The following is a 57,671-nucleotide window of genomic DNA, read 5'->3' on the forward strand; positions in this document are numbered from 1 at the left end:
GCAGGCGTTACTGGAGCAATTGTCCGTCACCAAGCGCCTGGAAAAGATCTACGCGTTGATGGAAGGTGAAATCTCAGTCCTCCAGGTCGAGAAGAAGATCCGCTCGCGCGTCAAGCGCCAGATGGAGAAGACCCAGCGCGAATATTACCTGAATGAGCAGATGAAGGCCATTCAGCGCGAACTCGGCGAACAGGACGAGGGCAAGGACGAGCTGGCCGATCTCGAAAAGAAGATCAAGGCCACCAAGCTTTCCAAAGAAGCCCGTACCAAGGCGATGGCCGAGTTGAACAAGCTGCGCCACATGTCGCCGATGTCGGCCGAAAGCACCGTCGTGCGCAACTATCTCGACTGGCTGTTGTCGATTCCCTGGGGCGCCGCCAAGACCAAGGCCATCGATCTGGCCAAGGCCGAAGACATCCTCGAAGCCGATCACTACGGCCTGGAAAAGGTCAAGGAACGCATCCTTGAGCATCTGGCCGTGCAGGCCCGCATGGGCACCTTGAAAGGCCCGATCCTGTGCCTCGTCGGTCCTCCGGGCGTCGGCAAGACCTCGCTCGGCAAGAGTATTGCAAAAGCGACGGGCCGTGATTTTGTGCGCATCTCACTCGGAGGCGTGCGTGATGAATCGGAAATCCGTGGTCACCGCCGCACCTATATCGGCTCCATGCCCGGCAAGATCATCCAGAACATGAAGAAGGTCAAAACGACCAACGCCTTCTTCCTGCTCGATGAAATCGACAAGATGGGCAACGACTGGCGCGGCGATCCCGCTTCAGCCTTGCTCGAAGTGCTCGATCCGGCGCAGAATTCGACTTTTGCCGACCACTATCTCGAAGTCGATTATGACCTGTCAAAGATCATGTTCGTCACCACGGCCAACAGCCTGAACATGTCGCAACCGCTGCTCGACCGGATGGAGATCATCCGCATTCCCGGCTATACCGAGGATGAAAAGGTCGAGATCGCCAAGCGTCACGTCCTGCCGAACCTGATGAAGGATCACGGCCTGACGACGGCGGAATTCGTGGTGCCGGAAAACGCCATACGCGACCTGATCCGCTATTATACGCGGGAAGCCGGTGTGCGTTCGCTGGAACGCGAACTGGGCAATCTGGCGCGCAAGACGATCCGTGATCTCGCGCGTGAAAAGGTGACCTCGATCACCATCGATGACGAGCGCCTCGCCAAATATGCCGGCGTGAAGAAATATCACTATGGCGCCACCGATGAGGTCGATCAGGTTGGTATCGTCACGGGCCTGGCATGGACGGAATTCGGCGGTGACATCCTTACCATCGAAGCCATCAAGATGCCGGGTAAGGGCCTGATGAAAGTCACTGGCAATTTGAAAGACGTCATGAAGGAGTCCGTTTCGGCGGCCAATTCCTACGTCAAGGCGCTGGCGCCGAGGTTCGGCATCCTGCCGCCGATCTTTGATCGTACAGACGTCCACGTTCACGTTCCCGAAGGCGCTACACCCAAGGATGGCCCGTCTGCCGGCGTCGCTATGGCGGTGGCTATGGTGTCGGTGCTGACTGGTATCCCGGTGCGCAAGGATCTGGCCATGACGGGTGAAATCACCCTGCGCGGCCGTGTCCTGCCGATCGGCGGCCTGAAAGAAAAGCTGCTGGCGGCCTTGCGCTCCGGCATCAAGACCGTGCTGATCCCGAAGGAAAACGAGAAGGATCTGATCGATCTGCCGGCCAATGTGAAATCGGGTCTCGAGATCATTCCGGTGTCGCTGGTGGAGGAGGCGCTCAAACATGCGCTGACCAAGCCGCTGACGCCGGTGGAGTGGATTGAGCCGGTGATTGCCGCATCCGCGGTAGCGTCGGCGGATGACCCGGATGCCGCTACGGCACATTAAGTCGCCCTTCAAATATAAAATAAAGCCCTGTTGATAAGTAGTCGACAGGGCTTTATTGCAACTCGTTGCAATTTGGCGGGGGGAGGTTGAGGCATGGATATCTTTTCGGGCAGAGAATCAGTTCTCCTTATCCACAAGGCCTTTGAGGAAAATGCCGTGAAATAAGTGTACGCTCCGGTTCAATTTCCGCCCACAGCCTGGGGATAGCTCTTCAAAAGGACGTGAAAACGCTCAAACCCTTTAAAAAACACGGTTTGCAGTGCAATAAACGGCATTTATTGCTTTGACGGGCTTACATTTTTGTAGTCTCTATCGGCTTCACCCATTAACGACTCACGGCCTAGTCGCCAACGTTAAGGGGGATGCTTAGCAACTGACCCCAAGACGGGTAAGGGAGAGAGATTTATGACGAAAGCTGAACTCGTGGCCGCCATCGCCGATCAGGCCGGTCTGACGAAAGATCAAGCCAAGAAGGCGCTCGACGCTTTCACCGATAGTGTTGTGGCGTCCCTGAAAAAGAATGATGACGTGCGCCTCGTGGGCTTCGGCACCTTCCTCGCTGTCAAGCGCGAAGCCGGTACGGCCCGCAATCCGCGCACCGGTGAAACCGTTCAGCGTCCGGCTTCGGTCACTGCGCGCTTCCGCGTCGGTGAAGGCCTCAAGGGTGCCTTGAACAGCTAATTGCGCTTATGGTTCGCGTGATGCGACCTCAAGACGATGATTATAAAGAGGCGTTTCCGTTCGGGTGATTTTAATCATCCGATACGGAAACGCCTCTTGACTTATGGGGGCAGGCTTGGCACATCGAGCGCTCCCTGGAAGGGGCGATTAGCTCAGCTGGCAGAGCGGCTCGTTTACACCGAGTAGGTCGGCGGTTCGAACCCGTCATCGCCCACCAGGCCGTCCTGTTTGATTGTGACAGAAGTGGACGCGCAATGACCACGACATTCAAGATTGGCGATCACGTCGGCTGGAATTCCGAAGCAGGCCGTGTGGCGGGAACAATTATCAAAATCCACACCAAGGATTTCGATTACAAGGGCCACACGCATCGTGCGTCAAAAGACGATCCTCAATACGAAATTAAAAGCGACAAGACCGATCACATTGCGGCCCACAAGGGCAGTGCGCTCGACCATGTGTAAAGAGAAAGAAGTCTGAAACCGGCGCAAATATTTATCGCATAATATATATTATGGGAAATTAAATCACATGGAAACAGCTTCGCCGCTGTACTTGCCCCCTTATGCCATTCTTATGCGCGAAGCCGGCCTTCGGCACATACCCTTTATCGCAAAGCCAATAACCTGACTTCAACAGCGCCACACCGCGCTCGATTTGCGTTTGTATGGAGTTTCCAGATGGCCGCCACAACCACCGCTCATTTTGAACCAACGACCGATACCTTTGGCCGGTTGACGCTTAAAGCGCATCATGGCGTTCAGGTTCTGCCAGCCAATTTGCTGATCGTTCTGGCGTTCTTCAGCGTACTTATCCTGGCGATCACTGGTCTGGCTTTTGCTGATAAGGCCGCATTCGAGCATAATCTGCCTGGCACGACCTATTATGGCGGCGTTCCGCTTGATTATGACTGACTTAAAGTGAAACCTTAACGTCCATCTGGTCATACGCAGGTTCAACGCCATCTGGCAGAATGGCTTTCAGTTCTTCATAATCCATATCCTGATGCAGATTGGTCAGGATGGTGCGCTCAGGCTTCACACGCTCTACCCAGTCAAGCGTCTTTTCCAGGTGAGAATGCGTCGGGTGCGGCTTGTAGCGCAAGGCGTCAACAATCCATACCTTCAGGCCTTGTAAAGCATCAAAACTCTCTTCAGGAATGTCCGACACATCACTGGAATAGGCTATATCGCCGATCCGGTAGCCTACAGACCGGATTGGCCCGTGGGCCTGGTCAAATGTGATAACCGGCAGATCGCCGCCCTCTCCTGAAATCGACCATTGAGTGCCGTGCGGAGGCACTAGATTGGGTTCGCATACCGGCGGATACCCCAGATTTCCCGTATAAATATAACCAAAACGACGGATTAGGGTCGTATAGGTGGCTTCATCCATGTAGCCGTCAATTGGCCGTCCACGGGCAAAGGTAAAGGCGCGCATATCATCCAGGCCGTGAGTCTGGTCGGCATGGTCATGCGTCCACAGGATCGCGTCGATGTGCGGCACAGCCGCCCGGATCATCTGTTCGCGGAAATCCGGCGCGGTATCGATCACTACGGAGGTCATGGCGTTACCATCCGACAGCCCAAACCAGGCGGAGCAACGTGACCGCCGGTTTTTCGGGTTCTCCGGATCGCAGGCGCCCCAGTAACCATCCACCCGCGGCACGCCCGTCGAGCAACCCGAGCCAAGAATTTTGACTGTCAGCGTTTTGGCCATCAGCGCGGTATCCGGTCAAATAGGCTGAAGAAAGCGTCAAGTGTGCGCGCCCTCACCTCATCCAGGCTCCATCCGCGAATTTCCCCCAGCTTGTCATAGACATGCGGCACGAAGGCCGGCTCATTGCGCCGTCCGCGCATCGGTATGGGCGCCAGGTAAGGGCAATCGGTTTCAACAATAATCTTGTCGGCCGGCATGTCCTTGATGATATCGCGCACATCCTGAGCTTGTTTAAAGGTGGCGATGCCGGAGACGGAAAACCATGCCCCCATTTCAGCGCAAGTCTTGGCCAGTTCAGCCCCGCTCGTATAGCAATGCAGCAGCAGCTTGAACGGCCCTTCGGCATGAGCCTCGGTCAGTATCTGCCCCATGACCTCATCGGCTTCACGCGTATGCACCACCAGCGGCAGGCCGCTTTTTCGTGCAGCAGCGATATGGGTTTTGAAAACCTGAGCCTGAACATCACGCGAGCTGAAATCATAGTGGAAATCAAGCCCGCACTCGCCGATCCCGACCACTTTCTGGCGCTCGGCCAGTTCCAGCAGCGTTTGCACGCTCAACTCCGGATTTTCGCGCGATTCATGCGGATGCGTGCCGACCGTCGCCCAGATGTCGGCATGATCTTCAGCAATTTTATAAACGGCCTCGAAATTGGACACGCGATCGCAGATATTGACCATAAGATCCACGCCCGCCGTACGGGCGCGGTTGATGACTTCGGCCTGGTCCTCGGTGAATTGCTGGGCATGCAGATTGACGTGGGAATCAATATATCGGTAGTCGGTCACAGCGAATATATTACCTTAGGAAAGCGTCGCCAACTCATTGTAAATCGACCAGAAATAGTCACCACGATCGAGATTGACACCTTCAACCTCGCCGACCGCCTGATTGAGCCGTGACCACAATTGCGAATAGGTTTGGCCGTTTTGAGGCGTTGCGGCACTCAGGGTCCGCTCATGCAGGCGATCCGTCAAGCACATCATGAAGGTGGCGAATTTACGCGCACCGTCATTCTTCGCCGAAGACGATTTGAACATGGCAGCGGCCTGCATCAGTTCGGCGCGCGGCGGGAGAGGCTTCTCCAACAGCTTGCCAGCGAAGGCATCCATTTCCAGCGCCCCCTCCTCCATCAGGCTAAGCGCCCTGCCCGGCGCGCCATGCGCCAAGCGAACCAGCCGCCCGATCGCTTCGTCATCGATATCGGCCCGCTTGCGCAGGAAGGCGTCAACTTCCTGGTCGCTCCACGGAATAAAGGTCAGCCGCCGGCAACGAGACCGGATAGTCGGCAGTAATCGGCCGGGCGAATGGGAGATCAGAAAGAGAATGCCCTTATGAGGCGGTTCCTCAAGAATTTTCAATAAGGCATTGGCGGAATTGATATTCAGGTCATCGACCGAATCGATAATGCAGACACGATAGGGCGAACGCGATGGCGCTTTGGAGAAGAATTCGCCGATTTCGCGCACGGCATCGACGCTGATATTCTTCTTCAGCCTAGTCTCGCCCATTTCGCGTTCGAGCACCAGTAGATCGGGATGCGAACCGGCGGTAATCAGGCGCACATCGGCGTCTTCCGGTGACATGCCCAGCGTACCAAAGCGGGTATCACGGTCATGCCCCATCAAAAACCGGGCACATCGAAAGGCAAAGCTCGCCTTGCCAAGCCCCTGCGGTCCGCACAGCAGCCAGGCATGGTGCAGACGGTTTTTCTCGTAGGCCGAGGCGAAGGCCTGATCCGGCCCTTCGGCCTGCTCAAAAGCGAAACTTTCGCGTGGCGGCGTTAATTCAGCCATTACGCGCCCCGCAATTCGGGAAAGGCCGATTGCACCAGGGTCCAGACCTCGGCGGCGATCGGCTCAATCCCCTGATCGGCATCGATCACGCGATAGCGCTCCGGCACCTGACGGGCGCGCGCCAGAAAGCCCGCGCGCAGGCGTTCGTGGAACACCAGCCCCTTGGACTCAAAACGGTTCTCGGCATCACCACGGACCTCGGCGCGCTTCAGCCCGGCCTCGACCGGCATATCCATGAGCAGCACCAGATCCGGTTGCGTAGGGCCAACGACGGCAGCGTCAATCTGCTCGATAAAGGCCGGCGCCACGCCGCCGCCGGCGCCTTGATAGGCACGCGACGAATCGGCAAAACGATCGCAAACCACCCATGCGCCGCGTTGCAGTGCCGGACGGATGATCTTTTCCAGATGGTCGGCGCGGGCAGCGTACATCATCAGCAATTCGCTGACCGCCGACCAGCGCGTAGCGTCGCCACGCACCAGCAGGTCGCGCAAGGCTTCAGCGCCCGGAGACCCGCCGGGTTCGCGCGTCTGCACCACTTCGAGGCCAAGCGCGCGCAGTTTCGCCACCAGGGTTTTGACCTGTGTGGATTTGCCCGCGCCCTCACCACCTTCAAAGGTGATAAAGCGGCCGCCGTGCAAAGGGGGATGTTCGGATAGTGTGTTCACGAAGCGAGATAGACCGTCTTTTGGCGCAATTCTCAAGCCCAAAAAGCGGGAAAACGCCGCTAATCGTCATGAACGAGGATAGCACTGCTGAAACCGGCGCTGATCGCTTCCTGCCGGCGTCTTTCGGCCGCCGCCGCGCCTTTGAAGGGGCCGGTATAGACGATATAAAGGCTGTCGCGTGAATTTATGCGGGCGTCGGCCAGCCGGCCTTGCGCGCGCTCGGCATTGTCCCGCTGCGAATAGGCCCCGACCTGAACGAGATAGCGCTGATCATCGTCCGGCGCGCGCGATGGGGCGGCATAGACTGGTGCTGGCCCCAGTCGTTCGGCCGGACCAAGCCAGGTGACCCGAACGCGGGCGGTGCCGGTGGTATAGACGCCAAGGGCCTTGGCCGCGCCGCGCGACAGGTCCATGACGCGTCCTTCGACGAAGGGACCGCGATCATTGACGCGAACGCGGATCGTGCGGCCATTATCGAGATTGGTGACCTCAGCGACACTGGGTAGCGGAAAGGTCTTGTGAGCTGCGGAAATACCATCCGGTGCGAAATATTCGCCATTGGCCGTGGTGGCGTTGGGCGATTCCTCGCTATACCAGGAGGCGATGCCGGTTTCGCTGTGCCCGGCATTGGGTATGCGCGGGTAATAGGTCTGGCCGCGCACGGTATAGGGCCGTGACGTGCCGGAATTATAGGCTGGCTCGCGGGCTATCTTCGGGCCTTGCGCGCCTGACAGGTCGCCGCCGGGACGCGTGGTGGCGCAGGCTGCCAATAACAGCATGAAAACAAGGGGTAACAGCCTTGTACTTAAGGCGCGAAATGAGCGTTCTGGCTCGAACATAGGCCTGATCTGGGCTAGGGGACACGGATGACTGATACCACCTTGCGCGCAATTTGCGAAATCTTGGTTAAGGCCTGTTAGCTATGTTATCTCAAAATGTGAAAAATCCGATGGAAGGGCTTGGCAGGTTGAGAGACGCAGGCTACAAGCGCCGTTCCCTCGTGCGGACAGGTGGCCGAGTGGTTTAAGGCAGCGGTCTTGAAAACCGCCGTAGGTGGAAGCCTACCGTGGGTTCGAATCCCACCTTGTCCGCCAATTTTCCCATAAAATACAGCCGGTTACGTAATGCGCTTGGCTGCGATCCGGGAGTTTGAGCGGGTGGTGATATTTGCTTTTCTACCAAATATCTACCAACTAATGTATCGGGGTGGCGCAGCACGCGCCAAACAAAAAAAAGGGGAAGGCTGACCTTCCCCTCAATGGCTACTTTATTTGCCTAGCTGCCGTATCGTACTCTCCGCCTTCGCGAGCGCACTTTTTGCTATCTCAAGCGCTGCTATGGCGGCAAGAGCCTGCGCCGCCTTCGGGTAAGGCCCTGGTGGCGGGAGATCTGTCGCAGCGGCGGCTGTTACCCAGCCGAAACGTGCGCCCGTGGCAATTTCTGCGACCCGGCCCCCGTTCACACCGAACCACGCCGCAATGTCGTGCTGGCGATCCCCGCGCTTCAACATACCCTTAATAAGAGAAGCATCGGTCTGCTGAAGATGAATACCACTTGCTTTTGCTCGTTTTGTCATCGTACCGCTCCCTACACCATTCTCTTGGCGCGATGCTTAAGCAACGCTTTTTCAAATTCGCCGACGGCGAACTCGTGGCTAGCTTCGTTTTTTGCCAATTTTTGTGGATCGAAACGCGCCATATCCAAAACCAAGCGGTATGCACCCGCTATGTCTTTTAGATACATCTCGACGAACTTCACTGGCTCGACTGCCCAGACTACCTTATCGTCATTAATTTCCATTAGCCCCTTCAACCCGTAAACTAGTGGCATAATGAGACCGTCTGGATACCGGTAATACACAGGCTTATTCAGGTAGTGTGTGTGCGGCTGGGACACGAGGAAGGCGCTCTTATCTTTCGCAGCCTCCCTCCGAGGCGGATCGTACATTTTGACGATCGGATTCGCTCCAAACCGAAATCCGTTTGAGTTGTAAGCATCTGGGAAGTCGCTGTAGATCAGATCATAAAGCTGGGGCAGATCAGACAATATATCAAAGCAACTTGCGACGGTGTGGTTAGTCAATTCATGTGTAGGTCCATCTACAGTTCGCGAAACACCCTTGTCGCTCATCAACTTGTCAAACTGTTTGGAACATTCACCTTTGTTGCGATAGATATTTTGCGGGGTCACCGAAATATCTAGGGGCAACAAGTTAGCCTCATTTGCACGATTTAGAGGTATCCACGCTAGTGCCAGTAGGTCGCGAACCTTAATCGGCTTAGTCTCGCTGCTTTCCCATTCGTTACTCTTCCATTCAACACGAGATGCGACGGCTGGGTCGAGGCGATCACGAATTTCATCGTAGAAACCAAGCTTGTTCGATTTGGTTTCCTGAGTAAGCTGCGCGTTATTATTTCTGGCGGCGCAAATATCCAAAACCGACATTTCAAATTGCTGAACTGATGCAGTGTTCTCAACGTCAGAAGGTACAAGCAGTTCAATAGGCACAAGGAAATCGAACTTTTCTTTCACTGCTTCAAGTGCATTGCGCTGCTTTTCCCAAAGATCCTTCATGTCATCCCATAGTGAAATACGGGCCAACTCCCGTTCATCCATGACCGCTAGGAGCATATGAAGACCAATTGCGAGCATGTTATGCCCCCCGTCGAGAATACCCTCCGAGTCAAGATCTTCAAATCGCAATTCGAACCTGTTGCGTTGAAGAGCCTCATAATTGGACGTCCCAATGAGGATGCCCTTGGATTTAAAAGGGAATAGTTCCGGGGTCTTTTCTAACGACTCCATAATGGCGTTCGTGACATTGCCCGTTTTAGCTGCGCGTGGATTTGCTTCAAGCGAGAGGTGATCAAAAAGCGGATACAAATCGCGGCCACGGACAAAGCCTGTGTAGCGCTTAATACCTGCAATCGAATTTTCGGAGGTGTGAGTGCTTAGCCGCTCTTCGTCACGAGAGTTTGGTTGCTCAGCGACAACCGCAAAACGGACAATAATTTTAGGTGTTTCAGTCATTCCAGTCTTCCATTTAATGAAGAGACTGGCCTCGGCGATTTGTGCGCAAGGATTGCGCAAACCGGTTCAGCATAAGCTGATCAATTTCGCCGCTTTTCAGCGACACAATAACCGAAACCATCTCAGGTTTCTTCTCAGCTTCTATCCAGAAGCAACCTGAGACTGACTTAAGAGTGGCAATTTGTCAAGTTGCTCCCTCGCCAACCGCAACCCGCGATATTTTCCCTACACAACAGTGGAACGGATCCTGTGAATGTTAAGGTGAGCGAATATGCGAATCGGTCACATATCCAATTGAATTTCTTAGCCCCACGACAAAATGCGCTCCCAATTTTCCCGAAATTCGTCCCGGTCATAGGCACGCGGTTCCAGCCAATATGCGCCACCGTTTTTATCCTGTGAAGCCAATGCCTTAAGCGCTCAATCAGTGTGTCTAATAACTCTTGTTGCTCCGTAATTCGGGCGGACACATCATCGAGAACATTACCAGTGCAGATTATGAACCGGCCATGGTCGTAGATCTCTATATCAACGTTCCCGCGCTTCCGTTTTATTCCGCTACCGGCGAGGTGGCCTTTGATAAAGATATGCAGGCCCTTTCCAGAACGCGACCACTCTGAGTATGATCCGAATGCGCGGGCTATTCTTACCGACACCGGATTCGCGGCTGTAGCCGCCCGCTGGGGCCTTTGCTGCACGTTTAAATGCAAGCCCCTGCCGGTCATGCACTCCGACAGAGGCTATTTTGCTAAAGCACAGTCTTGAAGGCGAAGGGAAACCTTCGTCTGTACTGCTGGCGGTTTGAACGCGACGGAGAGGTCCGATGTCTGAATCATTGCTTGACCTCCACCTGCCCTACCCCACCACCAGCGGTCGGCGCATCGACAACTTCCGCACCGTATGGGTTTTGGATATCATCACCAGGCTTTCCGTGGTCAGGAAGACCTCTCCGCGCGTGGTCGTTTCCTTTTGCACGCCCCGCAATAAAGCGCCGTGTGTCACGCCGGTGGCGATAAAGACCGCATCCGAACTGACCAGATCATTGAGCGTGTATTTGCGGTCGAAATCCGTCAGGCCGAGGCGCCGGGCACGTTCCCGCTCATCGCCATTGCGGAAGACCAGCCGCCCCTGGAACTGCCCGCCGACGCATTTCAGCGCGGCGCAGGCCAGGACGCCTTCGGGTGCGCCGCCCTGCCCCAGATAGATGTCGATACCCGTTTCCGGCTGGGCGGTATGGATCACGCCGGCGACATCGCCATCGGTGATCAGGTGGACGCGGGCGCCGGCTTTGCGCAAGCTTGTGATGATGCCGTCATGGCGCGGGCGATCGAGCACACAGGCGACGATTTCCGACACATCGACGCCCTTGGCTTTCGCCAGCGAGCGGACGTTTTCTTCCGGCGTCCAGTCGAGATCGATCACGCCTTCGCCATAGCCCGGCCCGATGGCCAGTTTGTCCATATAGGTATCCGGCGCGTGCAGCAGCCCGCCGCGCGGCGCAAAGGCGATGACAGACAGGGCGTTGGCCTGAGCCTTGGCGGCCAGCGTGCTGCCTTCCAGCGGATCGAGCGCGATATCGATGGCCAGGCCTTTACCGGTGCCGACCGTTTCGCCGATATAGAGCATGGGAGCTTCGTCGCGCTCGCCTTCGCCGATGACGATGCGGCCGTCCATCTCGATGGCGTTCAATGCCGTGCGCATGGCGTCGACGGCGGCCTGGTCGGCGGCCTTCTCATCGCCGCTGCCGATCTGGGCGTAACAGGCGATGGCGGTCTCTTCGGCCACACGGACGATATCGAGGCTGAGATCGAAATCCGTGGCGTCGCGCCGTCTGGCATCTTTGGTGAAATCAGCGGTTTCTGGCATAATTTTTCTTCTGGATTTAGCCGGTATGAACGACGCTTATTTTACAACGGGCGGCGGCGCGGCGCGTTTGCGCAGTTCATCGGCAAGCGCGTTGATTTGCGCCGGTGAGGTTTGCGTCTCGATCGGCCCCGAGTGTGCCGGGTCGATACGATCACGTGCTTCGGCGAAGTTTTCAGGCACCGTATTGTCCCACACCAGGGCGCGGACTTCGGTTCTCAACTGGGTGCGTTTAGTCAGCGCCTCGGAGACATCGGTCTGGAATTCGGCGGCGGTCGTCACGTTCGTCGGCGGCACGGGAAATTCCGACCACTTCGGCATACTGTTGATATCGGCCTGTGGCGGCGCTGCATCAGCGGTGGTTTGCGCCAGCAGATGAGTCGGGAACGACGTCAGGGCCAGCACGGCCAGAGAAACGGACAAACGATGCGCGAGGGTTAGTTTCAAAGGGATGCTCTCCGCTATGGAGCCTGATAACAGCATATATCTGCAACACAATTTAGGCGTGTCCGTATTTTGGTGCAAAATACCGGCAGGAGCATGGCCAAGACAAGAGAAATATAAATTTAGTTGTCTTGACGCTGTGCTTGCGTCACGGCCAGTCTATATATCCTGTAAGCGAATAACAGCCGGGACGCCGCCCCATGACCAAGACCCCTACGACGAAGACGCCGCGTAAAACCACGAAGGCGGCCTCTCCTGCGCCAACCGTAAAAAAGGCCTCGCCCCCGAAAAAGGCTGTCGCGCCAAAAGCTAAACCGACTACCATGGTGGTAGAACCTGCACCGCAAATTCGTGGGACACCTGTTGCGCGGTCGTTCGACACAGAAACCATCCGAAAAATAGAAGAACTGTCGGTCAATATCGCCAAGGCGGCGATGACGGCGCAAAGCGCCCTCGCCAAGACGGTTTTCGCCCAGCCCGAAGGGGGCAGCGCGGCCGATCCCTTTCAGGTCGGACCGGCCATGACGGAGATCATGGGCGCACTGGCGACAAAACCGGACAAACTGGTGGAGGCGCAAAGCGAACTCCTGACCGGCTATATGGAACTGTGGAGCAAGATGACCCGCCGCACCCTCGGCACGGAAGCGGCGCCCGGCGGCAAATCGGCAGACAAACGATTCGCTGATCCGCACTGGCAGGAACACGTCATGTTCGACATGATGAAGCAGTCCTACCTGCTGTCGTCGAACTGGATCAACAAGCTGATCAGCAGCGCCGAGGGTGTCGACCCCATGGTCAAGCGCCGCGCTGAGTTTTTCACCAAACTGCTGACCGACGCCATGTCGCCGTCGAACTTCCTGATGTCCAATCCGGCGGCCTTGCAGGCCCTGCTGGATACCAAGGGCGAAAGCCTGGTCAAGGGCATGGAACGTTTCGCCGAAGACATGGCGCGCGGCGACGGCAAGCTGAAGATCAGCCAGGCCGATACCGACAGTTTCGTGGTGGGGCGCAATGTGGCGACCACGCCGGGCAAGGTCGTCTATCGCGGCAAATATTTCGAGCTGCTGCAATACAGCCCGACGACGGAGCAGGTGCGTGAAATCCCCCTGCTCATCTTCCCGCCGTGGATCAACAAATTCTATATCCTCGACCTCCAGACCAAGAACTCGCTGATCAAATGGCTGGTGGATCAGGGCTTTTCGGTTTTCCTCGTCGGCTGGGTCAATCCGGATGCGTCGATGAAAGACACGACCTTCGAGGACTATATGTTCGGCGGTATCTATGAGGCCGTGCAGAAGGTGATCGAGCAGACCGGCGCCCCATCGGTCAATGCGGTCGGCTATTGCATCGGCGGCACCCTGCTCGGCTGCGCCCTCGCCCATATGGCCGCCAGGGGCGACAAGACGATTTCGGCCGCCACCTTCTTCACCGCCCAGCATGACTTTTCCGAAGCCGGCGACCTGTTGCTGTTCACCAGCGAGAACTGGCTGAAGGAACTGGAGCGCCAGATGGATGCCGCCGGTGGTGTGCTGCCCGGTTCCGCGATGGCGGATACCTTCAACAGCTTGCGCGCCAATGACCTGATCTGGTCGTTCTTCGTCAACAACTACCTGCTGGGCAAGGAACTGACGCCGTTCGATCTGCTGTGCTGGAACGCCGACCAGACGCGGATGCCCAAGGCGCTGCACCTGTTTTATCTGCGTAAGTTTTATGGCGAGAATGCCCTGACCAACCGCAAGCTGGTTCTGGCCGGGGTTGATATCGACCTGAAAAAAGTAGCGATCCCGATCTATGAACAGGCCGGCCGCGAAGACCATATCGCGCCGCCAGGATCGGTCTACAAGGGCTCCAAGCTGTTCGGCGGCCCCGTCACCTTCATGCTGGCAGGGTCCGGTCATATCGCCGGCGTGGTCAATCATCCGGATGCCAAAAAATACATGCACTGGCTGAATGACGCCCACCCCGACACGCTGGAAAAGTGGATGGACGGCGCTGTCGAGCACGCCGGTTCGTGGTGGCCGCATTGGGCCGGCTGGCTGAATGAACGTTCGGGAGAGATGGTTCCTCCCCGTGATCCGGCCAAGGGCAAACTCAAACCACTGATGGATGCGCCGGGTTCCTATGTGATGGTCAAGTCGTGATTATTCGCCTGTGACGCTAAACGGTGTTGTGAGCCTCGCGGCAAATATTTGATTGCAATAATTGCGTGGAATTTACCTATATAAAATCAATGTTGATAAATATATTTGATATGCTCTTTTTTAAATAAATTCAGGTGTTAAATCTCGATATTGCTCATATTCGATTAAATGGACTCTGATCCCAGACTCAATTGTCAACATTGATTATCTGGCTGATTTCCAGCGTACAGGAAAAAGCCGCTCACCTGACAGGCGAGCGGCTTGAAAACGCGTATTCGGCGAATAAGTTCAGGTTCGCAGAATGATCGTTTCGACAATCGGGCGACGTCCCCAAATGGCTTGCGCCGCCTTCTTGACGATCCGCGCCACCACGATTTCGACGCCTTCGTCTTCATCGCGTGACTCGACCGGCATCGCCTTGATGGCCTTCTCGACGCTCTTGCAAATGGCTTCGAGCTGGTCGGAAATAATGTCGTCATCCTCATAGGCCAGGCCAAGCCCCCTCACCTCAACGATCGAGGCCAGGCGGTTCTTGCCATCAAGCGCGAACGCGACGAACATCATGCCGTTATGGGCGGCATGGCGGCGTTCGCGCAGGGCGTCAGAGGCTTCCGGCACCAGATGCCCGCCATCGACGAACAAACGGCCATTCGGCACCTCATCAATGATCTCGGCCCGGCCAGGCGCCAGGCGCACCATGTCGCCATTGCGCGGGGTGATCTGCTCGTCGACACCCTCTTCTGCCGCGAGAGCGGCGTGCTTCAGAAGATGGCGGCGCTCACCATGGGTCGGCACCGAAATGCGTGGACGCGCCAGGGCGTACATTTCCTTGAGTTCATCGCGGCACGGGTGGCCTGAAACGTGGATGCCCGGATGATCGCGTTCGGTATGGATGGCAACGCCCAGATCCGACAGGCGATTTTGCAGCGACCGGATCGAGATTTCATTGCCGGGAATGAGCCGCGAAGAGAAGACGCAGGCATCGCCGTCCTTGAGCTTGACTAGGGGGTGATTGCCATCGGCGATACGCGACAAAGCCGCGCGCGGTTCCCCCTGCGAGCCGGTGCAGAGATAGAGCACTTCATTGGCTTTCAGGTGTTGCGCCTCGCCTTCGCTAACCGGATCAGGGATGCCTGCCAAGAGGCCGACATGACGTGCGGCGGCGGTGATGCGGTGCATGGAGCGGCCAACCAGGCAGACCTTGCGGCCGGCCTCCATAGCGGCGCGCATGACGGAATCGACCCGCGCCACATTGGAGGCAAAACAGGCGACGGCGACGCGCTTTTTCAGCCCCTTGATGACCTTGGTCAATTCGATCCGGACGTCTTCTTCCGAGCCGGCGCGGCCTTCGACAAACACATTGGTCGAATCGCAGACCATCGCCAGCAGGCCTTCGTCGCCCAGCTTGCGAATGGCCGGAATATCAGTCGGGGCGCCGGTGATCGGCGACTCGTCGAACTTCCAGTCGCCGGTGTGGAAAATCGTGCCCAGTTCGGTGCGGATCGCCAGGCCGTTCGGTTCGGCGATTGAGTGCGTCAGCGTGATATAGTCAATATCGAACGGCCCAAGCTTGACGTTGCCATTAAGCGGCACCTCGGTCATGTCGCAATCATCGACGCCGGCTTCACGCAGCTTTTCACGCACCAGGAAGGCGGTGAAGGGCGTGGCGAAGACGGGCGCCTTGATCTTGTCCCACAACCAGCCCAGCGCGCCAATATGGTCTTCATGGGCGTGGGTCAGAACAATACCGAGGATATTCTCGCCAATCAGGAATTCCGGATCGGGCACGATCACCTCGATGCCCGGCGTCGTCAGATCGCCGAAGGTGACGCCGACATCGACGATGATCCATTGGCGGTTATCGGCCGGACCGAACCCGTACAGGTTCAGGTTCATGCCGATCTCGTTCGATCCGCCCAGCGGCAGGAACACCAGTTCGTTGGTATGTTTTTTCATTTATATGTAAGCCAATCAGGATGCGTCGCGTGCCAGCGTCCGCTTATAGATTTCGAGCAGCCCGCGCAGCGTCAGGTCATGGTCGAAATGGTCGATGCTGTCTGTAGCACCTTCAAACAGAGAAGCCACCCCACCGGTGGCGATAACAATCATCTTTTGCCCGTATTCGGCCTTGATTGAAGTGATCATGTATTCAATCAGGCCGATATAACCCCAGAAGATACCGGACTGCATGGCACTGACCGTATCCTTGCCAATCTTGCGAGCCGGTTTTTCGATGGCGATGCGCGGCAACTTGGCGGCGGCCGAATGGAGCGCTTGCAGGGACAGGTTGATGCCGGGCGCGATGGCGCCGCCTTCGTAGCCGCCATCAGCGCCGACCACGTCGAAGGTCGTCGCGGTGCCGGAATCGATGATGATCAATGGGCCGGCATAGGTGATATGGCCGCCCACGGCATTGACCAGGCGGTCAGCTCCGGCTTCGCGCGGTTTATCAATGCGTATCTCGATGCCAAGGTGAGTGTTTTCGCCGATAACATAGGGCTGACGATCGAAATAACGCTGGCAGAGCTTACGCAGATTGAACAAAGACTGCGGCACGACCGACGAAATGATGCAGTCCTTGATGATCTTGAAATCAAGGCCGTGCATCTGCATGAGTTGATAAAGCCAGGCGGCATATTCATCGGCGGTACGGGTCGTTTCAGTGGCGACACGCCACTGCGCGATCCAGTCTTTGCCATCATGGATGGCGAACAGGGTGTTGGTATTGCCTTGCTCAATAGCCAGCAGCATCAGATCAGATCCCCGTAGCTGATATCGCCGCCGGTAACCGTATGGACCCGGTCATCGCTTTCAATCTGCAAGCCGCCGAATTCATCCAGCCCCGTAATACGACCTGACACCGACATATCCTCTTGCGTCACGGTCACAAGACGGTCGCGGCCATAGGCACGTTTCAGCCACGCCTTGGCGATATCGCTGAAATCCTTGTTGCGCCACAAATCCAATACGCCATCCAAATGGCCGTTGAGTTTGTGTAGCAGCGCCACCGCATCGAGGTTTTTGGCCTCCGGGCTGATTTCCTTCAGCGCCACGGTCAGATAACCTTCGAGGATCGGCGCTGCCCGCATATTGATGCCAATACCGATAACGACCCCCAGATGTCCGGGTTTGTCTACCGCTTCGGTCTGGACGATAATGCCGCACAGTTTACGGCCACGATGCAGAACGTCGTTTGGCCATTTAATACGCATCGCCTGATCCGTGTCCGGGATTAGGGGACGCAACATCTCATAAATGGCCAGCGCAACGACAAAGGATAGCTGCGGCACCTGGCGGATATCAACCTCCATGATCTCCCAACGAGAGGCCATGAAATTGCCCTTGGTGCCGACCCAACTCTTGCCGTGTCTGCCAATACCCTTTGTCTGTTCCTTCGCCAGAATCCAGCCGGAGCCGGATCGCCCTGCCTTGACGCGAGCCAAACCTAAATCTTGGGTAGACGACAGCGTATCAAAGATTTCAAAATCGGCCAATGAGTAAGCCTAACTGCCGAAGCCTTGCGCCGCTGACTGGGCGAGCGGATAGACGTAGATCAGGAATACGATCACGAGCGGGAAGGAAAAGGCCGCCGCCGCATAGGCGATCCACCGGGTTTCCAGAGGGGACTTGTCCATATCGCCGGCCGGCGCATCGAACCACATCAGCTTGAGGATGCGCAGGTAATAGAAGGCGGCCACGACCGAAGCCACCAGACCAGCGGCGGCGAACCACCACAGGTGCGCGGAAATAGCGGCGCCGAAGACGAAGTACTTTCCCCAGAACCCGCTGAAAGGCGGCATACCCAAAACCGACAGGGACAGGATAGTCAGCACGATCGTCATCGGCATATTGGTCTTTGACAGGCCCGCCAGACTATCGATGCGGGAAAACGGCTCGCCCTTGCGGCTCAAGGCCATCTGAACGGTAAACAGGCCCAGCGTATCGACCATATAGAGCACGAAGAATATCAGCAGGGCCGGAATCCCGACCGCGCCGGCAGCGATGGCCAGCAGGGCGTAACCCATATTGGCGATCGACGAATAGGCCAGCAGCCGCTTGAAATCCTTCTGCATCAGGCCACCGAGAGCTCCAACGACGAAGGACAGAACGGCCAGCACGAGGATGACCTGCCGCCATTGATCGATCTGCGCCTCGAAACCGGTTTGCAGGACGCGGGCGAACAGCACCATAGCGGCGAATTTCGGCGCACCGGCGGCGAAAGCGACGACCGGCGTAGGGGCGCCTTCGTAAACATCCGGCGTCCACATATGGAAGGGCGCGGCGGAGACCTTGAAGGCCAGGCCGCAGATCAGGAACACCAGACCGAAGATCAGGCCGACATTGAGATTTGTCGTCGCCGATTGGGCGATGGCGTGAAAGTTCATCGAACCGGCGAAACCGTAGATCAGCGACGCGCCATACAGCAGCAGGCCGGACGACAGTGCGCCGAGGACGAAATACTTGAGGCCGGCTTCGGACGATTTGGCGTCATCACGCCGGAAGGCCGCCAGGACATACAGCGCCAGGGATTGCAGTTCGAGGCCGACATAGAGCGCGATCAGGTCGCCGGCCGAAACCATCATGCTCATGCCGAGCGCCGCCAGCACGATCAGGATGGGGAACTCGAAACGGGCTGCACCGATGCGGTCGAAATAGCCCTGCCCCAGCACAATGATGAAGACGGCGGCGATATAGATTGCCACCTTGGCGTAGAGCGCGACGCCATCGACGATGAAGGAACCGTTGAAGGCCGCCCCCTGGTGACTGAAGGCGGCGGCGAAGGCCGCCGCGATCAGCGCCACACCGCAGAGGGCGCTGACAGAGATCATGCCCTTGTCACCGCGGAAAGCGCCGAAAACGAGGATCAGCAGGGACGAGACCGCGATGATCACTTCCGGCAGGGCCAGGTTGAGAGCGAGATTGAAATCCATAATGCTTTCTCGTCCTTATCCGCCGATGACCGTCTGATAGGTCGCAACGACCGTATCAACGCTGGCAGTGGTAATGTCAAATACGAAGGCCGGATAGACGCCCAGCGCAATCGTGGCCAGAATCAGCGGCGTGAAGATGATGATCTCGCGCACCGACAGGTCCGGGTATTTCTTGAGGGCTTCGTTGTGCACTTCACCGAACATGATGCGCTTGTAAAGCGTCAGCGCGTAGACGGCCGACAGGATCACGCCGGAGGTCGCCACGAAGGCCACCCAGGTGCCCCACTTGTACGCACCGACCATAGTAGTGATTTCACCGATGAAGCCGGAGGTGCCGGGCAGGCCGACATTGGCCATGGTGAACAGCAGGAAGACGAAGGCGTAATGCGGCATCAGCTTCGTAAGACCGCCGTAAAAGGCGATTTCGCGGGTGTGCCAGCGGTCATAGACCACGCCGACGCAGAGGAAGAGCGCGCCGGAAATGACCCCGTGGCTGATCATCTGGTAAACGGCGCCCTGCACGCCCAATTGGTTGCCGGCGAAGATACCCATCGTCACGAAGCCCATGTGGGCGACCGAGCTATAGGCGATCAGTTTCTTCATGTCGGTCTGGCGGAAGGCGATTAGCGAGGTTACCACGATGGCGATGACCGACAGGCCCATCATCAGCGGTGCGAACATTTCCGAGGCATAAGGGAACATCGGCAGGTTGAAGCGGATGAAACCGTAGCCGCCGAGCTTCAGCAGGATACCGGCCAGCATGACCGAACCGGCGGTCGGCGCCTGAACGTGGGCGTCGGGCAGCCAGGTATGGACCGGCCACATCGGCAGTTTGACCGCAAACGAAGCGATAAAGGCGAACCACAGGAAGGGCTGGACCTCACGCGCGAAAGCGAAGTGCGACAGCGCGGGAATATCGGCGGTGCCGGCCACGCCCACCATGTACAGCATGGCGGCCAGCATCAGCACGGACCCAAGCAGGGTGTAGAGGAAGAACTTGTAGGAGGCGTAGATCCGCTCCTTGCCGCCCCAGATGCCGATGATCAGGAACATCGGCACGAGGCCGCCTTCAAAGAAGATGTAGAACAGGAACAGGTCGAGCGAGGTAAACACGCCGATGACCAGGGTTTCCAGCAACAGGAAGGCGATCATGTATTCGGTGATGCGTTCCTTGATCGAGTCCCACGACGCCAGGATACACAAAGGCATCAGGAAGGCGGTCAGAAGCACGAACAGGATCGAAATACCATCGACGCCCATATGGTAGGAGATCGGTCCAAACCACTGATAATGTTCTTCAAACTGGTATCCTGGATTGCTTCTATTGAAGCCAGCGACCAGCACGACGGACAGGGCCAGTGTAATCAGCGTCGTCCACAGGCTGATCCATTTGGCGTTTTTGGCGATAACGGCCTCGTCGTCCTTACGCGCCAGGGCGCGAAGGACGAGGATCACCACGGCCCCGAACAGGGGGGCGAAGGTGATGAGGCTCAGCAGATTGGGGATAGCGGGTATCATTTTAAAATCCATCTCCCCTTAGTGGACCAGCCAGAAGACATAGGTCAGTAGACCCACGACGCCGAGGAACATAGCGAACGCATAGTGATAAACATAACCGGTCTGGGTCTTGACCAGATTCTTCGCCGATTTCAATGCCGCCCAGGCGGCGCCGTTCGGACCGAGATTGTCGATGATCCTGATATCGAGCACCTTCCAGAAGAAATCACCGAGAACCTTGGTTAGCTTGACAAAGGTGACCTGATAAATCTCGTCGAAATACCACTTGTTGTACAGGAAGCTGTAGACCGGCCCCTGATTGGCGGCGAATTTCTTCGGCAGGTCGGGCCTGACGATATAGTAGTACCAGGCCAGAATCATGCCGATCAGCGTCACGGCCAGAGGCGCCAGCTTGACCCACATGTTTTCGATTTCGTGGGCTTCGTGCATGATGTGGTTGGTCGGCGCCGTGAAGATGGCATGGCCCCAGAATTCATGGGCGTGCTCACCGATAAAGTAAGGTGCGAAGGCGACACCGGCAAAGACCGCGCCGACGGCCAGGAGGCAGATCGGCACCAGCATGACCCACGGGCTTTCGTGCGGCTTGTGGTCATGACCGTGGCCATGATCATCATGTGCGTGGTCGTCATGCGCCGGTTCGGAGGCGTCGTGCCCATCTATCACTTCATGATGGTGATCGTCAGACGTATGCTCCCATTGCTTCTTGCCGTGGAAGGTCATGGCGATCAGACGCCACGAATAGAACGAGGTCAGAAGGGCGGCTGCCACGCCCATAACGAAGGCGAACATGCCCTGCGGCGTGTTGTGTGCGGCCCATGCGGATTCGATGATAGCGTCCTTCGAGAAGAAGCCGGCGAAGCCGAACGAGGTTTCCGGAATGCCGAGGCCGGTGATGGCAATGGTGCCGATCGTCATGACGCCGTAGGTGACCGGCAGGAATTTCCACAGGCCGCCCATCTTGCGCATGTCCTGTTCGTGGTGCATCCCGTGGATCACCGAACCAGCGCCAAGGAACAGCAGGGCCTTGAAGAAGGCGTGCGTGAACAGGTGGAACATGGCGGCCTGATAGGCCCCTACCCCCGCCGCGAAGAACATATAGCCCAGTTGCGAACAGGTCGAATAAGCGATGACGCGCTTGATGTCGTTCTGCGTGAAGCCAATCGAGGCGGCGAAGATGGCCGTGATGGCGCCGATATAGGCAACGATCATCTTGGCGACCGGGGCATATTCAAACAAAGGCGACAGCAGGCAGACCATATAGACGCCGGCGGTGACCATCGTGGCGGCGTGGATCAGGGCCGAAACGGGCGTCGGACCTTCCATGGCGTCGGGCAGCCAGGTGTGCAGGAAGAACTGCGCCGACTTGCCCATGGCGCCGATAAACAGCAGGAAGGCCGCGAGATCGAGCGCCGAGAACGACTGGCCGAGGAATTCCCAGGTCTGCCCCTGATGCGAAGCAATCATCGGGAACAGTTCATGGAAGTTGATCGTGCCGAACTGCCAATAGACCGTCATGATGCCAAGCGCGAAACCGAAGTCACCGACCCGGTTGACGACGAACGCCTTGATGGCGGCCGAGGACGCGCTTTCCTTGTTGAACCAGAAACCGATCAGCAGATACGAGGCCAGGCCCACCCCTTCCCAGCCGAAGAACAACTGCATGAAGTCGGCGGCGGTCACCAGCATCAGCATGGCGAAGGTGAACAGCGACAGATAGGCAAAAAAGCGCGGGCGCGACGGGTCTTCGCTCATATAGCCCCAGCTATAGAGGTGGACGAGCGACGATACCGTCGTCACCACGACCAGCATGGTGGACGACAGGGCGTCGATACGGATCGACCATGCCGAATGGAAGGTGTCGATATTGATGAACGGCAGGATGGCGATTGTGAAATCCTCCATTCCCCCCCAGGTATGCTGGATGAAGGCGTACCAGCTCAGGGCGCAGGCCGCGAACAGCAGGCCGGTCGTGATAAACTGTGACGCAATATTGCCGAGCCAGCGACCAAAGCCGCCGACGATCAGCGCACCGATGAGCGGCGCGAATACCGCGAGTGTCACCACTGTGGACATATCAGAAAGCATGATGCTGCTTATCCTTTCATCATGCTGGCGTCATCGACGGCGATATCGCCGCGATTACGGAAGAAGGTCACGAGGATGGCGAGGCCGACGGCGGCTTCAGCCGCGGCGACGGTCAGGACGAACATGGCCATGATCTGCCCCTGCACATCGTGCAGATAGGCTGAGAAGGCCACGAAGTTGATGTTGGTCGAAAGCAGGATCAGTTCGAGCGACATCAGGATGATGATGATGTTACGGCGGTTCAGGAAGATACCGAGCACACCGATGGTGAACAGGATAGCCGAAACCGTGAGGTAGTGGACGAGATCTATAGTCATTCCGAAATACCTTCTCCGGTTTTGACAGGCACGATTTCGACCGCATCCTTGCGGCGGCGCGTGACCTGTTTGTAAATATCCTGGCGCTTGACGTTCGGGCGGGTGCGCAGGGTCAGCACGATGGCGCCCACCATAGCGACCAGCAGCACAAAGCCGGCGGCCTCGAACAGATAGATGTAGGTCGAATAGAGCGCGTGGCCGATCATCTTGATGTTCGGCTCTGCGGCCGTGGCCACCAGGGGCTGGCTGCCGGCGGCGGCGCCCTTTTGCGCGATAGCGATGCTGACCATGACCAGTTCGACCACCAGCACGAGGCCTATCACGAGACCGACCGGCAGGTAGTTGGCGAAACCCTGACGCAGCTTGATGAAATCGACATCCAGCATCATAACGACGAACAGGAACAACACCGCCACGGCGCCGACATAGACGACGACCAGCAGCATGGCGAGGAATTCCGCGCCGAGCAGGATGAATAGCCCCGCCGACGAGAAGAAGGCCAGGATGAGGTACAGCACGCTGTGTACCGGGTTCTTGGCGGTGATGACCATCAGGCCGGAAGCCAGGGTCACAAGGGCCAGAAGATAAAAGGCGATAGCGATTACAGTCATATCTGTCAGTGCCTCTTAACGGTACGGGGCGTCGAGTTCGAGCGCTTTGGCGATTTCGCGTTCCCAGCGGTCGCCATTGGCCAGAAGCCGTTGCTTGTCGTACAAAAGTTCTTCGCGGGTATCGGTCGAGAATTCAAAATTCGGCCCTTCGACGATGGCGTCGACCGGACAGGCTTCCTGGCACAGGCCGCAATAGATGCACTTCACCATGTCAATGTCGTAGCGCGTGGTGCGGCGGCTGCCATCGGCGCGCGGTTCGGCCTCGATGGTGATGGCCTGCGCCGGGCAGATGGCTTCGCACAGCTTGCAGGCGATGCAGCGTTCTTCGCCGTTTTCATAGCGGCGCAGGGCATGTTCGCCACGGAAACGCGGGCTGAGCGGTCCCTTTTCAAACGGGTAGTTGATCGTTGCCTTGTGCTTGAACATATATTTGAAAGCAAGACCGGTCGCGGCCCAGAAATCGAGCAACAGCGCGCCCTTGATCCCCTGATAAATACGCGAAATCATAGGGCGCCTCCATAAACACGGTAACCCGCAACAACAACAACGGCGACCAGCGAGATTGGCAGGAAGACCTTCCAGCCCAGACGCATCAACTGGTCGTAGCGATAGCGCGGCACGATGGCCTTGGCGATGGCGAACATGACGAACCAGAAGACGACCTTGACGATGAAGGTCAGCAAGCTGATCAGGATGTAAGGCAGGCTGTCATGCGCCAGCGGCAGCGGCACCGGAAATTCCCAGCCGCCGAAGAACAGGATGGTGATCATGGCGCACATCAGAACGATGTTGGCATATTCACCGATCATGAACAGCAGGTACGGCGTCGACGAATATTCGACCTGATAGCCAGCGACCAGTTCCGATTCCGCGTCCGGCAGATCGAACGGCGGGCGGTTGGTTTCAGCCAGCGCCGAGATATAGAACATGACCATCATCGGGATCATGACGACCAGCAGGATGGGATGGCCGCCGCCGAAGACGTTCCAGTTCCAGATGCCGCCGCCCTGATGGGTGACGATATCGGACAGGTTCATCGAGCCGCTGAGCAGAATGACAGTAATGATGATGAAGCCGATCGAGACTTCATAAGAAACCATCTGGGCCGCCGACCGCAAACCGCCGAGGAAGGGGTATTTCGAGTTCGACGCCCAGCCGCCCATGATGATGCCGTAGACGCCGAGCGACGAAATGGCCAGCAGATACAGGATGCCGACATTGATATCCATGACCACCCAGCCCGGCGCGAACGGGATGACCGCCCAGGCCAGGAAGGCGATGATGAAGGTCAGGAGCGGCGCCAGCAGGAAGATCGCCTTGTCGGCGCCGGCCGGAATGATGACTTCCTTGAACAGGAACTTAAAGAAGTCGGCGAAGGACTGCATCAGGCCGAACGGCCCGACGACATTGGGACCTTTGCGCATCTGCACGCCCGCCCACACCTTGCGGTCGCCCCACAGCAGGAAGGCCAGCGACACCATGACCCCCATGATGACCGCCAGGGTTTCCCCGACCGTGATGATCGTCCAGCCCCAGCCCGATGCCCAGAAATTATTCATCGTTATTATGTCCTTACTCAGCCGCCACACTCAGAGGCGCCTTGCGGGCCGCCGAGCATTCCGCCATGGCCACGGAGGCGCGGGCGATGGGGTTGGTCAGATAAAAATCAGTAATGTGCGAAACGAAGGGGCGATCGCTGATCTCGCCCTTGGCGCCGATCGCTTTCACATCGAAAGTTTTCAAAGCCGGCTTTACATCAATACGGCCAAAGACCGGATGATCGGTGATCAGCTTTTCACGCAAGGCGTTCAGATTGTCATACGGCAGGGTGTGCCCTAGATAGCCGGAAAGCGCGCGGATAATGGCCCAGTCTTCCTTGGCCTCGCCCTTCGGGAACACGCAGCGTTCGGCGATCTGGATACGGCCTTCGAGATTGGTGTAGATGCCCGACTTCTCGGTATAGGCGGCGCCCGGCAGGATAACATCGGCGGCCCCTGCCCCGACATCGCCGTGCGAGCCGATATAGACCACGAAGGTCTTGTCGAGATTGCGCGTGTCGATTTCGTCGGCGCCCAGCAGGACCAGCAGATCGACCCCGCCCTTCAGCATGGCGGCCGCATCCTGGGCTTCCCCCACCGGCACGAAGCCAAGATCGAGACCGGCGACGCGCGAGGCGGCGGTGTGGACGATATTGAAGCCGTTCCAGCCGTCCTTGACCACATTATAGTCATCAGCGATGAGCGCGATTTCCTTGAGGATAGCCGCGCCATCCGCCCCGGAAATGACATTGGTGCCGACCAGGATAGCGGGCTTCTGCGCATTTTTAAGCACATCGCGGAAGGCGTGCTTCTTGAGGTCTTTCAGCGCCTTCGGACCGGCGCCGATATGGGCGTAGTCATAGGTCAGGTCGGTCGGCTGGCCGATCACGGCCACCTGCACCTTGCCCTTGAGCCAGGACTTGCGGATACGGGTATTGATCAGGCTGGCCTCGGCGCGCAGGTCGGTGCCGATCAGCAGGATGGCGTCAGCCTCTTCCAGACCGGCGATGCCGGTGTTGAACAGCCACGATTCACGCGGCGTCGCCTGGGTGACGGGGCCGATTTTGGCGCCTTCCTGGCGGCAGTCGAGATTGGTGACGCCCAGGCCGTAGAAAAGGTCTTTCGTCGCCTTCATAGCTTCGGCGTCGATCAGATCACCGGCAATGACCCCGATCTTCGAGGCGTCGGTCGCTTTTATCTTGCCAGCGACCGCAGACAGCGCCTCTTCCCACGACACCGCGACCAGCTTGCCGCCCTTGCGGACATAAGGCTTATCGAGACGCTGGCGCGACAGACCATCAACCGCATAGCGGCTCTTGTCGGTCAGCCACTCTTCGTTGATCTCTTCCTTGAGACGCGGCAGGGCGCGCAAAACGGCCGGGCCGCGGTTATCAATGCGGATATGCGCGCCCAGGGCGTCATGCACGTCGATCGTTTCGGTCTTGGTCAGTTCCCACGGACGGTAGTTGAACGACCACGGCTTGTGGGTCAAAGCGCCGACCGGGCACAGGTCGTTGACATTGCCGGACAGTTCCGACGACACCGACTGTTCGAGATAGGAGGTGATCTCAGCGTTTTCGCCGCGTGAAATCATGCCCATTTCGGTGACGCCGGCCACTTCCGTGGTGAAGCGGACGCAGCGCGTACACTGAATGCAGCGGGTCATGAAGGTCTTGATCGTTGGGCCTAAGTTCTTTTCCTCAACGGCGCGCTTATTCTCGTCGTAACGCGAAGCCCCCTTGCCGTAGGCCACCGACTGGTCTTGCAGGTCGCATTCGCCGCCCTGATCGCAGATCGGGCAATCGAGCGGGTGATTGATCAGCAGGAATTCCATAACGCCTTCGCGGGCCTTCTTGACCATCGGCGTGTTGGTGAAGATTTCCTGGCCTTCGGCAGCCGGCAGGGCGCAACTGGCCTGCGGCTTCGGCGGTCCCGGCTTGACCTCGACGAGGCACATGCGGCAGTTGCCGGCGATCGACAGGCGCTCGTGATAGCAGAAACGGGGGATCTCCTCGCCCGCCAGTTCCGCCACCTGAAGCACGGTCATGCCGGGGTCGAACTCGACCTCCACACCATTGACTTTTGCCTTAGCCATGCTCTGTCATACCCTTAACAATTGCAAATAAATTACGGAATTTCATCAGGTTCTTTTGCTTTAGAACCATGACTTATTCCCCGCAACATAGTCTTCGTAAAAACTCTGGTCGGATTTGACCAGGTAGATGATCGTCTCGATAAAGGCGACGAAGCACATGATCAGGCCGGGAATAACCAGCAACCAACCGATCGTGCCGCAGACCAGCATCACAATGCCGGCCGTCGTCTTGCCGAGATAGAATTTGTGAACGCCCCACAGGCCGAAGAAGAAGGCCAGCAAGGCGGCGACATACTTGTTCCGCTCGCCCAAGGCCGTGGCGATGACATAGATGCTCACCGCACTGTCGCCGGACGCCTCGAAATCGATGGTCGAACCGGCCGGGACATAGACGGTATCGCCCATCAGATCGCTGACGCTGAATGTATAGCGCTTGCCGTCATCGCCGCTGATGAGGCCCGTCGAACCGTTGAATGAGAGTACCTTGCCCCGCATGATCCCCTACTCCGCCGCCATCGTATGACCGGCAAAATTGCTCTTGCGCGACCGGTAAAGCGCGATGCGTTCCTCGATTTCCGGACGGAAGTGACGGATCAGGCCCTGAATCGGCCAGGCCGCCGCGTCACCGAGGGCGCAGATGGTATGGCCCTCGATCTGGGTGGTCACTTCAAGCAGGGTATCGATTTCCGACGGATCGGCATCGCCCTTCACCATGCGTTCCATGACGCGCCACATCCAGCCGGTGCCTTCACGGCACGGCGTACACTGGCCGCAAGATTCATGCTTGTAGAAGTAGCTCAGGCGGGCGATGGCGCGGATCAGGTCGGTCGACTTGTCCATGACGATAACCGCCGCCGTGCCCAGGCCCGACTTGAGGTTACGAAGCGAGTCAAAATCCATCGGCAGGTCTTCGCACTGTTCGGCCGTGATCATCGGCACCGATGATCCGCCGGGAATGACCGCCTTGAGATTATCCCAGCCGCCGCGAATACCGCCGCAGTGATCCTCGATCAGCTTGCGGAATGGGATCGACATGGCTTCTTCGACATTGCACGGGCGCTCGACATGGCCGGAAATGCAGAACAGCTTGGTGCCGGCATTGTTCGGCGCACCAAACGAGGTGAACCACTCGGCGCCGCGACGCAGGATGGTGCCGACAGCGGCGATAGATTCGACGTTGTTCACGGTCGTCGGGCAACCGTAGAGCCCCGAACCGGCCGGGAACGGCGGCTTCAGGCGCGGCTGGCCTTTCTTGCCTTCCAGCGATTCCAGCAGGGCGGTTTCTTCGCCGCAGATATAGGCGCCGGCGCCATGATGGATATAGACGTCGAAGTCCCAGCCGTGGACGTTGTTCTTGCCGATCAGCTTCGCCTCATAGGCCTGCTTGACGGCGGCTTCCATGCGCTCGCGTTCCAGCACATATTCGCCGCGCAGATAGATGTAGCAGGCATTGGCCTGCATGGCGAAAGAGGCGATCAGGCAGCCTTCGATCAGCAATTGCGGATCGTGACGCATGATCTCGCGATCCTTGCAGGTGCCGGGTTCGGATTCATCGGCATTGACCACGAGGTAATGCGGGCGATCCTTGACTTCCTTAGGCATGAAGGACCACTTCAGGCCGGTATTGAACCCTGCCCCGCCACGGCCACGCATACCGGAATTCTTCATATTGGTGATGATCCAGTCGCGTCCGCACGATAGGATATCCTTGGTCGAATTCCATGCGCCGCGCTTCTTCGCGCCGTCAAGGCCCCAATCCTGGAGACCATAGAGGTTGGTGAAGATGCGATCTTTGTCTTCGAGAATGCCCAGTGTCTTGGCCATTACGCTTTTACCTCAGGAGCGGGGAAGTTCGGAATCTTGACCTTCTTGGCGGCCGAGCCGTCATAGAGTTTCGGATCGGTCAGCGAGGTCACGCCACCGAGTGGTTCGGAGGTGAAACGGCCATTATACGGACCTGGCTTCGGTTGTTTGCCGGCGGCGAAGTCATCGATGATCTGGGCCAGGTTTTCCGGCGTCAGGTCTTCGTAATAATAGTCGTTGATCTGCGCCATCGGCGCGTTGGTGCAGGCGCCCAGGCATTCGACTTCCTGCCAGGTGAACTTGCCGTCGGCAGACAGCTTGTCCTTGGCGCCGATCTTGTCCTTGCATACCTTCATCAGGGCGTCGGACCCGCGCAACATGCAGGGCGTGGTGCCGCACACCTGGATCAGCGCCGCCGATCCGACCGGCTCCAGCATGAACATGGTGTAGAAGGTGGCGCACTCAAACACGCGGATCTGCGGCATGGCCAGCAGTTTGGCGATGGCGGTGATAGCGGGTTCGGAGACCCAGCCCTCCTGCTTCTGCACCAGCCACAGAATCGGGATCACCGCGCTCTGGCGGCGGCTTTCAGGATATTTGGCGATCCACCAGTTGGCCTTTTCCAGCGTTTCCGCAGAAAAGGTGAAACTGGCCGGTTGCTCCTTGGCGAGACGACGAACGGACATCAGGCCCCTCTACACATATAAACAGGCAGGGCTTTACACCCGCAGCCCAGGAAAGACAGTTTAAAAATAAAGCGCTTCACAGAAATAGCGGCGCGGGCCTGTGGGACGGCGTTCGGGTTCATTTCTGCATCGCCTCGTAGCGGGCGTTACGCGCGGCGCGTACACGGTTTTGCGCGGCCGCGACGATCGGCAACCGGCGGGCGCCAAGCAGACCGACAACGGCGATACCGAGCAGGACGAAACGCGCGGTTTCGTTTTCCAGCTCAGGTCTGAACTGCACAAGCAGGCTGAAACCGAGCACGCAGATCAGCATGGGGACGACCGGCAGGAACAGATAGAGCAAGGTGTCCATGATGAACCCCCTGGTCCCGCCGACATGGTAAGGCCAGCTTGGGCGCGACAGGAAAAGGCTCAGGGCCATCAGGGCGATCAGAAGGCCTGCAGCGATCAGAACACCGGTCATCGGTCGATCTCCCCGAACACGATATCGAGCGAACCGAGAATGGCGGACACGTCGGCCAGCAGGTGGCCACGGTTCATCCAGTCCATCGCCTGCAGGTGCGGGAAGCCCGGCGCGCGGATCTTGCAGCGATAAGGTTTGTTGGTGCCGTCCGAAACCAGGTATACGCCGAATTCGCCCTTGGGCGCTTCAACGCAGGCATAGACCTCGCCTTCGGGCGTCTTGAAGCCTTCGGTATAGAGCTTGAAGTGATGGATCAGGGCTTCCATCGAGTTCTTCATTTCAGCGCGGCGCGGCGGCGCCACCTTATGGTCGGTCGAGAGCACCGGCCCCGGCGTTACCTTAAGCTTGTCAATACATTGCAGCATGATCTTGACAGACTGGCGCATCTCTTCGACGCGGCAGAGATAACGATCCCAGCAGTCGCCGTTCTTGCCGAGCGGGATATCGAATTCCAGTTCTTCGTAGCATTCGTAGGGTTGCGACTTGCGCAGATCCCAGGCCACGCCGGAACCACGCAACATGACGCCGGTGAAGCCCCAGTCGAACGCCTGCTCTTTCGTGACCACGCCTATATCGACATTGCGTTGCTTGAAGATTCGGTTTTCGGTGATCAGGGTTTCGATATCCGCCAGAGCCGGCAGGTATTCCTTGCACCACAGGGCAATGTCTTCGATCAGTTCGGGCGGCAGGTCCTGATGGACGCCGCCGGGACGGAAATAGTTGGCGTGCAGGCGGGCGCCACAGGCACGCTCATAAAACACCATCAGCTTTTCACGATGCTCAAAGCCCCAGATCGGCGGCGTCAGGGCGCCGACGTCCATCGCCTGGGTTGTCGTGTTCATGATGTGCGACAGGACACGGCCGATTTCGCAGAACAGGACGCGAATCAACTGGCCGCGCCTGGGCACTTCAAGCCCCAGCAGTTTTTCGATCGCCAGACAGAAGGCGTGTTCCTGGTTCATCGGCGCCACGTAATCGAGGCGGTCGAAATAGGGTATGTTTTGCAGATAGGTGCGCGATTCCATCAGCTTTTCGGTGCCGCGGTGCAGCAGACCGATATGCGGATCGACGCGTTCGACCATTTCACCGTCAAGATCGAGCACAAGGCGCAGCACACCGTGCGCCGCGGGATGCTGCGGGCCGAAATTGATCGTGAACTTGCGATCATCGTCGCCCTTGTTCACGAAAGGCTCTACACCGTCTGCCATAGAATCAAACCCTTATCCGTAACTCTTCAACCCAGGCCAAAGCCTAGACCTTCGCCTTCTCGTCACCCGGCAGCACATATTGTGCGCCTTCCCATGGCGACAGGAAGTCAAACTTGCGATATTCCTGAGTGAGCTTAACCGGCTCATAGATCACGCGTTTCTGTTCTTCGTCATAACGCACCTCGACATGGCCCGTCATCGGGAAGTCCTTGCGCAGCGGATGGCCCTGGAAGCCGTAGTCCGTCAGCAGCCGGCGCAGGTCCGGGTGATTCGAGAACAACATGCCGTACATGTCGAAGGCCTCGCGCTCGTACCAGTCGGCGTTCGGATAGACCGAACGAATCGACGGCACCGGCAAAACCTCATCCGTCTGCACCTTGACGCGCAGGCGAATGTTCTGCGTCAGCGACAGCAGGTGATAAACCACGTCGAAACGCTGTGGCCGCTTGGGATAATCAACACCGCAGATATCGATCAACTGATGAAAACGGTAAGGCGCCTGCTTCAGCTTCGCCATGATCTCGACGATACGCTCGCGATTGACCGTCAGGGTCAGCTCACCGAAAGCGATAACCGATTCGATAATCGCTTCCTTGAAGTCGGCCTGGGCTGTTTCGGCGAGCGTTTGTAATTTTTCCAGTGACATGATGTGCCCCCTTAGCGACGGATGCTGCCGGTACGGCGAATCTTCTTCTGCAGTTGCAGAAGGCCGTACAGGAGCGCCTCGGCGGAAGGCGGACAACCGGGGACATAGACATCCACCGGCACGATACGGTCGCAGCCACGAACGACGCTGTAGCTATAGTGATAATAGCCGCCGCCATTGGCGCAGCTACCCATCGAAAGCACATAGCGCGGATCGGGCATCTGGTCATAGACCTTGCGCAGCGCCGGGGCCATCTTGTTGGTCAGGGTGCCGGCGACAATCATCAAGTCGGATTGACGTGGTGAGGCGCGCGGGGCCATGCCGAAGCGCTCCATGTCATAACGCGGCATCGAGGCCTGCATCATTTCGACGGCGCAACAGGCCAGACCAAAGGTCATCCACATCAGAGAACCGGTGCGCGCCCAGGTGATAACATCGTCAGCCGAGGCGACGAGAAAGCCCTTTTCGTCAAGTTCGGCAGAGACCTGCTCGAAGAACTTGTCGTGAACGGCGGGATCATAGCCTTCAACCGAAGACCGGCCAGCAGATCCGGCAGGAATGATTACTCCCATTCCAGGGCTCCTTTTTTCCACACATATATATAGCCCAGGCCGAGTTCGACCAGGAAGGTCACCATCGACCAGAAAGCGACATGCATGCCGCCATTGGGCATGTCGAACAGCGACACGGCCCACGGGAACAGGAACGAGGCTTCGAGGTCGAAGATGATGAAGAGAATTGAGACGAGATAGAAGCGCACGTCGAATTTCTGGCGAGCCGAATCAAAGGCGTTGAAGCCGCACTCATAGGCCGACAGTTTTTCGGTGTCCGGCGCTTTAGGGGCAATAACCAGCGCGCCGATCATAAAGCCGAGGCCGAGAACGGCCGCTATGCCTATAAAGATAATGACGGGGAGATATTGCAGTAGAAATGCGTTCATCAGGTCACCTAACCCCTCACTATAAAACACGGGCCATATATACAGGCGCATCCAGCGGGATTAACGATCGGCGCCGGACTCAGTCAGTAGGCTATTAGACCACTCTGTTCAAAGCTTCAAACCATTGCAGTGCGAAAAAATCACCTTTTGACCACTTTCTTTCACTTTTTCGCCTTCACGCAAGGACAATGAAAGTCACTCGCAATTACCAGCCTTTAGTACCAAAGTTATCCAATGATTTGCTCCACGCGCCTGCCTTTTTTCAGTTTTATATGTTGACACTCCCTCACCCGCCGAACTACTAAGCGCACCTCTCCGGCGGCAAGCGGCAACGCGGATCGCCATAGAGACAAGGGAATGCGGGTGTAGCTCAGTTGGTTAGAGTGTCGGCCTGTCACGCCGAAGGTCGCGGGTTCGAGTCCCGTCACTCGCGCCACCCCTGCTTTGTATTAAGCAACGGGTGGCACCGCATTTTCCCTGTTTCAACGTCTCCTTATATACAATGCCTCCGGATATCTTTCAGGCGGTTTGTCTTCACGCGAACTGCGGCTGATACTTTGCATATTATCTGCGTGTTTTATCTGTTGACACCCCTCCTCCGCCGAACTACTAAGCGCACCTCTCGACGGACAGCGCGTCTGATCTTCGAGACAAGGGAATGCGGGTGTAGCTCAGTTGGTTAGAGTGTCGGCCTGTCACGCCGAAGGTCGCGGGTTCGAGTCCCGTCACTCGCGCCACCCCTGCTTTGTATTAAGCAACGGGTGGCACCGCATTTTCCCTTTTTTCTTCACACATAGCTGAATGGGTAGCCAGGCGCCTTGTCCGCCAATGATTCCTGACGCCTCGGACATAAATAAGCCCTCTTTATTTCCAAATTTATGACGCAACTGAAACGCCTGTTACCAGGCTGTTGGAATTGGTGTGCGCCAAATGGTGTTTGCCACCTTTTCGACGGTACAAATAAAGGTTAAGAGGTGAGCCTTGGTTTCACGAACGGCACATATGAAGGTTCTGCACCCCATAAAGGACCTCACCTCCATCCATCTATATAAAGCATCCCAGGGAAGCTTATCCAAATGCGCAAACACAAACTACTGACCGCCACGGCCCTTAACCTGACTATGGGCCTTGTCGCCCTTGCGGGCGCCAACGGTCAGGCCTTTGCCGCCACCACCATTTCTACCGCCACCACAACGCCGGTCAAGACCTCGGTTACCGGCGACCTGACGGTGGCTACGACTGGTTCGATCGCCGTCACTTCAGGCAGCGCGATAACGGTTGATTCGAATAACTCGGTCACGCTCAATGGCAAGATCGACATGCTCAAGTCGGCCGATGGCGCGACCGGCATCCTGATCGACGGTGGTCATACGGGCAATCTGACGATCAGCGCCAATATCACGGTCACTGACGATTGGACGCAACCGGATACAAATCTCGATGCGGACGGGAAAGCCAAGCCCGACGGCATTCTGGAAGCGCCCTTCTCGGATGGCAAGACGCGCTACGGCATCCATTCGACAGGCACGACGCCCTTTATCGGCAATGTGTCCGTCAACAATGCCAGCGCGATCGCGGTCGATGGCAACAATTCCTACGGCATCCGTTTTGAAAACAAGGTGCAGGGCACCTTCGTCATGGACGGCGCCATTACGATGAATGGTGACAACAATACAGGTGTGTCGCTTGAAAATGGCGCCACCGGTGCGGTTTATCTCAGTGGCAGCATTACCAGCCACGGCAAGGACAGCAGCGCCGTCAAGCTTGCTGGTGATTTCGCTGACAATGTTATTATCGACGGCACCTATACCGGCACGGGCTACGCCACCACCAGCGCCCTGGGCGCCGACGCCTTGAAGATCGTCCTGGCCACGCCCGCCGATCTCTATCAATCCGGCCCCCTGGTCAGCATCGAAGGCAATCTGGCCCACGGCCTGCTGATCGGTTCAACCGTCGTCGCCGACACGAGCGACGCCAACAAGGCCAATGTCGACCAGGATGGAGATGGCAATCCGGACGCCAACCAGCAGACAGCGGCCCTGACCAACTATGGCTCCGCCGCGGCCCTGCGTGTGGGATCTGCCACCGACAACATCACGCTTGGCGGTGTCGTCTTTAATTCATCGGTCTTGCCTGCCAACAAGCCGGCGATCAATTACGGCCTGCTGATCCGCGGCGCGGTCAATGGTTACGGCGTTTATCAGGGCGTCAACAGCACCGGCGTACAGCTTGGCGGCACAGGCCATGCGGTCAATATCGCCAACGGTATCGGCATCGCCGGTACAGTCGCCTCGACGGCTTTCGGCGGTAATGCGACAGCGCTTTCGGTTCAAAGCGGCCTGGATACGCCCCTGCTCGATGTCACCGGCGTGATTCGCGGTACGGCCGCTTCGGCCACGACATTGGCAAGCACCGATGCGGACGGCACCAAGCATTACACAACCGTAGGCAACACGACCGCCGCCGGCGTCGATATTCTTGCCGGCGCCAAACTGCCGAAGATCACTGTCGCCGCTGGCGGAGGGATTTATGCGGCAGCGACCGGTTCGACTGAACATGCCGTCGCCATCCGCGACCTGTCTGGCACCCTGACGACCATCAACAACAATAATATCATCAGCGCCACGATCGCAGCGTCGGATGATAATGTCGATGGTATTGCCGATACGATCGTCAATCGCGGCATTGCCATTGATGTCCGCGCCAATACAAGCGGCGTGACCATCACCCAGACCGACACCGCGCCAACCGACAGCGACGCCGACAAGGCGATCCCCGCCCCCTTTATTCAGGGCGACATTCTGCTTGGTTCCGGTAACGATTCGATCATAGCAAATGGCGGGCTTATTTCCGGCAACGTCGATTTCGGCGCCGGCGCCAACAGCTTCAAGCTGGATGGCAGCGCGGTTTATATCGGCAAGATGAGCGGCGCGGGCACGGTTGCGCTGGATATTACGAAGGGCGGACTTTACCTGACCTCCGGAACAGCCCTCAATCTGAGCAAGCTGCATGTCGGCGCGGAAAGCACCCTGGCGCTGACCCTGGATACCGCAAACCCAACTGTGCCGGTTTTCACCAACAGCGGCACGGCCGTCTTTGATGACGGCGCGTCTGTCAGCCTGTCCCTCAACAAGCTGATCGTGAACCCGACCGTCTTCACGATCATGACGGCCTCGAATATCGATCTGGGGACACTCGATTCGGCTAGCCTCGACGGCAAGATTCCCTATCTTTACCATGCCGACCTGACGACCAATGCCGGCGATACGACTCTTTACGCCAATTTCCGCCTGAAGAATCAGGCGGAAGCGCAATATTCGGATAACCAGTATACCGCGCTCGCGCCTGTTTTATCGGCCATTGGCCAAGACACTGCCGCTACCGGCATCTTAATGTCGCAGTTGACCAAGGAAGGCTTCGACCAGATATATAACCAATATCTGCCGGATTATTCGGGTGAAAACCTGCTGTCCCTGGCCACCGGCGCGGCTTCGCTGAACCGGACCCTGAGCAGCCTCACCATTGTGCCGGACAACGATCAGGGCCAGTGGTGGCTCCAGGAATACGGCTATCAGGTCAAGCGCAAATATGGCGAAACCGCCGGCTTCAAATCGACCGGTTTCAGTTTCGCCGGCGGCCGTGAACGCGAAGTCTACGGCAACCAGATGCTCGGCCTTTACATGGTCTACACCTCCGGCTCGCCGCTCGACACCTTCGCCATCGCCGGCGAAAACATGGTCAACTCCGATGTCACCCTGGGCGGTTACTGGCGTATCCGCACCGGCGGTCTGAAAGCCTGGGCGCACGCCGGCGCCGGCTATACCTCGTTCGAGACCGCCCGCAATATCCTGGCAACTAACACTAGTGGTACCTCAAACGTAAACCATATCTCTAAGGCCAAATGGGGCGGCTATTCCTACAGTGGCGGCGCCGGCGCCTCCTATGAAGTCAAGGCGGGCCGACTCAGCTTTACGCCGCAGGTGCTGACCGACTACTATGCGCTCAGTGAAGAGGCTCACGCTGAAACCGGTGGCGGCGATCAATTCGACCTGTCGATCGGCGAACGTGACAGCCACCTGCTGACGGCCAGCGCCCTGTTCAATGTCAGTTACAACAAGTTCTTCGCCAAGCCGGAAATCTGGCTCGGCTACAAGCAGAACGTCTCGGCGGAAATCGCCGATACGACTGCGAATTTCAAGGGCGCTACGCCGTTTATGCTGAATGGCGGGGATATCGAGGGCGGCGGCCCGGTCGCCGGCTTCCGTATTTCGGCCGACAACCAGTACAGCTATTTCTCGCTGGAAGGCGAATACGAGAAGAAGGATGACTACACCAACTATTCGGTGTCGCTGCGGACGCGTTTCCAGTTCTGATAAGGCGTAATCTGTAAAATAAAAGCCGTCGCAATTTATTTTGCGGCGGCTTTTTCGTGTCGCTTGCTTTTTGGATCGGCATCAGCACATTTACCTGTCTGAACAGGAGATGCCGCATGGCAGAGCAGATCGCGCATGTGTCGGATACCGCCTTCTGGGTGGCCTGGTATCGCTGGCTGGAAACCCAGCGCAAGGACGCCCTCTTCCACGATCCGCTCGCAGGCAAACTGATAGGGGATCGTGGCCGGAAACTGGCGCGTCACATGGGTATCGAACGCGCTATGGCGTGGTCAATGTCGCTGCGGACCTACATCATCGACAGCTACATCCTGGAAGCCATTGCCGGTGGCGTTGACTGCGTGATTAATCTGGGCGCCGGTCTCGACACCCGTCCCTATCGCCTTGATCTGAAGCCGGATTTCCTGTGGATTGAAGTCGATTTTCCCAACATCATCACCTTCAAGAACGAGACGCTCGCGGATGATCAACCGGTTTGCCGGCTTGAGCGCATCCCCTGCGATCTGTCGCAGGATACGGCGCGTAAAGCCCTGCTCGCGGACCTTGATAAGCGCGGTCGCAACATACTGGTGCTGACGGAAGGCGTTATCCCCTACCTGACCAATGAGGCCGTTGCCGCGCTGGCAAAAAATCTGAATGAACAAAACCATATAAGGCATTGGATAACTGATTATTTTTCGCCTTTTTTCCTGGGGCTGGCGGCGCGTGGCGCGATCGTCAAACAATTACAGAAAAACGCGCCGTTTCGTTTCAATCCTGGCGCTGAACCGGACGACTGGCCGCGTTTCTTCGCCGCCTGCGGCTGGCAGATCGATCGTATGCGCTTTGTTGGCGAGGAAGGCCGCAAGCTCGGCCGCGACCTCCCCGCCAACTGGCTGATGCGGATGATGATGCGTTACGCCAAAGAAGAACGTCTTCGCCCCTATCGCCGCATGAATGGCTATGCCCTGCTGAAAAAGGGCCACGAGGCGATACCGATAGAGGTTTAAATGTGCGGCTGGAAACATTAACCTTCACTTAAGGGGATCAGCCTAACCTTCTGCCAGGAGATATCAAACCGGATCGCACCGGCGGATATCACGCTTGATATCAAGAGCCAGTTGAAGACGCTTTTCGATACCGGTAGGCCACAGCCCTACCGGTATGGCTAGTGGGGCTTACCTTGCTTCACTGCACATTATCCACAAATTACTTATTTCAAATTTCTTTAATCTGAGTTATGCCTGCCTCATAGCTGTTCTGAAACAGCAGACACACAGCAGGAAGGACCCGCGCATGTCACAGGTTTCACGTCGTACCCTTATGGGCACAGGTATGGGGGCGCTCGGACTGGCTCTGGCCGGTTGCGCGGTCGCCAAGGGGGATGCAAAAGCGTCTTCGTCGGATTTCGTCACGGTTGACGGCATACATTTCAAGCTCAAGGGCGAAACCTATCGCTATGTCGGCGCCAATATCTGGTACGGCGCCTATCTTGGCTCGGCGGCAAGCTTTGGTGACCGTACGCGCCTGATCAAGGAACTGGACGACCTCAAGGCGCTCGGCGTCATGAATCTGCGCGTGCTCGCCTCTTCCGAACTGTCGCCGCTGATCAATTCGCTCGACCCGGCCTTCTCCAACAAGCCCGGCGATTACAACGCCGACCTGCTGACCGGTCTGGATTTCCTGCTGGCGGAACTGGACAAACGCGACATGAAGGCCGTCCTGTACCTGACCAATTTCTGGGAATGGTCGGGCGGCATGGTCACCTATCAATATTGGACCAATGGCGGCCAATACATCAATATGAATGACCCGGCGCACCCCTGGCCCGAATTCGCCGACTTCTCCGCGCAATTCTATGCCAGCGGCGCCGCCAAACAGGCTTATTACGACTATATAAAAATGCTGCTTGGCCGCACCAATTCGATCAGTGGCAAGGCCTACAGGGACGAAACGGCCATCATGGCCTGGCAGCTATCAAACGAGCCACGCCCCGGCGGCAGCGACGCCGCTATCAAGAAAAACACCGATGACTATTATGGCTGGATCAAGGACAGCGCCGCGCTCATCCGCTCGCTGGCGCCCAACCATCTGGTTTCACTCGGCCATGAAGGCCTTCAGGGCGCCAATGGCCAGGAAGAGATCGTCATCAAGGCGCATGAGCATATCGATTACCTGACGGCGCATATCTGGCCGCAAAACTGGAGCTGGGTCGATAAGGACGACCTCCCCGGCAGTTTCGACGCCGGCGCTGCCAAGGTCCAGGCCTATATCGACGCCCATATCGCCATCGCTCAAAAGATCAACAAGCCGCTGGTGTTCGAGGAATTCGGCTTTCCGCGCGACGATATCGCTTATGAGCCCGGCACGCCGACCACATACAAGGATAAGTTCTACGGCCTGATCTACAAGGCGGTGGAAGACGCCATCGCGCACAATACGCCCGTCGCTGGTTCCAATTTCTGGGCTTGGGGCGGAGCCGGGCGCGCCCTGCATAAGGATTATCACATGCTGCGTGGCGAAACCGCCTATGTCGGCGACCCGCCCCACGAACCGCAAGGCTGGTACAGCGTCTTCAATACCGATACCTCGACTCAAAGCCTGATCAGGACGCACGCCACCGACCTTCTCAACATCAAGAGCGCGTCATAAACTGCTGTAAGAAATAAAAAAATGACCGCGCCACGTCTATAAAGGAGAACGTGGCGCGGCCAAGGTTTATCAGAAGAGGCCGTTCTGATAATCTGTGAATGCCTGTTTGATGTCCTGCTGCGACGTCATGACAAAGGGGCCGTGGCGCACGATTGGCTCCCTCAGCGGCCGGGCCGACAGCACCAGCAGACGCGCCCCCGCCTGTCCTGCGGTTAGGGTAAGAACGTTCCCGCTATCGAGGATGCCCGCCTGTCCGCAACTGATCAGGGTCTGCGCCACTGCCGCGCCGCCTTCGTAAACATAGATAAAGCCGTCATGGCTCTGATCCATCGGCAGGGTCACTTCGCCTTCCGGCTTAAGGATGACTTCGGCGACAAAGGGACATGTGCTTTCCGGTGACACAGGCCCCAGCAGGCCGTGATAGCGCCCGGCGATCACACGCACTTCCGCCTTCGGGAAGATGACGGCTGGAATGTCCGCGGCCTCTATGGCGCGATAAACCGGCATCTGCATTTTCTCGGCGGCCGGCAGGTTCAGCCAGAACTGGAAGGTCCGAACCTCACCCTCGGCCAGTTCCGGTGTTTCCGAATGCACCAGACCGCGCCCGCTGGTCAGCCATTGTACTCCGCCCGCGCCGACCGTGCCCTCACGCCCGGCATTGTCGCTGTAATGCAGGCAGCCTTTGGTGATGTAGGTGATGCTTTCAAAGCCACGATGCGTCTGGCCGGGAAAGCCACCATCAATTCCATCGGCGGTGCTGGCGGTCAGTTCGTCAAAGGCCAGGAACGGATCAAGATCGTGCAGGCCTTCGCCGCCAATCACGCGTTTGAGCCTTATATTCATGCCGGCGCGTACCGGAATAGCCCTGACAACGCGGGCGATTCGTCGCGCGCGATGCTGCTGGGGCTGTGTCGTCATGAACATGGGTGGTTCCGCTTCAGTCTTGCTGACAGCCCTATAGTCGGTTAGGAGTGTTGCCGGAAGTCGCACTTCAAACATCATGGTGTTGCATATTATGGAACAGTCAAAACTCGACTTCGACGATCTCAACGCCTTTTTCGTCGTGGCGGAAACCGGCAGTTTCGCGCGGGCGGCCGAACGGCTGGAATTATCCAAATCCCTTATTTCAAGGCGCGTGGCCCGCCTGGAAGCCACGCTGTCAACGCACCTGCTGCAAAGAACAGCGCGCGGCACCCACCTCACCGAAGCCGGCGCGCTCTATTATGAACAGGCCCGTGAGGCCATGTCGCAGCTTGAATTCGCCGGTGAAAACCTGATTGAATCGACCGCCGACCTTTCCGGCCCCATACGGTTTACCGGGCCAGTGTTTTTCGGCCGGGAATATCTCGAACCGGTGCTGGCAGAGTTCGTTAAACACTACCCCAATATCGAACTTGACGTCGATTTCAGCGACGAAAAGCTGGATCTGCACAGTGAAGGGCTGGATATCGCCGTCCGTGTCGGCAAACTGACCGATTCCAGCCTCACGGTTCGCCGCCTGTGCCAATCCGGCCGGGTGGTGGTGGCCAGCCCGGCCTATCTGGCGCAAATGCCGCCGATCCACACGCCGCAGGACCTCGATAAGCACGTTATCCTGCACTATAACGGCACCCATACTCAGGATCTCTGGCTTTACCGCCACAATGGCAGATCGCACTCGCTCAAGGTCAGGCCGCACCTGCGTTCCAACAGCGCCAGTATGCTTATGTCGGCCGTTAAGGCGGGAGTCGGGGTTATGGTCATGCCGGTCTATGTCACGGGCGCGGCCATCCAGTCGGGCGAGGTCGAGGTGGTATTGGGCGACTACGACTGGGGCCTGACCGAAATAAGCCTGATCCTGCCGCATGGAAAAAACACGACACGCCGGGTACGCAGCCTGGTCGATTTTCTATTGTTGAAATTTCATAATAAATTCAGTTGAGCGAAGAGGCTTGACAGGTGGTTCCAGCCTTGCAACGCTGTCGGCGCGGCAATATTTGTCGCCATAAATTGGGGGGAATCTCATGCTTTTTTCAAGCCCTTTACGGGTGAAAACGATTCTGCGCGGCGCTATCCTGCTGGCGTTCGGCCTGTCTGTCACCGGTTGTGCCACCATTACGCGCGGCACGCACGATGTCTTCGTCGTCGAAACCGACCCGATCGGCGCCAACGTCACCACCACGAACGGCTTTACCTGCACGGCCACGCCATGCAGCCTCAAGATGTCGCGGAAATCAGAGTTCGACGTCACCATCAGCAAACCCGGTTACAAGACCTGGACTGGCCACGTCACTAACAAGGTAGCCGGCGGCGGCGGTGCGGCCATGGCCGGCAATGTGCTCGTCGGCGGCATCATCGGCGCTGTGGTCGATGGCAATAATGGTTCGATGCTCGACCTCGTGCCCAATCCGCTGGTCGTCAAACTGGAAGCAGGCGAAGATGCGCCAGCTTCGGGCAGCGTGGCAGGTATCGGAAACTAAAGAACGCCGCCTCCGGTCAACGAGCCGGAGGCGGTTTTACCGAAGCGCCCGGCGGTTGAGGTTGTTCGATCTTGCCGCCCTCACCCGAAGCCGAAGCCCCGCCAATCGCCGGCACCACGGCGACCTGATAACCCGGCGGTGTACGGAACCATTTCGGGTCCTGACGCTCCATCGATAAATCAAGCACTTCGAATAATGGATCGCGGCTGCCCTTCTTTGTCATTTGCAAAATGATATTTTCGGCGCTCGCGCAGATCATGCCGGATTGATTCAGGTAATTGGAAAATTCGATCAGGCGGCACGACCGACCGCCGACCAACGACGCACCGACCACCTTGAGTGTCGCCTGCCGTACCAGAACCGCCAGATCGAGCGGCAGGGGGATGACCCCATCGGCGCGATCGAGCGGAAAAACCAGGGCGATGCGGTTCTGTCCGGTCGCCGTCAGGCTGATCAGTACACCCTTTTCACGGTCAGCGATATAGGATTGCAAAACACCGCCCGCTGTCAGATCGACGCGCGTTTTTGCGCCGGACTGACGAATCTCGACAGGCGTCGTAAAGCCGGCCACCCTGACCTTGGCGTAGAGATCAGCGTGCGGTACGCCGGTCACCTGCGCCTGAACGGCAGGCGGCAGCATCAGCATGAAGCTGGTCACTAAGGCGGCAAACCAATGCCAGGCGGTTCTTGTCATATTCCGACTCCCAACTGGCTGCGAGTTATGGCAAGATTCGGCGATGAAACCTATCCTCAGCCCGGCTGGTCTTCCGGTAAAAGACGGCTTTGTCGTGATCGACGCCCGCGGTCATCGCTGTCCGGTGCCGACTCTCAAGCTGCGCCGGCAAATGGAGCAGGCCGATAACCAGATCGGCGTTATTCTGTGGGCAAATGATCCAATGGCGCAGATTGATGTGCCGCATTTCTGCAATCAAAACAATTACGTGCTACTTTCAACGGAAGCAGTGGATGAAGACTGGGTTTTCACGATTGCCCGCGCAGGGCGGTAGCCGGATGTGTTACAATAATGTTTACTGTTGCTCTTTAAGAATCGCGTACCCGAATGACAACCGACCGCTTGCAAACCCGCTCGACAGGAGCTGATACCTTGACCTTTCAGGCGCGTTTGCTGTTGTTGAGTCGTGATGACGACTGGTTGCGGGGCATGGGCGATGAACTGGATCGTCTCGGTTTGCGCACGATCAGCGCCACAGAGACGGAGGCAGCCTGCGCGGCCCTCGGCGACCTGTCCATCGAGTCGGTCATTGTAAATGAAGCCGGTAATGACGCCTGGCCAGATGCCGTAAATCAATTGCGCGCCGCCGCCTGGCCGCGACGTATCGCGGTCATCATGATGCGTAACGATGACCAGCACCGCGTTCCCGAAGGCTGGGATATGGTTTTCACGCGTGACGCCCATCCGCAGCAGATCGTGGTCAGTGTCGAACATCTGGTGCGCGCCTGCGTCGCTGAAGAAGAATACGACACGCGCCGCGAGACCTTTAACGTTGACCTGCAAGCGCTTGATGTTATTCTGGAAAACCAGGAACCGCTTGCCGTGCTTTCGATCGGGCAGCCGGAACCGGAATATCTCGCCCTCACCCACAGCCTGCGCGAACAGGGCGTCGAGGTGACCGCGGCGCTGTCGTCCTATAGCGCCTTTGATTACCTGCATGACAAGACCTTCGATGCCGTACTCCTGTGGGGCGGTGCGCAGCCGGCTGAATCGCTTGCCATCGCCGCCGGTATGCGCCGCAATACGCGGCTCTATCATACGCCGGTCCTGTTGCGGCTGAACAAGCTGGTGGAAATCGACGTCGGTGACGCCTTCATGCGCGGCGTCAACGATATCGCCAATCCAAAAGCCCGCATCGCCGAAGTAACGGATCGTCTGGTGCGTTTGGCCCGCACGCATCGTCGTCAACTTACGATCCGTAAAACGCTCGAATCGATGCGCCATAGTGCGCAGATGGACAAAGGAACGGGACTTTTCGCCCGTGATCTGTTCGCTTCGCATCTGGCCCGCCTGGCGAAAGCCGCTGGCGAGCGCAACCGTAGTCTCAGCATTTGCGTATTGAAGATCGCCGAAACGCCGGAAGTCACCCGCGCCCGGTCGCGCGGAATGCTCGATAAGGCCGTGCCGCAGATCGGTTCCATGGTGGCGCGTCTAGTGCGCGCGGAAGATACCCCCGGCCGGCTTTCCAATGATGTCTTCGCCATCGCCCTGCCCGCCACCTCAGCCATCGCCGCCCGCAATGTCGGCGAACGAATCTCCGCGGTCGTGAGTTGTACAGCCTTCGATTCCGGCCAGGGCAAACCGCCCTACGTCGTGGAATTCATCGTCGGCGCAGCGGAAATACAGGCCGGCGAACCAGCGGCGGCGGCCTTGATGCGCGCCGCGGCCGCTGTTGGCAAGCCTGACCGCGAAGCCGTTTAGGCCTCGTTGGCGAGTCGTGCCAGTTCCTTCATGATCCGCTCGGCCGCTGCCAGGCGTTCAACAGCGTCGGGCCATTCGCCTTTCACCATCAGCTTTTGATCCGGACGCAGTTTCCAGTCGTTGGGCCGGGAGTGAATATGGTTGATCAGGCCCATTGGATTATTGAAGCTGTCATTGCGGAAGGTGACAACCGCGCCCTTCGGGCCGATATCCAGTTTCGATACATTAGATTCGCGGCACAAGCCCTTGATTCCAACAACTTTCAGCAGTTGTTCGGCTTCCTGTGGAATCGGTCCGAAGCGATCAATCAATTCGGATGCCAGAGCCTCACGGTCGGCCAGTTTTTCTGCTTCCGATACCCGGCGATAGAGTGACAGGCGAATGTTGAGATCCGGAATATAGCTTTCAGGGATCATTACCGCGGCGCCGGCATTGATCTGCGGCGACCAGCTACGCGCGTCGGTCAGACTGTCCGAACTGCGCTGCCGCAACTCAGCCACGGCGTCTTCCAGCATCTGCTGATAAAGCTCAACACCTATCTCACGAATATGACCCGATTGCTCATGGCCGAGCAGATTGCCGCCGCCGCGAATATCGAGATCATGACTGGCAAGTTGAAAGCCTGCGCCAAGATTATCAAGTGATTGCAGTACCTTGAGACGCTTTTCTGAAGCGATGCTCAAGGTCTTGTGCTGGGGCGTCGTCAGGTAGGCATAGGCGCGCGTTTTCGAGCGCCCCACACGCCCGCGTATCTGATAAAGCTGCGCCAGGCCGAACATATCGGCGCGATGAACAATCAGTGTATTGGCGGTCGGCACGTCCAGTCCGGATTCCACGATGGTCGTGGACAGCAGCACGTCATATTGCCCCTCATAAAAGGCGGTCATGACGTCTTCCAGTGCGGTCGGCGCCAGTTGACCATGGCCGATGACGAATTTGATTTCCGGCACCTGGGTACGCATGAAATCGGCCACGTCTGGCAGGTCGCTTAAGCGCGGCACCACATAATAGGCCTGGCCGCCGCGGTATTTCTCACGCAGCAAGGCTTCACGCAGCGCGACCGGATCGTAGGGCAGGACATAGGTACGCACGGCGATGCGATCAACCGGCGGGGTGGCGATGATCGACATATCGCGGATGCCGGACAGCGCCATTTGCAGGGTGCGCGGGATCGGTGTGGCGGAAAGCGCCAGCATATGAACATCAGCCCGGAAGGTCTTCAGCTTTTCTTTGTGCTTGACGCCGAAGTGCTGCTCTTCATCAACAATTACAATGCCCAAATCACTGAACTTCACCTGGTCCGACAGAAGTGCGTGGGTGCCGATCACCACCTCGATCTCGCCTTTTTTCAAGGCTTCGCGCGTCTCATCAGCTTCCTTTTTGGTCACCAGGCGCGATAATTGACGCACCCGGATCGGCCAGCCCTGGAAGCGCAGGGTGAAGGTTTTGAAGTGTTGCCGCGCCAGCAGGGTCGTCGGGCAGATAATCGCTACCTGCTGGCCGGACATGGCGACAACGAAGGCCGCGCGCAACGCCACCTCGGTCTTGCCAAAGCCGACATCACCGCAGATGAGGCGGTCCATCGGTTGTCCCTTACCGAGATCTTCCAGCACATCGGCGATGGCATTGAGCTGGTCGTCGGTTTCTTCATAGGGGAATTGGGCGCAGAACTCATCATAAAGACCGGCGGGCGGATCGATGGTCTGGCCCTGCTTCATGGCGCGGGCGGCGGCAAGCTGAATCAGGCCATCAGCCATCTCGCGCAGGCGTTCTTTGGCTTTCGCTTTGCGCGCCTGCCAACTGGCTGAACCCAGCCGATCGAGTTGCGCACTGTCACTGTCGGCGCCATAGCGGGTCAGCAGGTCGATATTCTCGACTGGCAGGTACAGCTTGGCGTCATTGGCGTATTGCAGGTCGAGGCAATCGTGCGGCGCCCCGGCGACATCCAGGGTCTTGAGGCCATCATAACGGCCGATGCCATGCTCGATATGAACCACCAGATCGCCGGGCGAAAGGGCAGACGCTTCAGCCAAAAAGTTATTTGCTCTCCGTCGCTTGCGTGGACGGGCTAATCTATCACCTAAAATATCGGTCTCGGAAATAACCGCCAGTGTTTCGGTCTCGAAGCCATGATCAAGTGGCAAGACGACACGCTGGATCGGCTTTACCTTGGTGCCAGCAATGCCAAAGCTCTGGGCATCGGCCCAGTCCGTCGCCAACCGTGGCGCAGTCAAACCATGATCCGCCAGCATAATGGCCAGGCGATCAGATGAGCCGTCGGTCCAGGAAGCGAACAGCACGCGCTTGCCCTGTTTTGCCAAGGCCTTGGCGTGGTCGGTGACCGCCGTGAAGAGATTGGTCGAATCGAGCAGGCGCGCCTCGGAAAAATTACGCCCCAGCCGTCCGCCCAGATCTATGACGTCGGCACCCTCGCGCTGAAAAGGTTCGAACCGGCGAACCCGCTGCCCCGCCAAGGCAGCTTTCCAGTGCGCTTCATCAAGATATAGCTGAACCGGCGGCAAGGCCCGGTAGGCCGAGCCGCCCTTCTCTTTTGTGGCTTCGGCGCGCAGCTCGTAAGCGTCCTGCACGGTCGCCGCGCGTTCGGCAAACGCGTTTTCCGCCAGCGCATCGAGCATCAGCAGGGTTTTGGGCGGCAGGTAATCGAAAACGCTGTCTAACCCATCGTAAAATAGCGGCAGCAGGTGCTCTATGCCTTGCCGGCGGATACCCGATGACAAGGCGGCATACAGCGGATCGTCTCCCGCCGCGCCGAAAGCCGCGAGATAATGCTGACGAAACCGGCTGACGCTGGCCTCATCCATTCGAACTTCGGCCACGGCCGTAAAGTCCAGACTGGTGATCTGTTTCAGCGAGCGCTGGGTTTCCGTATCGAAGCTGCGAATCGATTCCAGCGTATCGCCGAAGAAATCGAGCCGGACGGGTTCCTCATGGCTCGGCGAAAAAACATCGAGCAAGCCACCGCGCACGGCGAATTCGCCCTTTTCCGATACGGTCGAGACGCGGGAATAGCCGTGTTTGAGGAAATAGGTTTCAAGCTCAGCTATATCGACGCTCTGGCCGGGCCTGAGCGACAAACGTCCTTCCTTAATGACGCTGAGCGGCGGCACCTTCTGCATCATGGCGGAGGCGGTCGTCAGCAACAGAACGGGCGCGGCAGATGGCTTGATCCGGTATTCCGCCAGTCGTGACAGGGCGTACATGCGCTGGGCGACAATGCCCGGCGTCGGGCTCATGCGATCGTAAGGCAGGCAGTCCCAGGCCGGAAAGCTCAGAATCTCAAGCTTCGGCGCGAAGAATTTCAGCGCCTCGATCACAGCGTTCATCCGCGCGAAGTCCCGCGCCACGAAAATACTTAAAGGCTCTCCCCGCGCCAGATCGGCGGTGATCAGGCTGTCAAATCCTTCCGGCGCGCCACTTAAAACGAACGGAGCTTCAGAGCGTGAAATTTGAGACAAATCGGCCATGCAGATTTTAAATCTTTGTATAAGCTGTCTTGTAGTAGATATTGAGTTTGCTCATTATTATCGATTGGAACTCAGTCGGAGTCGGATCGCGTTCGATGATCCAGCCATAGAGATCCTGATCCGGCACTTCGAGCAGAATTTCAAAGATATCCAGTTCCGCATCACTCATTTCCGGCAGCATATCATCGGCGAAATTGCCAAGGATGATATCCGCTTCCTTGAAGCCACGCCGCCACGCCCGAAAGGACAGCTTTCGAAGACGCGCTTCCTTCATTTCGGTTTCTGTCACAGCTAAGGCTCCTCAAACGAAAACTGGCCCTTCTCATAAAGCATTTTTGGTGCTTGATAAGCCCATGCGATCAGAAATTTTGTTTCCCTACTATGCGCCGGTCACCAGCCTGAAAGGCGTCGGCCCGAAACTCGCCCCTACCTTGAGCGCGCACGTCGGCACGCATATTCGCGATCTCGCTTTTTTCCTGCCGTCAGGCATCATAAAAAGACCATTGGTAACGCTGCGCGAGGCACGGATCGGCGAGGTCCAAACCGTGAAGGTGCGCATCGCCGGCTATCCGCCTTCCGCGCCGAAAGCACCGCAACGAATCGATGTCTTTGATGACACCGGTCGTCTGCAACTGATCTATTTCCACCGCATCCGCAGCTTCGAGGCGCAACATCCGGTCGGCGCCGAACGCCTGATCAGTGGCAAGATCGAAAAGTTCGGGCAGACTCTCCAGATGTCTCATCCGGACTATATCGTAGACGAGGCCCGCGCCGAGGAAATCCCGGCCTGCGAACCGGTCTATCCGGCTACGCTTGATCTGTCGTCGCGCATGATCCGCAAGTTCGTCCAAACGGCCCTGAGCACCCTCCCCGACCTGCCAGAATGGCAGGATAAAGCTTTAATAGACAAGTATGTATGGCCAACTTTTAATCAGGCGCTCAAGGACACGCACAGCCTGCAAAGCGAACTTGATCTGTCAGCGGACTCCAAAATTCGGCAGCGTCTGGCCTATGATGAGGCTCTGGCGCATCAACTGGCTCTCAAGAGCCGGAAGCAGCATCGCCAGAGTACGCCGGCGCGTGTGGTCGATTTTCACAGTCTATCGGATCGCGTCCTTGCCGGCCTGCCTTTCAAACTGACGGGCGCGCAAGTTCGCGCTTTGCAGGATGTCCGCACCGATCTGCGTTCTGGTCATCGCATGAACCGCCTGGTTCAGGGCGATGTGGGTGCCGGCAAGACGATGGTCGCGCTCCTGGCCATGATCGATCTCGCTGAAGGCGGCTTTCAGAGCGTCATGATGGCGCCGACCGAAATTCTGGCGCGCCAGCATTATGAAAAAAACCTGCCTATTCTGAATACTATCGGCATTAACTCACTCATCATGACGGGCCGCGATAAAGGCAGGGTGCGTGATGAAAAACGCGCGGCCGTTGCCCGTGGTGAAGCCCTGATCGTCTTCGGCACCCACGCGGTCTTTCAGGAAGGCGTTGATTTCCAATCCCTGCAACTGGCCGTTATCGACGAACAACACCGCTTCGGAGTCGGTCAGCGGCAAAAGCTGTTTTCCAAGGGCGATGCCGTCCATTACCTCTCCATGTCGGCCACACCAATCCCACGAACCCTGGCGCTGACGCAATATGGTGAGGCCGATCTCAGCATCCTTGATGAGAAGCCGGCCGGCCGGCAACTGATCCATACGGCTGTCCTGCCCCGCCAGCGCCTGCCCGATGTGATCGCCCGCTTGCGAACGGCCATCGATTCCGGCTCGCAGGCCTATTGGATATGTCCGCTGGTCGAGGATACCGCCGAATCGGACCTGATCGCCGTCGAACTGCGCCATCGGGAACTGGCCGAGGCCCTGGATATGGAAATCGGTCTCGTTCATGGGCGTATGCCGTCCGAAGAGAAAGATAGCGTCATCAGCCGCTTTGCCGCCGGTGACATCCGCATCCTGTGCGCCACCACGGTGGTCGAGGTCGGCATCGATGTCCCCACGGCGTCGATCATCATTATCGAACAGGCGGAGCGCTTCGGGCTGGCGCAACTGCACCAACTGCGCGGCCGGGTGGGTCGCGGTAGCGACAAGAGCGCCTGTATCCTGCTCTACGATACCCCCTTGTCGAAAAATGCCCAGGCCCGGCTGGAACTGCTGCGCGATACCGAGGATGGCTTCAAGATCGCTGAAATGGATTGGAAATTGCGCGGCGAAGGCGACATTCTCGGCGCCAAGCAATCCGGCTTTCCCGATTATCGTTTTGTCGATCCGGTCGCGCACACCGGCCTGATCGCCATGGCGGCCCGCGATGCAGTCTATATCCTGCAACATATGGACTCGCTGCCTGAACCCCGCCGTAACGCCATCGAAGTGCTTCGGCAGTTGTTCGACTGGCGCAGTGATGTGGCCGACAAGCAGGATTAAACCGCCGGTGGCGTCGCTTCGTATAGCTGCCAGCGCGTTTGAATATCTGCCTGAAGATCACCGTAGAACAGATTGTAGGAATTGACCTTTCTTTGGTCCTCCCATGTCCCGTCATCCTTGAAAGCCGGCGATTTCGGCTTGTCGACAAACAGCAACCCACCGAGACAATGCGCCGAAACCTTGCGGACGCTGAGAGCTGGTTCGGTGCCCCATTCCAGGCCGGTCGCATTGGTGGCGCCCAAAGAATGTCTGGTGTCCACTTCATCATTGGACGCAATACCGCTCAGCGGATTGACGCACACGCCCTTTTGCGATCCCATTGGCTGCATGATCTCGCCCTGCCAATAGACGGCCTTTTGCAGGACTTGCAAGGCGACATCTGGCCGGCCCGAATTTATGCTGACATAGCTGACAACGCAGCCGAACTGCTTTCGGGACAGACAAACCGGCGTTGGACTCGCCGCGCCAAATTGACTTTCCGGCACCAGGGTTTCGAGAAAATAGGCGGCGACCAGTTGAGACTTTAGGTTCGGATCGTTCGCCACCACATCACGGATCAAGCGTGACGCCAATACGCCGCCCTGCTCAAGCCCGACGATGACGAAACCCCGGCCGCCCTGACGCACCTTGAGAAATTCTGCAAAGGCGGCATTCACGTCACGATAGGCGAATTGTCGGGCTTCGCGTGAATCTTCCTTCAGGGTCAACTGGGTAAACAGGCTGCCCTGACGGTATTTCGGCGCATAGACATTGCCCATGATGGCAAAAGGACCGGCGTAGTTCGGCAATTGAATACGCTGGATTTCCGCACTTATGGCGTTGCTCGTCGTCGATCCCAACCACTGATCGCCGCCATTATAACTGGTGCCGTGCACGAAAAAGACATCGACCTTGCGTGGATCGGCATAATAACGGGCCAGCCCCGGATTGAGATACCAGCCATCGGCCCGGGTGTAATCAGGCGGTGGCGGCGGATGATATATCTGGAAGGGGATCTTGGGGTCGAGATAATTGCGATGAATGTCGTTCTGCAAATAGAAGAAGGCCAGCGCCAAAAAGCCGCCGACGAATACGCCAATCAACAGGCTAAGCCTGCGCTTTTGTAAAATCTGTTTCCACATTTCCCTAAGAACTTAAGAGGATACGCTAATAAAACAAAGGCCGCAGTCGCCCGGCAGGTTCACTTTTTGTGACCCCAAATAACAGATCAATCCCGGCTCACTTTAATTGGGCCGTTTTATAAAGCGCATTCGGCCAGCGCTTATGCACCCAGAACCATTCCTCCGGATTATCGCGCACCGCCTGTTCTATAAAGGCGCTTATTTTACAAACGGTTGTTTCAATGTCTTGCGCCTTGTGGCCGGTGTCATCGACGTGGATCGGATCATGGACCATGACGTGAAAGCGCGCCTTGCGCAGTCGGCGGATCGTCAAGGGTTGCAAAACCGTGCCGAAACGCTGGGCCAGTCGCGTCGGTCCCGGCGCGGTTTCGGCAATATGTCCGAAGAACGGCGTGGGAATGCCCCGATTGAATTTCTGATCGTTCATCAGGCCGACCGACTCGCCGTTTTGCAAGGCTATCAGCAGTTCCTTGGCGCCATCGCTGCCCTTTGGGGCAAAGGCGGCGACGCCATAGGCGGCCCGCGTGGCGCGCATCCGGTCGTCAACATACGGATTATTAGCCGCCCGATAAGTGATCATGTAGGGCACTTTCGCCGCCAGAATCGCGGCGTTCATGATCTCGAAATTCGACAGATGACCAGAAATGAAGATGACCGGTTTGCCGCTCGCCGCAATCGCTTCCAGCTTTTCAAAGCCTTCGATCTCGATCCGGTCCTTGTCCTTGACGATCCGGTCCATGATGGCGAATTCGCCGGCCATCGCCCGCCCGGTATTTTCCCATTGCCGGGTGATCAGGATTTTACGCGCGGCCTCGTTCATATCCGGAAACGCCAGTTCGAGATTGCGCTTCACCGTTTTCTGCACCGGGGTCAGCGGTCCCAGCGTCTTGAACAGCCAGCCGCCAAAATCGGACGCCGTATCGACCGGCAAGGCACGCGTAAAGGCGGCAAAGGCGTCATAAAGGAAAGCCTCCAGACGCCAGGCCAGATCCTGCATGAAAGAGGGCTTGGCCGACATCAGTTCGCGGCTTTCGCGGTTTTTTGCGCCGAAAGTATCTTGCGCAGGCGGTTCAGCCGGGCTTCCGCCGCCAGATGACTGCTGTAGAGACCATCCCATCCGCCGGTGAAATGGGCGCGGAAGAAGAAATAGCGAATAAAAACGAAGGGATATTCAAAGGGCAAGCGCAGCCAGATCGCCCAGGCCGGCTTTTTCAGCACCTTGGCCTGAAGGTTGGTGTAGGAATCGAGCTTGGCGCGGATATGCGCATAGGACCGCGCCGAAAAGTGCATGACCGCGCCATGCAACTGCCCGACAGGTTCCGTCTTGGTATCGACGGTATCATGGACCAGGCTTTCGCGGAAACGCACCACCCGGCGATCATAAAGCCGGACATAGTTATGATAATCCGCCCACAGGCGCGGTTTCGTCTTGCCGGGATAGACGTTCCTGATCCTGAATTTGTAAGCGTTCAGTTTAGGCCGTGAGGCCATCAAGGCCTTGATCTCACTGAAAAGCGCCGGCGTGACCACCTCATCGGCGTCGAGATTGAGTATCCAGTCGTGGGTCGCGCAATCTTCACTGTAACGCTTCTGCGGCCCATAGCCCGGCCAGTCGTGATGGATGACCCGCGCGCCCAGGGCTTCGGCCACCGCAACGGTGTTGTCAGTCGAACCGCTATCTATGACCACCACTTCGCTCACCAGGCCCCGCACCGCACGAATGCAGTCGCCGATCCGGTCGCCTTCGTTTTGGGCGATAATACAGCAGCTTAAAGGTGTCGGTTCAGTCGTGTCCATGCTATCTCTTGTGCCCAAGACCTCCAGAACAGGCAAGCCTTCCTTTTCGTCATGACAGAAAAACGCACCCATTTCGCGCCGGTTATCGTGTGGTTTCGCTTCGATCTACGGCTGCATGATCATGCGGGTATTCGGGCAGCGCTTGAAAGTGGTCGGCCCATTTTACCCCTTTATATATGGGATGAAAATCCGGCAACACGGCCATTAGGTGCCGCGTCGAAGTGGTGGCTGAACCGATCGCTCGAAGCCTTGAATCAAGACCTGCAAAAGCATGGTTCACGCCTGATTTTAGAACGCGGTAATGCACGGATCATTCTTACGTCTATGGCGAAAGAATATGGTATTAAAACAATATATTGTTCCCAGACATTTGATCCTAAAAATGAGCACAATGATTGGGAGATGGCGGATGAATTAGCGGCGGCAGGGATTAAGCTATATAGGCTGAACAACACGCTTCTGGTGCCACCGGGAACGCTGTACACGCAAGGCGGAAAACCCTTTCGCGTTTTTACGCCCTTCTATAAATCCCTACTGGCATCTGGCGCTTGCTATATTGATACATTGCCCGACCTGCCGGCAAAGCCGTGGCCGCAACCAACAAAATGGCCCAAGTCCCTGAAAATTTCCGCTCTGGGATTTCAGCCCGCTTTGACACCATCAGGCCGGGACTGGTCATCAAACTTTGATCGCTTCAAACCGGGCGAAGCTGGCGCACGTAGCGCCTTGAAACATTTTCTTAAAAATAGTCTGCAAACCTATGAATCGGATCGTGATCGCCCAGACCTTGACGTCACGTCGCACCTGTCACCACATTTGCGATTCGGTGAAATCAGCCCGCAACGCATTCTCCATGAAATCGCCCAGGCGACCCAAACAGATCATCGGCTCACGACCGGTGCCGCCAAGTTTCACGCGGAACTGGCCTGGCGGGAATTCTCCTACGGACTGCTGGCCCAGCAGCCGCGGCTTCATGTGGCCAATTTTCGCCGCGATTTCGATCATTTTGAGTGGCGGCATGACGACGCGCAATTTCGCGCCTGGTGTCGCGGGGAAACAGGTTATGAACTGGTCGATGCGGGCATGAGAGAACTCTGGCAGACCGGTTATATGCACAATCGAGTCCGCATGGTGGCCGCATCCTTCCTCGTAAAGCATCTGCTGATCGATTGGCGACGCGGCGAACAATGGTTCTGGGATTGCCTGCTGGATGCCGATCCGGCCAATAATCCGGCAAGTTGGCAATGGGTGGCGGGTTGTGGCGCCGATGCCGCGCCTTACTTCCGTGTTTTTAACCCAATCACCCAGGCCGCAAAATTTGACCCGAAAGGACTGTATCGCTCACGATATATACAGGGTTATACACATTCACCCACAGACGCTGGTCACACAAAGAAGCAGGCGGAATTGTTTGAAAGTACGGATACATTTCTAAAATACCCACAGCCTGTTGTCGATCACGTCTTTGCACGGGACCGCGCCCTTCAAGCTTATAAGAATCGCATGGCTGATGAGGAATATGAATAATGACCACGCAGATTGAACCGAGCCACCTTTCCAAACTGATGGAGAACAAAGCGGTCAAAATTCTGGACGGCAGTTGGGCGCTCGACGGCACCGATATGCAGGCCCTCTACAGGCAGGCGCATACTCCCAGTGCGCAATTTTTTGACCTCGAAAGCCTCAGCGATCACAGCACACTCTTGCCGCACATGGCGCCCTCTCCCGCGCAGTTTGCAGAGGCCATAGGCAAGATGGGCATTTCCGATACAGATCATGTCGTCATCTATGACCGGCAAGGCCTGTTTTCGGCGGCGCGCGTGTGGTGGACCTTCAAGCTGATGGGCCATGAAAAGGTGCAGGTTCTGCGTGGCGGATTGCCGGCATGGCAGGCCGCCGGCTTTTCCGTCACGGATCGAGTTAGCACACCGGTTCCAACGATTTATGCGCCGCGACATATACCTGAAAAAATTATAGATATAAATGACTTACGACACACACTTAAGGTTCCCACCGGTCTGATCCTGGATGCCCGCCCTCGTGCGCGCTTTGAAGGCACGGCCCCTGAACCGCGTGCCGGCCTGCGATCGGGTCATATGCCCGGCAGTCGAAGCCTGCCCTTCGGCGAACTGATACGTGATGGCGCGCTGAAACCGCGCGGTGAACTGAAAGCCATTTTTAAAACATACGGCGCTGAGGATGCGGGAACGATTGTCACGACCTGCGGGTCCGGCGTGACTGCGGCGATCATCAGTATGGCTCTATACGAGATCGGCCATACCTCCGCCCGGCTCTATGATGGCTCCTGGGCCGAATGGGGACAGGATACACTCGATACGCCCGTCGTCATCGGCGCATAACTGGGGGCGCATAACTGGGGTGGCGACTCCGACAGGGCTCGAACCTGTAACCGTCCGCTTAGAAGGCGGATGCTCTATCCAGTTGAGCTACGGAGCCTCAAACCTGAAAAGTTAGTGCGTCCAGCTTTGTCTGCGACCGAAGGCGAAGTTATCGGCGTAGGCCTTGATAATCTTCGGCGGCGCTTCCGGCTCGATCAGACGAAACGGAATGCCATGATGTTCAGCGAAGGCCATGGCCTGATCCTTGGTCTCGAAGGTCAGGCGCACCTGGGCGTCGGTGTCGGCGGAAGACGTCCAGCCCATTAGCGGATCGGGCGTGCGGGCGGATTTCGGCTCAAACTCCAGTATCCAGTCGTGTGTCTTGCCACGGCCGGATTGCATGGCGGTTTTGGCGGGTTTGAAAATACGCGCAAACATCATTGTCTCCTGATCCGCAAGGATTCGTCGGTCCGTGCGTACTCGTCTGTTACTACTAAACACATAAGGAAGACAATACAGGCCTTCGCTTTGCGAAGGACATTTTTAGCGGGCCGGGAAGATTGGCTACGCCGAAACAACTGAATGCTGTCGCATTCAATTGTTTTCGAACCACGGAGGTTCGGTAAACTCCCGGTCTGAACCATTTAAAAAGCCGGCCCCTGAAGGGACCGGCTTTTTAAATGGTCGGGGCGAGAGGATTCGAACCTCCGGCCTCCTGCTCCCGAAGCAGGCGCGCTACCAGGCTGCGCTACGCCCCGACTAATTTTGACTTCCAGACATTGGCGCGAAGCCGATGAACTGGTCGGGGCGAGAGGATTCGAACCTCCGACCTGCTGCACCCAAAACAGCTGCGCTACCAGGCTGCGCTACACCCCGTCGCCCATCCGATGACCGAAAGCCATTGGTTGAGAGGCGCGCTTCATGCCATTTTCACCAGACCTCCGCAAGCCCTCCGTGCATGAAAAATAGTCAAGTCGCTGACTTTTATCGATTTGACCTTATGGCGCCGGGAAAAAGGCGTGGATAACCGTAACCTCAGGCCTAACAGGCATAAAAAAACGCGGCTAGCCTGAGCTATCCGCGCTTTTGAATATGGACCAGATCACGCGCTAGACAAACGCCTTGGGATGAACCTCGGTGACCACCAGCCCTTTGGGACCTTCGCCAAAACGCACCATAATGGTGTCGCCTTGCTGAACATCCTCAAGGCCATAACGGCGCAAGGTCTCGATATGGATGAAGATGTCGGTCGGATCATCGCCGCGCACCACAAAACCATAGCCCTTGGTGCGGTTAAACCATTTAATAGTCGCGGCTTCGAGATCGCCGACACGCACACTGTCATTCACGGCGCGCGAGGCTCGCGGCGCCTGAATATCCGAGCGGATCGGTTGCGGTGCGCCATCAGCGACAGCTTCAAGATCATCAATCTCGATCACCTGCCAGCCTTTGGCGCGCTTGGCGATCTTGCAGGTGATCTTCGCGCCCTCCTGGGCGCAGTCACGCCCCATATCGCGCAAGCTCGATATGTGCAGCAGAACATC

Annotated in this window: 52 protein-coding genes and 7 tRNA genes (1 of these 59 running past the window's edge); 19 read left to right on the forward strand and 40 right to left on the reverse strand. The window is 57.5% G+C overall.

Annotation, left to right across the window (positions count from 1 at the left end):
- The 5 genes from lon to VL130_RS14535 form a co-directional block, all read left to right on the forward strand.
- On the forward strand, positions 1 to 1,867 hold a 1,867-nt coding region (gene lon / locus VL130_RS14515; RefSeq protein ID WP_325363766.1), incomplete at its 5' end, for an endopeptidase La.
- Between the two features lie 405 nt (positions 1,868 to 2,272).
- A complete protein-coding gene (locus VL130_RS14520) occupies positions 2,273 to 2,548 on the forward strand; it encodes an HU family DNA-binding protein (protein ID WP_325363768.1) in 276 nt (91 codons plus the stop codon).
- A 141-nt stretch (positions 2,549 to 2,689) separates the two neighbouring features.
- Positions 2,690 to 2,765, forward strand: a tRNA-Val gene (locus VL130_RS14525).
- A 37-nt stretch (positions 2,766 to 2,802) separates the two neighbouring features.
- Positions 2,803 to 3,012: a DUF2945 domain-containing protein gene (locus tag VL130_RS14530; protein WP_325363770.1), complete on the forward strand. Its 210-nt coding sequence runs from the start codon at positions 2,803 to 2,805 to the stop codon at positions 3,010 to 3,012.
- 216 nt (positions 3,013 to 3,228) lie between these two features.
- Positions 3,229 to 3,462: a hypothetical protein gene (locus VL130_RS14535; protein ID WP_325363772.1), complete on the forward strand. Its 234-nt coding sequence runs from the start codon at positions 3,229 to 3,231 to the stop codon at positions 3,460 to 3,462.
- A 1-nt stretch (position 3,463) separates the two neighbouring features.
- Here VL130_RS14535 and VL130_RS14540 read toward each other — a convergent pair whose 3' ends face one another.
- Genes VL130_RS14540 through VL130_RS14560 form a run of 5 tightly spaced genes read right to left on the reverse strand, consistent with a single transcriptional unit; the run spans position 3,464 to position 7,510 of the window.
- Positions 3,464 to 4,267: an MBL fold metallo-hydrolase gene (locus VL130_RS14540; protein WP_325363774.1), complete on the reverse strand. Its 804-nt coding sequence runs from the start codon at positions 4,265 to 4,267 to the stop codon at positions 3,464 to 3,466.
- A complete protein-coding gene (locus tag VL130_RS14545) occupies positions 4,267 to 5,055 on the reverse strand; it encodes a TatD family hydrolase (protein WP_325363776.1) in 789 nt (262 codons plus the stop codon). Before VL130_RS14545 ends, VL130_RS14540 begins: the two co-directional genes overlap by 1 nt.
- Positions 5,056 to 5,070: 15 nt before the next feature.
- Positions 5,071 to 6,063, reverse strand: coding sequence for a DNA polymerase III subunit delta' (locus VL130_RS14550; RefSeq protein ID WP_325363778.1), 993 nt, complete (start codon positions 6,061 to 6,063; stop codon positions 5,071 to 5,073).
- A complete protein-coding gene (gene tmk, locus VL130_RS14555) occupies positions 6,063 to 6,731 on the reverse strand; it encodes a dTMP kinase (RefSeq protein ID WP_414636292.1) in 669 nt (222 codons plus the stop codon). The genes VL130_RS14550 and tmk overlap by 1 nt, the downstream gene beginning before the upstream one ends.
- 59 nt (positions 6,732 to 6,790) lie before the next feature.
- Positions 6,791 to 7,510 carry a septal ring lytic transglycosylase RlpA family protein gene (locus tag VL130_RS14560; RefSeq protein WP_325363780.1) on the reverse strand — a complete coding sequence of 240 codons (720 nt, stop codon included), beginning with the start codon at positions 7,508 to 7,510 and terminating at the stop codon, positions 6,791 to 6,793.
- A 225-nt stretch (positions 7,511 to 7,735) separates the two neighbouring features.
- Here VL130_RS14560 and VL130_RS14565 point away from each other — a divergent pair.
- Positions 7,736 to 7,825, forward strand: a tRNA-Ser gene (locus tag VL130_RS14565).
- 173 nt (positions 7,826 to 7,998) lie between these two features.
- Here VL130_RS14565 and VL130_RS14570 read toward each other — a convergent pair.
- From VL130_RS14570 to VL130_RS14585, 4 genes are all read right to left on the reverse strand, one after another.
- Positions 7,999 to 8,307: a hypothetical protein gene (locus VL130_RS14570; protein ID WP_325363782.1), complete on the reverse strand. Its 309-nt coding sequence runs from the start codon at positions 8,305 to 8,307 to the stop codon at positions 7,999 to 8,001.
- Positions 8,308 to 8,318: 11 nt separating this feature from the next.
- Positions 8,319 to 9,761, reverse strand: a complete 1,443-nt coding sequence (locus VL130_RS14575) for a hypothetical protein (protein WP_325363784.1) — start codon at positions 9,759 to 9,761, stop codon at positions 8,319 to 8,321.
- A gap of 855 nt (positions 9,762 to 10,616) precedes the next feature.
- On the reverse strand, positions 10,617 to 11,627 hold the full coding sequence (gene glpX / locus VL130_RS14580; protein ID WP_325363786.1) for a class II fructose-bisphosphatase: 1,011 nt from the start codon (positions 11,625 to 11,627) through the stop codon (positions 10,617 to 10,619).
- Between the two features lie 36 nt (positions 11,628 to 11,663).
- Positions 11,664 to 12,071, reverse strand: a complete 408-nt coding sequence (locus tag VL130_RS14585; protein ID WP_325363788.1) for a hypothetical protein — start codon at positions 12,069 to 12,071, stop codon at positions 11,664 to 11,666.
- Positions 12,072 to 12,268: 197 nt separating this feature from the next.
- On the opposite strand from VL130_RS14585, the gene phaC reads away from it, so the two are divergent.
- Positions 12,269 to 14,209, forward strand: a complete 1,941-nt coding sequence (phaC, locus tag VL130_RS14590; RefSeq protein ID WP_325363790.1) for a class I poly(R)-hydroxyalkanoic acid synthase — start codon at positions 12,269 to 12,271, stop codon at positions 14,207 to 14,209.
- Positions 14,210 to 14,497: 288 nt separating this feature from the next.
- Here phaC and VL130_RS14595 read toward each other — a convergent pair whose 3' ends face one another.
- The 19 genes from VL130_RS14595 to ndhC form a co-directional block, all read right to left on the reverse strand.
- Positions 14,498 to 16,165: a ribonuclease J gene (locus VL130_RS14595; protein ID WP_325363792.1), complete on the reverse strand. Its 1,668-nt coding sequence runs from the start codon at positions 16,163 to 16,165 to the stop codon at positions 14,498 to 14,500.
- Between the two features lie 15 nt (positions 16,166 to 16,180).
- Positions 16,181 to 16,963 carry a type III pantothenate kinase gene (locus tag VL130_RS14600; protein ID WP_325364249.1) on the reverse strand — a complete coding sequence of 261 codons (783 nt, stop codon included), beginning with the start codon at positions 16,961 to 16,963 and terminating at the stop codon, positions 16,181 to 16,183.
- A complete protein-coding gene (locus VL130_RS14605; protein ID WP_325363794.1) occupies positions 16,960 to 17,703 on the reverse strand; it encodes a biotin--[acetyl-CoA-carboxylase] ligase in 744 nt (247 codons plus the stop codon). The genes VL130_RS14600 and VL130_RS14605 overlap by 4 nt, the downstream gene beginning before the upstream one ends.
- A 9-nt stretch (positions 17,704 to 17,712) precedes the next feature.
- A complete protein-coding gene (nuoN, locus tag VL130_RS14610; protein ID WP_325363796.1) occupies positions 17,713 to 19,140 on the reverse strand; it encodes an NADH-quinone oxidoreductase subunit NuoN in 1,428 nt (475 codons plus the stop codon).
- Positions 19,141 to 19,155: 15 nt separating this feature from the next.
- The gene (locus tag VL130_RS14615) at positions 19,156 to 20,658 is read right to left on the reverse strand and encodes an NADH-quinone oxidoreductase subunit M (protein ID WP_325363798.1); all 1,503 of its coding nucleotides are present in this window, start codon (positions 20,656 to 20,658) and stop codon (positions 19,156 to 19,158) included.
- An 18-nt stretch (positions 20,659 to 20,676) separates the two neighbouring features.
- Positions 20,677 to 22,731, reverse strand: coding sequence for an NADH-quinone oxidoreductase subunit L (gene nuoL / locus VL130_RS14620; protein ID WP_325364251.1), 2,055 nt, complete (start codon positions 22,729 to 22,731; stop codon positions 20,677 to 20,679).
- A gap of 20 nt (positions 22,732 to 22,751) precedes the next feature.
- The gene (gene nuoK, locus VL130_RS14625) at positions 22,752 to 23,060 is read right to left on the reverse strand and encodes an NADH-quinone oxidoreductase subunit NuoK (RefSeq protein ID WP_325363800.1); all 309 of its coding nucleotides are present in this window, start codon (positions 23,058 to 23,060) and stop codon (positions 22,752 to 22,754) included.
- Complete coding sequence (locus VL130_RS14630) at positions 23,057 to 23,671, reverse strand: NADH-quinone oxidoreductase subunit J (protein ID WP_325363802.1); 615 nt, start codon at positions 23,669 to 23,671, stop codon at positions 23,057 to 23,059. The genes nuoK and VL130_RS14630 overlap by 4 nt, the downstream gene beginning before the upstream one ends.
- A gap of 15 nt (positions 23,672 to 23,686) precedes the next feature.
- Positions 23,687 to 24,178, reverse strand: a complete 492-nt coding sequence (gene nuoI, locus VL130_RS14635) for an NADH-quinone oxidoreductase subunit NuoI (RefSeq protein ID WP_325363804.1) — start codon at positions 24,176 to 24,178, stop codon at positions 23,687 to 23,689.
- Positions 24,175 to 25,230: an NADH-quinone oxidoreductase subunit NuoH gene (nuoH, locus tag VL130_RS14640; protein ID WP_325363806.1), complete on the reverse strand. Its 1,056-nt coding sequence runs from the start codon at positions 25,228 to 25,230 to the stop codon at positions 24,175 to 24,177. The genes nuoI and nuoH overlap by 4 nt, the downstream gene beginning before the upstream one ends.
- Before the next feature lie 13 nt (positions 25,231 to 25,243).
- Entirely contained in the window at positions 25,244 to 27,304 is a 2,061-nt protein-coding gene (gene nuoG / locus VL130_RS14645; RefSeq protein ID WP_325363808.1) for an NADH-quinone oxidoreductase subunit NuoG, read from the reverse strand.
- A 60-nt stretch (positions 27,305 to 27,364) separates the two neighbouring features.
- Positions 27,365 to 27,799 carry a TM2 domain-containing protein gene (locus VL130_RS14650; protein ID WP_325363810.1) on the reverse strand — a complete coding sequence of 145 codons (435 nt, stop codon included), beginning with the start codon at positions 27,797 to 27,799 and terminating at the stop codon, positions 27,365 to 27,367.
- 6 nt (positions 27,800 to 27,805) lie between these two features.
- Positions 27,806 to 29,128 carry an NADH-quinone oxidoreductase subunit NuoF gene (gene nuoF / locus VL130_RS14655; RefSeq protein WP_325363812.1) on the reverse strand — a complete coding sequence of 441 codons (1,323 nt, stop codon included), beginning with the start codon at positions 29,126 to 29,128 and terminating at the stop codon, positions 27,806 to 27,808.
- Positions 29,128 to 29,793 (reverse strand): NADH-quinone oxidoreductase subunit NuoE, encoded by a 666-nt coding sequence (gene nuoE / locus VL130_RS14660; RefSeq protein ID WP_325363814.1) that lies wholly within the window; start codon positions 29,791 to 29,793, stop codon positions 29,128 to 29,130. Before nuoE ends, nuoF begins: the two co-directional genes overlap by 1 nt.
- A 118-nt stretch (positions 29,794 to 29,911) precedes the next feature.
- Positions 29,912 to 30,256 (reverse strand): hypothetical protein, encoded by a 345-nt coding sequence (locus VL130_RS14665; protein WP_325363816.1) that lies wholly within the window; start codon positions 30,254 to 30,256, stop codon positions 29,912 to 29,914.
- Positions 30,253 to 31,464 (reverse strand): NADH-quinone oxidoreductase subunit D, encoded by a 1,212-nt coding sequence (locus VL130_RS14670; RefSeq protein ID WP_325363818.1) that lies wholly within the window; start codon positions 31,462 to 31,464, stop codon positions 30,253 to 30,255. The genes VL130_RS14665 and VL130_RS14670 overlap by 4 nt, the downstream gene beginning before the upstream one ends.
- 43 nt (positions 31,465 to 31,507) lie before the next feature.
- Entirely contained in the window at positions 31,508 to 32,110 is a 603-nt protein-coding gene (locus VL130_RS14675) for an NADH-quinone oxidoreductase subunit C (RefSeq protein WP_325363820.1), read from the reverse strand.
- An 11-nt stretch (positions 32,111 to 32,121) separates the two neighbouring features.
- Positions 32,122 to 32,682, reverse strand: coding sequence for an NADH-quinone oxidoreductase subunit B family protein (locus VL130_RS14680; RefSeq protein ID WP_325363822.1), 561 nt, complete (start codon positions 32,680 to 32,682; stop codon positions 32,122 to 32,124).
- On the reverse strand, positions 32,673 to 33,050 hold the full coding sequence (gene ndhC / locus VL130_RS14685) for an NADH-quinone oxidoreductase subunit A (protein WP_325363824.1): 378 nt from the start codon (positions 33,048 to 33,050) through the stop codon (positions 32,673 to 32,675). The genes VL130_RS14680 and ndhC overlap by 10 nt, the downstream gene beginning before the upstream one ends.
- Positions 33,051 to 33,409: 359 nt before the next feature.
- Here ndhC and VL130_RS14690 point away from each other — a divergent pair.
- From VL130_RS14690 to VL130_RS14710, 5 genes are all read left to right on the forward strand, one after another.
- Positions 33,410 to 33,486, forward strand: a tRNA-Asp gene (locus tag VL130_RS14690).
- A gap of 224 nt (positions 33,487 to 33,710) precedes the next feature.
- A tRNA-Asp gene (locus VL130_RS14695) sits at positions 33,711 to 33,787 on the forward strand.
- Between the two features lie 339 nt (positions 33,788 to 34,126).
- Complete coding sequence (locus VL130_RS14700; protein ID WP_325363826.1) at positions 34,127 to 37,423, forward strand: autotransporter outer membrane beta-barrel domain-containing protein; 3,297 nt, start codon at positions 34,127 to 34,129, stop codon at positions 37,421 to 37,423.
- Positions 37,424 to 37,539: 116 nt separating this feature from the next.
- On the forward strand, positions 37,540 to 38,430 hold the full coding sequence (locus tag VL130_RS14705) for an SAM-dependent methyltransferase (protein ID WP_325363828.1): 891 nt from the start codon (positions 37,540 to 37,542) through the stop codon (positions 38,428 to 38,430).
- A 286-nt stretch (positions 38,431 to 38,716) separates the two neighbouring features.
- Positions 38,717 to 40,072, forward strand: a complete 1,356-nt coding sequence (locus VL130_RS14710) for a mannanase (protein WP_325363830.1) — start codon at positions 38,717 to 38,719, stop codon at positions 40,070 to 40,072.
- Positions 40,073 to 40,141: 69 nt separating this feature from the next.
- On the opposite strand, the gene VL130_RS14715 is transcribed toward VL130_RS14710, so the two are convergent.
- Complete coding sequence (locus VL130_RS14715; protein ID WP_325363832.1) at positions 40,142 to 40,996, reverse strand: pirin family protein; 855 nt, start codon at positions 40,994 to 40,996, stop codon at positions 40,142 to 40,144.
- A gap of 91 nt (positions 40,997 to 41,087) precedes the next feature.
- Between VL130_RS14715 and VL130_RS14720 the strand changes: the two genes are divergently transcribed.
- Both VL130_RS14720 and VL130_RS14725 read left to right on the forward strand, forming a co-directional pair.
- Positions 41,088 to 41,993 (forward strand): LysR family transcriptional regulator, encoded by a 906-nt coding sequence (locus VL130_RS14720; RefSeq protein WP_325363834.1) that lies wholly within the window; start codon positions 41,088 to 41,090, stop codon positions 41,991 to 41,993.
- Between the two features lie 82 nt (positions 41,994 to 42,075).
- Complete coding sequence (locus VL130_RS14725) at positions 42,076 to 42,531, forward strand: PEGA domain-containing protein (protein WP_325363836.1); 456 nt, start codon at positions 42,076 to 42,078, stop codon at positions 42,529 to 42,531.
- 16 nt (positions 42,532 to 42,547) lie between these two features.
- Here the strand turns inward: VL130_RS14725 and VL130_RS14730 are convergent, their stop codons facing one another.
- Positions 42,548 to 43,225 carry a hypothetical protein gene (locus tag VL130_RS14730; protein ID WP_325363838.1) on the reverse strand — a complete coding sequence of 226 codons (678 nt, stop codon included), beginning with the start codon at positions 43,223 to 43,225 and terminating at the stop codon, positions 42,548 to 42,550.
- A gap of 43 nt (positions 43,226 to 43,268) precedes the next feature.
- Between VL130_RS14730 and VL130_RS14735 the strand changes: the two genes are divergently transcribed.
- Both VL130_RS14735 and VL130_RS14740 read left to right on the forward strand, forming a co-directional pair.
- Positions 43,269 to 43,538 carry a sulfurtransferase TusA family protein gene (locus tag VL130_RS14735; protein WP_325363840.1) on the forward strand — a complete coding sequence of 90 codons (270 nt, stop codon included), beginning with the start codon at positions 43,269 to 43,271 and terminating at the stop codon, positions 43,536 to 43,538.
- A gap of 98 nt (positions 43,539 to 43,636) precedes the next feature.
- The gene (locus VL130_RS14740) at positions 43,637 to 44,965 is read left to right on the forward strand and encodes a diguanylate cyclase domain-containing protein (protein ID WP_325363842.1); all 1,329 of its coding nucleotides are present in this window, start codon (positions 43,637 to 43,639) and stop codon (positions 44,963 to 44,965) included.
- On the opposite strand, the gene mfd is transcribed toward VL130_RS14740, so the two are convergent.
- On the reverse strand, positions 44,962 to 48,450 hold the full coding sequence (mfd, locus tag VL130_RS14745) for a transcription-repair coupling factor (RefSeq protein WP_325363844.1): 3,489 nt from the start codon (positions 48,448 to 48,450) through the stop codon (positions 44,962 to 44,964). The genes VL130_RS14740 and mfd overlap by 4 nt on opposite strands.
- A gap of 7 nt (positions 48,451 to 48,457) precedes the next feature.
- Positions 48,458 to 48,739, reverse strand: a complete 282-nt coding sequence (locus tag VL130_RS14750) for a succinate dehydrogenase assembly factor 2 (protein ID WP_325363846.1) — start codon at positions 48,737 to 48,739, stop codon at positions 48,458 to 48,460.
- A 64-nt stretch (positions 48,740 to 48,803) separates the two neighbouring features.
- On the opposite strand from VL130_RS14750, the gene recG reads away from it, so the two are divergent.
- Complete coding sequence (gene recG / locus VL130_RS14755) at positions 48,804 to 50,870, forward strand: ATP-dependent DNA helicase RecG (protein WP_325363848.1); 2,067 nt, start codon at positions 48,804 to 48,806, stop codon at positions 50,868 to 50,870.
- Here recG and VL130_RS14760 read toward each other — a convergent pair.
- The 3 genes from VL130_RS14760 to VL130_RS14770 form a co-directional block, all read right to left on the reverse strand.
- Entirely contained in the window at positions 50,867 to 51,991 is a 1,125-nt protein-coding gene (locus VL130_RS14760; RefSeq protein ID WP_325363850.1) for a DUF3089 domain-containing protein, read from the reverse strand. The two genes, recG and VL130_RS14760, sit on opposite strands and share 4 nt — an antisense overlap.
- A 97-nt stretch (positions 51,992 to 52,088) precedes the next feature.
- Positions 52,089 to 53,009, reverse strand: a complete 921-nt coding sequence (locus VL130_RS14765) for a lysophospholipid acyltransferase family protein (protein ID WP_325363852.1) — start codon at positions 53,007 to 53,009, stop codon at positions 52,089 to 52,091.
- A complete protein-coding gene (locus VL130_RS14770) occupies positions 53,009 to 53,788 on the reverse strand; it encodes a glycosyltransferase family 2 protein (protein WP_325363854.1) in 780 nt (259 codons plus the stop codon). Before VL130_RS14770 ends, VL130_RS14765 begins: the two co-directional genes overlap by 1 nt.
- 51 nt (positions 53,789 to 53,839) lie before the next feature.
- Here VL130_RS14770 and VL130_RS14775 point away from each other — a divergent pair, with 51 nt between their 5' ends.
- Both VL130_RS14775 and VL130_RS14780 read left to right on the forward strand, forming a co-directional pair.
- Positions 53,840 to 55,315 (forward strand): deoxyribodipyrimidine photo-lyase, encoded by a 1,476-nt coding sequence (locus VL130_RS14775; RefSeq protein WP_325363856.1) that lies wholly within the window; start codon positions 53,840 to 53,842, stop codon positions 55,313 to 55,315.
- On the forward strand, positions 55,315 to 56,148 hold the full coding sequence (locus VL130_RS14780; RefSeq protein WP_325363858.1) for a sulfurtransferase: 834 nt from the start codon (positions 55,315 to 55,317) through the stop codon (positions 56,146 to 56,148). The genes VL130_RS14775 and VL130_RS14780 overlap by 1 nt, the downstream gene beginning before the upstream one ends.
- A 20-nt stretch (positions 56,149 to 56,168) precedes the next feature.
- Here the strand turns inward: VL130_RS14780 and VL130_RS14785 are convergent.
- The 5 genes from VL130_RS14785 to VL130_RS14805 form a co-directional block, all read right to left on the reverse strand.
- A tRNA-Arg gene (locus tag VL130_RS14785) sits at positions 56,169 to 56,245 on the reverse strand.
- A 14-nt stretch (positions 56,246 to 56,259) separates the two neighbouring features.
- Positions 56,260 to 56,565 carry an ETC complex I subunit gene (locus tag VL130_RS14790; protein ID WP_325363860.1) on the reverse strand — a complete coding sequence of 102 codons (306 nt, stop codon included), beginning with the start codon at positions 56,563 to 56,565 and terminating at the stop codon, positions 56,260 to 56,262.
- 243 nt (positions 56,566 to 56,808) lie between these two features.
- Positions 56,809 to 56,885, reverse strand: a tRNA-Pro gene (locus VL130_RS14795).
- A gap of 41 nt (positions 56,886 to 56,926) precedes the next feature.
- Positions 56,927 to 57,003 (reverse strand) — tRNA-Pro (locus VL130_RS14800).
- Positions 57,004 to 57,236: 233 nt separating this feature from the next.
- Positions 57,237 to 57,671, reverse strand: the 3' portion of a protein-coding gene (locus tag VL130_RS14805) for a cold shock domain-containing protein (protein ID WP_325363862.1). 135 nt of this gene lie beyond the right edge of the window; 435 of the gene's 570 nt are visible here — the last part of the coding sequence; the start codon falls outside the window, past its right edge; its stop codon occupies positions 57,237 to 57,239.

This window comes from Asticcacaulis sp. (assembly GCF_035497195.1).
GTDB lineage: Bacteria > Pseudomonadota > Alphaproteobacteria > Caulobacterales > Caulobacteraceae > Asticcacaulis.

Excerpts from the sequence above, each read along its gene's own strand:
- VL130_RS14760 (WP_325363850.1), bottom strand. The coding sequence starts at position 51,991 with ATGTGGAAACAGATTTTACAAAAGCGCAGGCTTAGCCTGTTGATTGGC.
- VL130_RS14665 (WP_325363816.1), bottom strand. The coding sequence starts at position 30,256 with ATGACCGGTGTTCTGATCGCTGCAGGCCTTCTGATCGCCCTGATGGCC.
- VL130_RS14715 (WP_325363832.1), bottom strand. The coding sequence starts at position 40,996 with ATGTTCATGACGACACAGCCCCAGCAGCATCGCGCGCGACGAATCGCC.
- VL130_RS14595 (WP_325363792.1), bottom strand. The coding sequence starts at position 16,165 with ATGAAAAAACATACCAACGAACTGGTGTTCCTGCCGCTGGGCGGATCG.
- VL130_RS14765 (WP_325363852.1), bottom strand. The coding sequence starts at position 53,009 with ATGTCGGCCAAGCCCTCTTTCATGCAGGATCTGGCCTGGCGTCTGGAG.
- VL130_RS14520 (WP_325363768.1), top strand. The coding sequence starts at position 2,273 with ATGACGAAAGCTGAACTCGTGGCCGCCATCGCCGATCAGGCCGGTCTG.
- VL130_RS14670 (WP_325363818.1), bottom strand. The coding sequence starts at position 31,464 with ATGGCAGACGGTGTAGAGCCTTTCGTGAACAAGGGCGACGATGATCGC.
- VL130_RS14675 (WP_325363820.1), bottom strand. The coding sequence starts at position 32,110 with ATGTCACTGGAAAAATTACAAACGCTCGCCGAAACAGCCCAGGCCGAC.
- glpX (WP_325363786.1), bottom strand. The coding sequence starts at position 11,627 with ATGCCAGAAACCGCTGATTTCACCAAAGATGCCAGACGGCGCGACGCC.
- VL130_RS14540 (WP_325363774.1), bottom strand. The coding sequence starts at position 4,267 with ATGGCCAAAACGCTGACAGTCAAAATTCTTGGCTCGGGTTGCTCGACG.
- VL130_RS14615 (WP_325363798.1), bottom strand. The coding sequence starts at position 20,658 with ATGATACCCGCTATCCCCAATCTGCTGAGCCTCATCACCTTCGCCCCC.
- phaC (WP_325363790.1), top strand. The coding sequence starts at position 12,269 with ATGACCAAGACCCCTACGACGAAGACGCCGCGTAAAACCACGAAGGCG.
- recG (WP_325363848.1), top strand. The coding sequence starts at position 48,804 with ATGCGATCAGAAATTTTGTTTCCCTACTATGCGCCGGTCACCAGCCTG.
- VL130_RS14705 (WP_325363828.1), top strand. The coding sequence starts at position 37,540 with ATGGCAGAGCAGATCGCGCATGTGTCGGATACCGCCTTCTGGGTGGCC.
- nuoI (WP_325363804.1), bottom strand. The coding sequence starts at position 24,178 with ATGATTTCGCGTATTTATCAGGGGATCAAGGGCGCGCTGTTGCTCGAT.
- VL130_RS14535 (WP_325363772.1), top strand. The coding sequence starts at position 3,229 with ATGGCCGCCACAACCACCGCTCATTTTGAACCAACGACCGATACCTTT.
- VL130_RS14780 (WP_325363858.1), top strand. The coding sequence starts at position 55,315 with ATGACCACGCAGATTGAACCGAGCCACCTTTCCAAACTGATGGAGAAC.
- VL130_RS14680 (WP_325363822.1), bottom strand. The coding sequence starts at position 32,682 with ATGGGAGTAATCATTCCTGCCGGATCTGCTGGCCGGTCTTCGGTTGAA.
- VL130_RS14725 (WP_325363836.1), top strand. The coding sequence starts at position 42,076 with ATGCTTTTTTCAAGCCCTTTACGGGTGAAAACGATTCTGCGCGGCGCT.
- VL130_RS14700 (WP_325363826.1), top strand. The coding sequence starts at position 34,127 with ATGCGCAAACACAAACTACTGACCGCCACGGCCCTTAACCTGACTATG.
- nuoF (WP_325363812.1), bottom strand. The coding sequence starts at position 29,128 with ATGGCCAAGACACTGGGCATTCTCGAAGACAAAGATCGCATCTTCACC.
- VL130_RS14630 (WP_325363802.1), bottom strand. The coding sequence starts at position 23,671 with ATGACTGTAATCGCTATCGCCTTTTATCTTCTGGCCCTTGTGACCCTG.
- nuoL (WP_325364251.1), bottom strand. The coding sequence starts at position 22,731 with ATGTCCACAGTGGTGACACTCGCGGTATTCGCGCCGCTCATCGGTGCG.
- VL130_RS14650 (WP_325363810.1), bottom strand. The coding sequence starts at position 27,799 with ATGCGGGGCAAGGTACTCTCATTCAACGGTTCGACGGGCCTCATCAGC.
- nuoK (WP_325363800.1), bottom strand. The coding sequence starts at position 23,060 with ATGACTATAGATCTCGTCCACTACCTCACGGTTTCGGCTATCCTGTTC.
- VL130_RS14790 (WP_325363860.1), bottom strand. The coding sequence starts at position 56,565 with ATGTTTGCGCGTATTTTCAAACCCGCCAAAACCGCCATGCAATCCGGC.
- VL130_RS14770 (WP_325363854.1), bottom strand. The coding sequence starts at position 53,788 with ATGGACACGACTGAACCGACACCTTTAAGCTGCTGTATTATCGCCCAA.
- VL130_RS14550 (WP_325363778.1), bottom strand. The coding sequence starts at position 6,063 with ATGGCTGAATTAACGCCGCCACGCGAAAGTTTCGCTTTTGAGCAGGCC.
- mfd (WP_325363844.1), bottom strand. The coding sequence starts at position 48,450 with ATGGCCGATTTGTCTCAAATTTCACGCTCTGAAGCTCCGTTCGTTTTA.
- VL130_RS14570 (WP_325363782.1), bottom strand. The coding sequence starts at position 8,307 with ATGACAAAACGAGCAAAAGCAAGTGGTATTCATCTTCAGCAGACCGAT.
- VL130_RS14560 (WP_325363780.1), bottom strand. The coding sequence starts at position 7,510 with ATGCTGTTATTGGCAGCCTGCGCCACCACGCGTCCCGGCGGCGACCTG.
- VL130_RS14730 (WP_325363838.1), bottom strand. The coding sequence starts at position 43,225 with ATGACAAGAACCGCCTGGCATTGGTTTGCCGCCTTAGTGACCAGCTTC.
- VL130_RS14530 (WP_325363770.1), top strand. The coding sequence starts at position 2,803 with ATGACCACGACATTCAAGATTGGCGATCACGTCGGCTGGAATTCCGAA.
- VL130_RS14710 (WP_325363830.1), top strand. The coding sequence starts at position 38,717 with ATGTCACAGGTTTCACGTCGTACCCTTATGGGCACAGGTATGGGGGCG.
- VL130_RS14735 (WP_325363840.1), top strand. The coding sequence starts at position 43,269 with ATGAAACCTATCCTCAGCCCGGCTGGTCTTCCGGTAAAAGACGGCTTT.
- VL130_RS14775 (WP_325363856.1), top strand. The coding sequence starts at position 53,840 with ATGACAGAAAAACGCACCCATTTCGCGCCGGTTATCGTGTGGTTTCGC.
- nuoE (WP_325363814.1), bottom strand. The coding sequence starts at position 29,793 with ATGTCCGTTCGTCGTCTCGCCAAGGAGCAACCGGCCAGTTTCACCTTT.
- VL130_RS14575 (WP_325363784.1), bottom strand. The coding sequence starts at position 9,761 with ATGACTGAAACACCTAAAATTATTGTCCGTTTTGCGGTTGTCGCTGAG.
- ndhC (WP_325363824.1), bottom strand. The coding sequence starts at position 33,050 with ATGAACGCATTTCTACTGCAATATCTCCCCGTCATTATCTTTATAGGC.
- VL130_RS14720 (WP_325363834.1), top strand. The coding sequence starts at position 41,088 with ATGGAACAGTCAAAACTCGACTTCGACGATCTCAACGCCTTTTTCGTC.
- nuoN (WP_325363796.1), bottom strand. The coding sequence starts at position 19,140 with ATGGATTTCAATCTCGCTCTCAACCTGGCCCTGCCGGAAGTGATCATC.
- nuoG (WP_325363808.1), bottom strand. The coding sequence starts at position 27,304 with ATGGCTAAGGCAAAAGTCAATGGTGTGGAGGTCGAGTTCGACCCCGGC.
- nuoH (WP_325363806.1), bottom strand. The coding sequence starts at position 25,230 with ATGAATAATTTCTGGGCATCGGGCTGGGGCTGGACGATCATCACGGTC.